This is a genomic window from Paenibacillus sp. N3.4 (genome assembly GCF_008017805.1).
Taxonomy (GTDB): domain Bacteria; phylum Bacillota; class Bacilli; order Paenibacillales; family NBRC-103111; genus Paenibacillus_E.
The window spans coordinates 1-57,671 of sequence record NZ_VRTT01000012.1 but is presented as its reverse complement, the minus strand read 5'-3'; the positions used below and the strand labels follow the sequence as shown (position 1 = coordinate 57,671).

Sequence of the window (57,671 nt, the reverse complement as noted above, 5' to 3'; positions counted from 1 at the left end):
TTCATAAGCAGATCATCACTCCCCGCCACTCCCTTTACTACAGGTAGCATGCCTACGGATTCCACGATTCTTTTGTGCACATCCGGTTGAGACAAATACTGCATAAAGTCTACGAGAATCGCTTTCTGCTGCTGCGTTGCCGCCTTGTTCATCGCCCAACCCGTCGCAACATTGGATAAATCGGAAGGATCGCTCGGATTCATAATATTGGGGACTTGTATATGTCCCAACTTGAATTTATCCTTTGTTTTCGTATAAAATGGCTCTGTTTCACCGCTGTACCCCCAATAAAACAACGCTTTTCCAGCCAAGAATGCTTCCGAGTTCCCCCATTTTGTACTAAAATTTTTCGGCCAGGCGATATCCGTCCATTCCTTCCATGTTCTAAACATGTCTTTCACTTTATCGCTCTTCAAATCGATGAGCTTCTTTTGAACGCCTCGCGCCATTTCTTCTTGAGAAACCCGTCCGTCCACCACAATCGTATCCAGCTTTAATAACTCGTCCTTCATAAACATGTAATTCAATGTCCAGTTGGACCAGTCGCCTCTCCAGTTCTCGTTATATTGCTCGGCAAAAGGGATGAACCCCGCATCCCTTGCTTTCTTCTGCACATCAATAAATTCAGACCAGGATTTGGGAACGGTTGCATGCAGTTGGTTCAGCAAATCTTCATTAACCCACAATCCAGTATTCACTGCTCCCATAATGCCGATCATCCAGACATCCTTTGTGCCTGCTTTCGTAATTTCGTATGCCAGCGGGTTATAATCGTCTCTCCATTTTTGCTTCGTATATGGATTGGTGACTTCCATATACGAAGTAATCGGTTCCAAATGGTTGGCTAAAATCTGAGCCCCTTCCGGCTCAACGCTAATTCCTACTGGAGCGCTGCCGCCGATCAATTGCGTTGTCATGGTTGCATAATAGTTTTCTCTGCCGAATGGAACAAGCTCGATTTCGGCTCCGGGTTGCGCTTGCTTATATTTCTTGATTTCTTCTTGGAGAGGTTTAATTAACGGCTGATACTGAATGGCAATATTGATTTTTCCTTTTAATTGATTTGTCTGACTTGTCGAAGCACTCTCTGTCGCGGACGTCTCTGAACCTCCCCTGTTAACCGCTACACTTTCGTTGTTATTGTTGCTGCAACCGCTTGCAAGCATCACCGCCGCCAGCAACGCTAAACACGACCATTTTTTTCTTCTCATGTTGTAGGCCTCCCCCTAATTTAAGTAAAACTGTAACATGTCCATTGCAATTTTCTCTGCGCGTTCATCAACAATTCATTCTGTGCAACGATGTCGTTACTCACCTCGCTTCTGACCAATTTATGACTACGTTATCACAATGTTCATGATATTTCAGCAATTAGAATCTGTCAATACCCTACTTTTTACTCATTCATTTGATAATTTGAGTATAATATATTATGATAACGGTGCATTCTATTTCATGTTTTTTTGATTTTAGACTAAATCGAGGTGTGATTAATATGGTTACCAGCCGCGATGTCGCCAAATTGGCAAACGTCTCTGTTTCTACCGTTTCCCGAGCATTTCGCGATGATGTTTATATCAGTGAAGAGAAGAAAAAACGTGTATTTGAAGCCTCCGAGCAATTAGGATATACGCTGAACTTTGCTGCAAGAAGCCTAAAGAGCAGTAAAAGCAAGACGATCGGACTCATGATTTCCGATATCGACAATGCTTTCTACACATATATTGCCCGGATCGTGGAGCGCGAGATTAAATCATCCGGCTACAGATTGCTGATTACTTACAGCAACGAAGATCCCGCGCAGGAGCTCGAAACGTTGCAATTGCTTGCATCCTCACGCGTAGACGGCATCATCTTCACGCCTACTTCCACTAAGAATCGCAAATTTATAAGCCAATTCCAGAAGCAAAATACCGCTTTCGTGCAGACGTACAGACATCACTACGATAATCTGGACTCCGTCACCGTCGACGACTATAAAGGTGCTTATATCGCAACGAAATATTTCGTTAGCCATGGACACACCAACATTATGATGACCGAACAATTCCCTCAATCTTTCAAGATTGATGGCTATAAGCAAGCGCTTCACGAAGCGGAGCTGCCTAACGGGCACATCCTGTGCTTGCCTTTCCAGCCCGACCTGAAATCCGTGATTCATCAGGCGATCGTTGACCATAAGCCGACCGCTATTTTATCCGCCAACAATATCGTGACTCTGAATATTTTAAAGGTCTGCAAGGGTCTGAAGCTTACGATCCCTGACGACTTGAGTATCATTACGTTCGACGACAACGATTGGGTTTCCCTGCTCGGCATAACGGCGATCGCGCAGCCTATGGAAGAAATCGGACAATCGATTGCCCGAATCTTATTAAGCCGGTTAAGAGAAGAAGAAGTAACTTCCCCTCCCATGAATAGCAGGCTTGAGCCCATTCTTATCGCACGAAATTCCATTCGCAATTTATTCGCCCAGCGAAACTATAACTAAAATCAAATTAGAGATTAGAGGCAAGAGATGTAATTAATAGGATCTTTTGCCTTCTACTTCCATCAAGGTCTATAACTCCTCGATAGAATCCATAGCCTCCGTCAGTAAAAGCAGTGTCAACCCGGATATTCCACAGTTCGAAGGAATTGGCATTCTTGAACTCCAAGAAATAATAGCTCGTGCTGGAAGAATACCGAAACATCATTCGAAAACGGTCGCCCTGCGCTGTAAATTCCAGATTATAATCTGTGGAAGCGTATGCAAATTTCGACGTCTTGACGACTGCCCGTTTGGGCACCATGCTTGTCGTCGTACCTTCACTTGTTTCTCCGCACCGCTGCCCTGTATTGACCATGCGGGGCTGCAAGTAGCAGAGGCCTGTCTATGGATGAGCAAAAGCAGGTCAAGTCCGGGTTTTGATTCCCGCCTCGAACTGGACCTGCTTATAGGTCGTTACTTTTTAAATACAAGCCGGCATAAGGGGGAGCCTTATCAGAAATCCCTGTTCGAACGGGAAGGCTCAATCATCAATCGCAGCAAAATGGCCGCTGTCCAACCATATTGCTGCGCTCCCAGTCCTTCCCCTGTATTAGAGTCAAACAATTCCATTATCCGTTTATCTTTCATAATCATCATGCGAATACGATCTGCCGCTTCAGCGTGAGCCTCGAAAAAACCGTATTTTTGTAGTATTTCAAGCATGAAATAGGCGATTGAGGGCCAAGTCGGCCCTCGCCACCAGGCGCCCGATTGGTAACTGTCTTCCTGATAGGCGACAGATGGAAACGGGATCTCACCAAACATGATGTCAGGATTCAGTAGAAACTGCTCAACCATCTTACGGCTGTTATCCATTCCAATGGGCATGTCCTCCAGCAAGGGCAAGAAACAAGCCGGTGTGATCAGCGACAACTTCTCCCCGTTGTGCAGCAGCACATCCCTGAACAAATTGTCCTGCTCGTCATACATCCAACGTACCATCGTATCGGCATACTGACGCGATGCGTCCGTCCAATACCGGGACAATTGTTGTTCCTCAAGCATTTCGGCGATTTCTGCACATGCTCGCATTTGAATCAGCAAATACGTGTTCATATCCAACGCCAGCACGGGGCCCTTGTCCAACCTTGGCGTATCATCCCAGCCTGTCTCGAACCCGGTTGCGCATGAAATCAGGCCGTATTCCGTTATACGTTGAGTCAGCCACCATTTCGTATTGGCAATCAGAGGGTGGAGCAGTTTCCCGGCTAATAACTTATCCGGCCTGCGCTTTAACAAACGCATCGCTGCCCAGCCAACCAGCGGGGGTTGTGAAGTATGCGGGCGATCCCAGGTAGAGCAAAGAAAATGCGGCATCTTACCATCTACTCTGAGATTTTCAGTCAGCAGCAGCAACGAATCCTCAGCCAATTTTTCTTCCATGTACTCTAACGCTAAATTATGAAAGCAAGAGTCCCACAGAAAGATGCAGGAGTAAGTGCCCCGACTCGGATATACACCGATTCTTCCTTTCAAGTAACCGGGTGCTTCGCATGCATTATACAACAGCGAAAATATGGCCTGCGACAGTATGGATAATTGTTCCTGGTCAACATGCGGAAACTTCAGTTTACCCACTGCGTGTTCCCACCATTGTTCAGATATCCGGGAAGCATCGCTTGCAGAGGTTGGCGAAGCCTGTAAAACATTGATCATCTCTTCGCTGGATATTTCGAGCATTTGCACAGAAAATGCTATAATCAGATTTCCGTTTGAATCAGGCGAAATGATCAGCGGCTCCTTAATGCCATCACCTGCAGCGCTTCCCCTCACAATCCTCAGACCAATCATTACAGGAAATCTGGCGTCCGGATCCCGTTTATCTTCGTTGGGCAAATATCCGCGAAATAAACGGGGAGCGTTGGCCTGTTGATCATGATCCGGCTCCAGCCAGGCTTCATCCATTCCGTCATATGAAAAATGAAATTGCAACTTGCCGGCGCCTTTGTAATCCGCTACCCAGGTATTCCGGGCATAAAAAGCAAAGTCTAGCTTCCCCCGAACGAAGCGTTGCGTGACTCTGAGTGCTGCATGCTCGGCCTCCAGCAGTTCCTCCTCGCAGCGCAAGAATGGGGCGCCCAATCGGCTTGTCACCCGATTATAGTGGATAAACAAACAGCCAATCCCCGGCGACTGCGGCTCAAAACCAAGCCCTATATTGGAATACAAAGGGCTGAAAGAAGTGTCCGGCGAAGAGAAATCCAACTGCTTGCCCAATGAAGCAAGATAATCATTGCATGAAAAAGCTTTTTCCGTTTTATTCATCGACATCACTCTCAACAATTTGACTTAACCGAATATTTTCAAAGCTGCCGCTGCCTCTGTCTACAAGCAAACCAAAGGATTCGGCAGCTTCCGTGTAGCTGACAAATTGCAGGATAAGCAAATCATTCATGTACACTTCAATATATTCGGCTTTTGCGATAATCTTAATGTGGTATTTTATCCCATGTATTAATTTGACCTGTCGTCCATCCAGGATGCGAAACATCGGAATATCACCGAATGTAACCATTTGCCGATCATAATCGAATAATACTGCACTGCCCGCGCCCTTTGCATTTTGTCTGAAAGTCAAGCCGATAGCCGCGCCCTGATTCAATCTTACAATCGCTTCCAATATAAAATAATCAACCTTAAAGTCAAAGGAATAACGACACCAGCTCGTTCGAACTTCCCCTTCCAGCCTCCCGTCGACTTCGCTCCAGCGTCCGCCAGTTTCATATCTCATCCGGCTTTCGGAGCGAACCGGAAGCTCACCGGCACCAAGCAGTGCAACAGCAGTACGTTTCCCAAGCATGTCAGAGTCGAATAGACCCAGCTTCCCTTCCACAACCTGAAGCTTCTTGGGTGTGGCAATCGATCCTACTGCCACCTGCCCTCCTTCTATTCTTGGCAGGCGTTCCGTTTGCGTGTAGAGCACATACCGCTCTCCCTTAAAGATTAAGCTTCTGCAGCTCAAGCCATTAAAGCCTCTTGAAGCCAGCAAAATATTGTCCTCCTGCTCGACATAGGGGCCTTCAATACGATCGGAAACCGCATATATAGTCCCCATCGTCAATTCCGGCTGACCGGGAAACTGGTTACGGTTGCCGCACATGTTATTTAGCAGGCAAGTCATGTACCATTTGCCGTCCATCCAAAAAACATCGGGAACCTCGACAATCGCGTATTTTCCAGGGGCAAACGCAGGCGGACGATGCTCCCACGTCAATAAATCTCTCGAATACACGCAGGCGATCACCGCTCCTTCCGGCGTTTCCTCCGATGGAATACGGGCTGCGTAAAACCCGTAAAACCCGTCATCGTAAGGACTCGATACGACAACCAGATCCCGGCAATCCACTATTCCCCATTGCGCCGGATTATCAATGCCGTTGTACCATCGCGGATCCGGCACGATGACAGGATTCCCTTCATATTTGCTCCAGCTATACAGATCATCGCTAAATGCGACACCGATCCGTTGCGTCAGACCGTTATCCGTTGAGGAACGCATCGTATAATACAAGTAATACTTGCCCTCGTTTTCAAACGTGCAGCCCGTATAAAGCGTCAAATCCTCCAACGATCCCGGTTCTCCTGGCTCAAGCACATTGGGCAATTCCTCCCAATCCACCAGATTTGTGGAGATAGCATGGCCGATACTATCCGCTTCCCGATCCGTGCGTGTTGAATCCGGCCGTTTCCTTTGCAAATAAAAAGCATGTACAACGTCTCCGGCAGGCCAGTACCAAGCATCCCAGGTGTGCATGCCTTGCGGATGATAATTCATTTGTCCCCTCGTTTCTGCTGACTTGCAACCATGATCGTTTTGATTTGAAAAGGGCCCATAAACAGTTCCAATTCCCCCTGCCACTCACGCTTCTCTCCCGTCGGCTGACCCATGGCATCCGTCTCGCTGCTCTGGCTGCCTTGCGGAAAAGCACAGCGGAGCCGCCCATGTGAATGCTGCGATGTGGAGTTGTACACTCGGATTACCCATCCTTCATCGCTTCGATAGAATGCGGCCAGCTCTATTCCTTGACCCTCGAGCACCGGTCCCGTCCATGCTGACGCTGACGCTGACGCTGACGCGCCGTTGTCTCCGGCTGCTGTCGCAGACAACAACGGCAGATTCAATTGTTCCCCCCTTCGATCCGGCCGCAGCTCATCCAAATTTCTATTGAAAAATGGAATAACATCATAAGAAAAGCAAAATTCGCTTCCCCGCTCATAACCCAGCTCCGAATCGACCTTATAGCGCATAGCGGTGGAGCGCATCAACGCCAAATACAAGGTATCCCCCGCTTTTCCGTTCCCCGGTATCCCCTTGTTTGCAAGCAGCAGTCCTCTCTTGCCGGTCGTCAGGGCCGCCCAGGTTTGAGCGGGAAACTCTCCTTCCTCCCTGACAGCAGCTCCATATGGAATTTGCTGCAAATGCTTGCCTTCCTGCAACGTCGTTGGAAATAAAGCTGCAACGCGATATTGTTCCCCAGAGCAATGCAAGCGTGTTTCAAACCGAATACACAGCTCCGTAAAATCAATAATGACTTTCTTGGTAAAGGAAACGGAAATTTTCCAGAACCTCAGCTCGCCGCTGCTTTCTAGCACAAGTTGATTCGGTTGTTTCTGCACAATATTTAATCTGCTGGTGGCCCCTGAAGAACGGCTCAGAGTTTTTCGGGAATAGGGGTAGGAGTCCTCCATCTTCAGCAAGCCATTTTCCGGTGTCTGCCCGAAAAAGGCGCCGTTTAGAATCGGCTCATCATACAGCCAAAAATCTCCCGTGTCCGAAAGGAGAACAAGCTCATTCCACTCCCCGCCTTGGGCGACCCATTCCTTGCAGCCGTCATCAACATACCGCAAGCTGCAAATTCCCCCCGATGGCGTCACCTCCAGAGCAAGCTTGCTGTGAACAACACGAATGCCCGTACTCGTCTCCACTACCGTATACGCCGGATCAGGCTGCCGTGCTTGTCTCCAGCTGTCATTAACGAATGTGTATTGCCTTAGCGTCAATCCCGGAAAGCTATCGGTAAGCGTCACCTGCAACTGCTCGGCTTCCGGACTGCTAATCTCGGCATTCAGAATATTCCCTTGATTATCCTGAACCAGAACGGTTCCTTCCTGCCAGGGCAAATCTGATAAATTCAAAGCAAACGACACCTCCCCCTTTCGAAGAAAAGCGGAGGGATTAAACACATGCAGCACCGGACATTGCACAGTAGAACCGGACCGACCCGTCACCGGAAAGCAGGATTGCAGCACTGACAGGGCATTCTCAAGCAGTCTGTCCGCAGTTTCATAACGAATCAGAGTTTCGCGATAGCCTTCATCCAGTATGGTGCCGCATATAATATCGTGAAACTGGTTGAACAGAACATGCTTCCATGCTGATTCCAGCCATCGTCCGTAAGAGTCTTGTATATCGGCTGGCACAACAGAACGCAGGAAAAGAACGGCATACAAACGCTCAGCCAGTTGCAGCTTCCACTCCAGATTGCGATTCCAAAGCTTGATTTGCATCCGCGAGCTGTAACAGCCTTGAAATACGGGATTCAGCTCTAGTTGTATTTCCGGCAACGGCAGGTTTTCCTGTACGATTTCTTTCGCAAATTGACGCACCGTGGAAAAGCTGCAAAAATGACTGCGGCTCTGATTATTGAATTGTTGGACGGCAGCAACCGCTTCCCACTGCGGTCTGGCCATATCCCCGCCATTAGGCAGCAGTAAATGGCGGCTGTCCGAAACAGCGGCAAGCCGCTCAAGCTCCGCTTGAATGGCAGCAGCATCCTGTTCGCCATTCGATGATTGCTCAAGCTTGTTCTGGACATCATCACTAAACATGACCAGTCCGTAACCGCCTTCCAGGCGATGCGACAGAAGCCGCGTACCGTCGATACCTATCCAAATGAATGGCGTATGACCTGGACTACGTGCTCCCCTGCCAAAAAAGTAGCCTTCATACCCGCAATGTTTCATTAATTGCGGGATTTGCAAGTGATGTCCGAAGGAATCCGGCATCCAGGCCATCTTGACCTCAATCCCCAGATGCTTTTTAATCCAGCGTTTTCCGATAACAGCTTGTCTGATCATGGCTTCCCCGGAAGGAATATTAAGATCGGGCATGCAATACATCCCACAGGCAACCTCCAAGCGGCCTTCCTGAGCCAATTGCTGCAGCAACGATCGTTTATCAGGGAAGCGTATCCAATATTCCTCCAGCAGAATCATCTGCTCGATCATAAAGGTATAATTTTCATGAGCGGTCAGAATTGCAACCGCTTCATGCATCAGATCCAGCGCCTGTTGCAGATAGCTGTCATAGGTCTGCAAATAAACCGTATCATAATGGAAATGTGGAACCATATGCAGTTGTCGGTTGTCAGCCATCATTTACTTAAATCCTGCATACGTATCTACCTTTGAAATAAATGCAATATCTTTTCGGTTTGTGTAATAATCAATAATGAATTTATCGACCTTCTCCCCGCCGCGCTTCAGCCAATTTGTTTTGGCTTCGTTCACTGCCTGCTCAACTGAATATTTGGTTCCGCCTACAATAGATTTTTGATACAGGGCAAGATATTCTTCCGTAGATCCGGCCTGAATGAGCTGAAGGTCCGATGGAAACGGCGGCATAAATCCTACATCCTCCCCTTTGGGTCTTTTGGGTGAGATATAGGCTTCCTTCGCTTGCAGAATCAAATTAATAAATTCTTTCTGTATTTGTATATTGGGATCGTAAGCTTTTTCGGGTAACGCGCATTCCCCCAAAAATATCGTCGATGCGGGCGGAGTCCAATAATCAAAATTCCAATTGAGTTCCTTTTTATTCTTTTCAATATCAATGGGTGCTGGGCATCCATTGTCCCCCTTCTTCCAATGCTCGCCTTCAAAACCGTACTTTAATGTTCTTATCGTAGACTCCTTGTTTAAGAAATCGATGTATTGTATAACAGCCTCCGGATTTTTCGCCTTCGCATTCACAAAGCCGTATGGTCCTACCGGCACGTCGAATGCAGGACTGAATTGTCCATATGGACTCTCTGGAAGCGGAATGACGATGACCTCTGCAGCCGGGTTATTCTTTTTCAATGTTTCGAATTCCGGAAGGGATATCACACTTACATTGCCAAAACGGATACCCAGCTTACCGTTTACCCAGTCTTGCTTAGCCTTCTCGCCATTAACATCCGTAAGATAATCTTTGTCGACAAGCCCTGCATCATAAAACCTTTTTTTGTATTCCGTTACGACTTTTGCACGCTCCCAGTCGCGAACCAGCTGTTGTTTGGAATCAAACAGGTAGGGCACTGCGTAATTATACATATGATCGATAACACTGTCTCCAAGGGCGCTTAATTGAATGCCATAAGTATCCTTCTTGTTGTTTCCATCCGGATCCAGCTCTGCGAATGCTTTGGCAACGTTAAACAGCTCTTCCGTCGTTTTCGGAATGTCCAGTTTCAGCTTTTTCAGCCAGTCCGCCCGAATCTGCAAAGTATGATTGGCCCCCATCAAACCCGTTACGCGGGTTAATGTGTGAATTTTCCCATCAAGCTGCATCCCCAATTTACGGACAGCCGGATATTGATGAAGCAAGTTTTTATATTCCACGCTATGCTTTTCGATCAAGTCATCCAGCGGCAACGTCTGCTTCTGCGCGAATAAGTCATTCCTGAGAACGCCGCTGTAAGTGAATACCAAATCTGGTGCGTTGCCGGATGCGAAGAGTGCCGTAAGTTTGGGAACTTCGTCGTTCCTAGGGATTGGTATAAATTCTACTTCCACGGGCGCATTCTCATTAATCCAGTTCGTCCACCGGTTGTTCGTGAAGTCGCCTTCGCCTGAAGGGATCTGGCCGCGGTCGTAGACGGATACCGTAATCTTCGGTTTTTTTGCTACTCCTTTATTTCTTGGAGCACTTGTTTCATTCCCTGTATTTTTCGTATCCGCCGTATAGTTTTTCTCTTTTGCACAACCGGCTGACAATACGATAGTTAAACTGCCGATTAACAGTAACATCGCCTTGCGTCTCATTGAATGAACACCCTTTCTCCATCTCATTAGTCAGTGCTTTTCGAGGCTTGCCCAATAATTTCCTTCCCCTACAGACTTGAAGCATCACCTCCCCTCATCGGAATGCAAAGTTACTTCTACCCCTTTACGGATCCGATGAGCATCCCTTTTACGAAATATTTTTGCAAAAACGGATACACGACCATCATGGGAATGACCATAACCATAATGGCCGAAGATTTTATGGACTCCGGGGTAATTTCGGTAATGCTGTCGATAGAACCGGAGCTCATCTCTTGGAGAAGACGTTGACTGGCTATCATATTTTGCACAAAAACAGAAAGATTGTACCGGTCCGAGGAATTGATGTAAATCAGCACATGAAAGAAGGCGTTCCAATGACCGACCCCATAGAATAGGGATAATGCTGCAAGGACAGGCATTGAAAGCGGAAGAACGATCCGAAGAATTAATCTCCATTCGCCGCATCCATCGATACGCGCAGCATCTTCCAGCTCAGACGGTATCGTTAAGAAATAAGTCCTAAGTACAAGCATATTCCATGCGCTAACAAGTCCCGGCAGCCATAAAGCCCAGTAGGTGTCGATGAGTCCTAGCGATTTGACAATGAAGTAATTAGGAATTAAGCCGGCGCTGAACAGCATGGTGAACACAATGGTCAATGTAAAGGTTTTTCTGAAATAAAAGTACGGACGTGATAAAGGGTAAGCAGCCAATATCGTGAAAAGCATGTTGAGTACCGTTCCAACAACAGTAATCACAATACTGTTTTTAATCGTAATCATGACTTTGCTGTTCGCAAACAATTTCTGATAGGCATCCATGGTCCATTCAATGGGCCACAAGACAACTTTCCCGGAAGAAACCGCATGCAATCCGCTTAGCGAAACAGCGGCTACATGAACAACCGGCAGTAAACAGCTCATGGCAATGAAAAAAAGAACCGTGTAATTTACAGCGTAAAACACTTTCTCTCCCGTTGAAACTTTCATGAGTCCCCCTTCCTACCAAAGCCCCTCGCCATGCTTCCTTGAAATCCAATTGACCGACAAGACGAAAACAAATCCAACGACCGATTCAAAGAACCCCATAGTGGTAGCCAGGCTGAATTGGGTGCCGTGCAAGCCCACCTTATAATTCCATGTCGAAATCACTTCCGATACGTTGGACACGACCGCATTCTGAAGCACATACACATGGTCGAAACCTACCTCCATCATTTGCCCCATGCTGAGAATAAATAAGATGATGATGGTAGGCCGTATGCCTGGTAATGTGATGTGCCAAATCTGCTTCCCCTTGTTCGCTCCATCCAGATTGGCGGCTTCGTATAGACTCGGATCAATGGAGGACAAGGCTGCCAAATAAATAATAGCCGACCATCCAGCGTTCTTCCAAATACCTGAAGCAACAAAAATGGCAATCCATGACGCCTCGTTATACAAAAAAGGAAAGGTAGTGTGGAACCATTGATCCATCCAATGATTAATTAAGGACGACTCTAGAGAAAAAATAGTAATCACGATACCGCCAACAATAATCCAATTTAAAAAGTGGGGGAGAAATACAAACGTCTGAACAAATTTTTTGTACCACATTTTCCTTACCTCGTTCAGCATAATCGCTAAAAAGAGAGGTACCGGAAAACCGACGAATATATTTAATAAACTCAACGTAAACGTATTTCGAATAACGCGCACCGTTTGTTCATTATGAAACAGGTACTCAAAATTCCTCCACCCCACCCATGGACTTCCCCAAATCCCGTCAGCAAGGTTATAACTTTTGAAAGCAATGACCAATCCGCCCAGTGGTATCAACTTGAAAATCAGATAGTACGCCATGATCGGCATAAACATGATCAATAGGGGAATGTTCTTTCTGAGTATTTGTTTTCTTTGCAGCGTATTCATGCAAACCCTCCCTTCTATCGTGTCGTTAAAAGTGCGCTTCTTAACTGTAAAGTCTCTCTCTATTTCCGTACAATAAACCGTTTTTAACAGTACACTAAATTAAGAAAAACCGTCAGGTAAGTTCTCCTGACGGTCCTTTTTTGGTCTATCGGACATCCGTACGCCCTGCCCTCCGGCAAAATAAATTGTCGGCCCCCAAGGCGTTATCCCCCGAGTTTGGATATGAGCTCCCTATTCCGGTGCTCAGTGGGACTTTAACCCACCTGATGATCGTGCTGCCACGCACGCGCTACGATCCCCTTCGACTCCCTTCCCGCGGCTCGCCACTTCACCTTTTGGGCTTATAGGTCCGCTTCTTACGACGCCTTGCCGTCGTGCGGGGGAGGGTCTCCCTAGTTCCAAGCACAACTGTCTTCACATGCCGATCCCTATACACCGGAGAGTTCTTCTGCGCTGCAGTTCCAAGTTCTTCACGCATTCAATGGCCTTCGCACTACCGCTCGGGGCTCGGCTCTCTCCAGCCCATTTCTGGTCGAGTTTTACGGTGCGGCAGGATTCACGGTCGGTATGTTACGGCCTATGATCTTGCTTCACTGCGCTTTCGCGCAGCTTTTCGCAGGGCTTCAGCCGCCGGATTTCTCCGACGTCTGCCTGCTAGCTACGAGGCGGTTTGGCCTCTACCTCGAACGGACTTTCACCGGCTAGTTGTGCCTAGCTTGGCTAGGCGCGCAGCGGTACTCACTCGATTTCAAGATATCATCAGGAAGATGCTTTTTTTCGATAACTGCCTGGAGTTGAACCTTCCATTTTCTTGAAAATCCGATTGAATGTAATGACGTTGATGTAGCCAACCTTCCGAGCGATATCCTGAATCGAGCTTTGAGTCTCCATGAGGAGCCTCTTCGCTGTATCGATTCTTATTCTTGCCAGGAAATCCACGAACTTTTCCCCGAATTCCTCCTTAAAGAGCTTACTTAAATAGTAAGGACTCAGCGAAAAAGCTTCACTAAGGTGCATGAGCGATAAATCAGGATTATGATATTCCGTTTCAATATAGCTCTTCATGTTCTGAATCAGCCTATGAGCGCTTCTGTTTTCTCTTAAGTAGGCGATATGCTGAGATGCTTCCCTCAATATATGGACGATATCGTATTTGGCCTCGTCTAAAACATCAAATGATTGGATCGTTGCGTTCAACCTCGACCAAATATTCGCTTGCCAATGCTGATGAATTTCTTGCGGCAGCTCACGTATATCCCGATCGAATTGAAACAGCATATAATGCAAGTGGTTTGCTATTTCATCTTTGGTGAAATATCTGCTCTCAATCTCGGAAAATAGCTCCTCTAGCATCTCCTCCCAAGCTTCTCCCGTGCAGAACGACCTGATGATTACCGATAAAATTTCTGGAAAATTAAACAGAATTCTTTCGCGGACAGCAGGCAAAGAAATGCCTTCAATCACTTTATTTCTCCCTATTGTCGCTTTGTAAAGCAATGCTTCAACAGCTTCATCGTAGCATTGAGATAATCCGGCTGCTTCATAAACCGTTTCTCCAATGCCGATGGTGATCGTAAATTGCAGGTTTTCTTGAACCCATTGACGAGCCTGGTTGAGAATATCCGACGTCTGCTCGATGGATTGCTGGGCATGCTGTTGAATCAGCACGCCCAGCTGATGAGAAGTGATCCATTCCGACCACACTTTCACGCCATTGGAATTGGAAATCTCCATAATCACATAACTAATTACATATTTTAGTACTTTTTGATCATTGATCGTATACCGCCCTGCGAAGGAATGAAATTTATCAATTTCAACGATGGCCACCTTCATCGCTTCTTTATCTTTCAAGCCAAGTTCGGCAATGTCTTTCTGCCAGCCCTCGAAACTGATGCTTCCCCCTCCATTCATCAACTCTTGGAAGAAGTATTGTCTTCGGATCAACTTATTCTCTTCTACCTTTTCTTGGTAATGATTCGTATCCTCGATCAACCGTTCAAATGATTTCTCAATGTAATTGAACTCATCTTTTTCGCCTAAAGAATCCAGTGCGCTGTTTTTCTTAAGCGAATAGGTTTGAAGACGGTTCAGAATGGTCATGACAGGCTTATAATTTTGCCTGGTGATAAAAATGATGTATCCAAACCCTGCGAGTAAAACCAAACCCAGGGCAAAGATCCATACGTAAGAAATGAAGGATACAAAATTATACAGGGCTCCGTCTCGGATCCCGCTGCGAAATTCCCAATTTGTGTAGGGTGATTTCATTCTGGACAATTCCTTGCCTATCGTTTCACGAAAATTTTCTACATCCTGAAATTGCATGGCCGTATCATAAAAAAGCCGACCGTTCCCGTCATACAATTGAATAAAGTTCAAATCTCGATTGATCAGTTTTTCTATATACTGCTGAACCGTGCGAGCATCTACGTTTATAACAACCAGCCCCTGATCACCTGCCGGGAGAGGCGCTTTTCTGAGCAAGGACACCACATTAACAGGATTACTATCATTTGGAAACTCTTTGAAACTTCGAATGTTGGTCCAACCGTCGTTTTCCGCATCCGCCATGTTTAAACTAATAAAATCCTCATCGCCAAATTGCTCTAAGGGGACCATTGTATTTTCGCTCAATACCATCTGATCATGTTTGCGGAAAAGATAGATGGAATTTATAAGCGGATTTGTCGATTTTATACTGCGTAATGCGGTAATCACTTGATAATATTCAAATGGATCTCGTTCCCGATGCTGATCGAAGACTTGTTTCATTTGCAAATTCGTATATAAATTTTGAATAATGAGATCGTCGATAGATTTCAAAGCGTTGTCGATGGATTGTATGGTCTGCCTACTCATCATTTCATTCGTGAATATGGCCTGCTTCTTATTTTGTTCATTGATGAACAGAAAAAATATCAAAATAAGACTTAATATCAGGAGGAAAAAAGCCGGTAAATAGGATAAAAGCAATCGATTAAACCAATACCTTCTCATACTCTTCCCCCTTAATAATGTCAGCAAAAGCAAATTAATTGTATGAAGTTGACTTTACTCCTCTTTCTCCTTTTTTCTTTTTCAATTATGACAGAGGTAAAATCCATTGTCCAAAGACTTCTTTACTGTAATGTCCCTCTCTAATTTCGATCAATATACCGTTTTTAACAGTACACAAAATTAATAATCGCCCTGGAGAAGATGCGTTCCGCCAAATTCCGCATACAGGAAAGCCGACTTTCGGCAGCCTTTCTCGATGAACAAACGCTCGGCGAGTATGCCTCCCATGACATTATCGTAAGTTACTATCGGGATATTTTCTGCCGATCTCCTATCGAAAGATACGATCAGCAGATTCACATACGGTAGGAATAATGAGTCCGACCATATTCGATTTTTTCTAAACAAAGAACGAGCCATTTCGTTTTTGAAGAAAAAGATAAAGGATCAATACTGGAATGATCGTCATAACCAAGCCTGCCATCAAGGGGCCATAATCAACGGAATAGGATGAGAAAAACGTGAATGTGGATAGAGGCAGCATCCTCTGCTCCGGCGACAACAAAATCAAACTGGGCAGCAGATAATCGTTCCAGATCTGGAGCACATCCAGTGCAGAAAGACCCGGTCGATGCCCGGCGGATTGATGACGACCGAATAGGAGGTATGCTCGTCTCCGCTTACGATCATGCCTTCGGTCAAGCGACGATCCTGCTGGCGAAGCAATTCCAGAATGACCGTTCCAAACATGTCGTCGCCGATTTTGCCCATCAGGCTCGCCCGGATGCCAGGCCGGTGCAGAGCAAGGCCCGTGTTCGATACGGCGCCGCCGGTCGCGGTTACCGCTGGGCCGACATCGACCAGCTTGCCGGGAACGAGCATGTCGTGCAGGCCGCCATTGCGTCTCCCGAAGGCAGGGATCACATCGAGGCAGATGTGACCGCCAACCACCACATCAAACGATTTCGCGTCCATGATTATTTCTCCCAATCGATCGGAACCGTCTGTCCGGTCCGCTCCGATTTGAGCGCCGCCGTGAACAGCTTGTGGCTGCCTACCGTTTCTTCTGGCGTGGCGCAGCGGAACGGCTGCTTCATCGCGCCGCGGTGAGCGACTTCATCGCAGAATGCGGCCCACATTTGCAGAATCGAGTCGGTGAAGCCGAATTCGAAAATACCGCCCGTAATCGTTCCATAAGCGGATTGTTAAGGAACGTCAACGACATGCCATGCCATGACTGCTCTCCCCCCGGAGTATACGGCAAGGAAGCGATTTGTTTCGGATTTTTAGTCGAAAAATCTGCTGAGCATTGCGTGCCCTGAATGCGAATAAACCATGTATTGGCATGCCCCGGCGCAATCCGTTTCGTGGACAGGTTCATCGGGAACTGTTGATCTGCCGTCTTGACATCACAGGCCAGGATGGCATTATCCCATGTTTCGCAAGGGACCATCATTCCGTCCCGCCCCAGCCTTTCTTGTACGACCTTGGAGAGCAGCGCTCTCACGCTGCGCGGCTTCCAGCCGAAGCGCATCGGCAAATGAAGCACATGCATGCCGAGATCGCCCATACAGCCGTATTCCCCGTTGGTGGCCACGATCCTCTTCCAGTTGATCAGTTTGCCCGGATCCAAATCGCTGAAGTGTCAGAATGCGGCGGTTCGCTTCCTAGTCAATGCCGAACGGTTTCTCGCCGAGCAGATGCTTTCCTGCCTTGATGATATCGATATAGATCTGCTCGTGCAAATGATGCGGAACGGCACAATAAATAGCGTCGATTTCATCGTCGGCCATTCGCTCACTATTACAAGTTCAATTATAGAAAGAATACACCCAAGCTTTACAGCCCCTGCTGTGAGTATCTTGGCAGGATCAAAAGTAATATTATCTGAAAACAATATCAACGCTTTACAAACCGGGATAAATATTGGCTCTGAAGCGAATTTCTTCATAATCACCAATAACATGATTGATGTAGAATCCGGAGGAACGGGAATTGTCAACAACGCTTCAGAAAATCCTTATAGACTTATTGCAAACAATGTAGTTGGTTAATAAATAAAAGTGGAGTCAATGTTTAAGTTATTAGACTCCACTTTTATTCAACGGCAAGGAGTACGGCAAAGAACCAATCGAAATACGATTGGTCCTCTGACAGTTTTTATCCCAGCCGCCCTGCTGCCGTCCGCTCCCTCCAGCCTATATTGCTTGACGTCGATCCGGCATTCCAGCCCTTCCCCACTCGTAGATCACTCGAATTCCACGCAAACAGCCGCAACCGAATGGGCAGGTACCTCGAACGAAACAGAATTGCCGTTTGCTTGTATCGGCAGGCCGTTCGATAATTTGCATTCATTCGTGTCTACGAAATAAGCCGCCGATACGGGTTGGAACAGCAGCAGCGCAGCTGTCGTCCGCTGCCCCTTCGTTTCGTAAACACGGATGATCCACCTCTTGCTTTCATGGTCTTCCGGCATTTTCACCGCGGATACGGCCACCGAGCCTTCCGTCAGCCTCAGGAAGCTTGCATCAAGCGGTCTTGTGCCTGCATGCGGCGTACCGGACAGGACGTTTAACGGATGATTGAAACGGTATGCCGTTTCAATCAAATCGCGATTATCTGCCGAATCCGCAACACACACCGCCAATTGGATCCGGTGATGATTGCCGAGCTCCGGATACGGATCCGGATCGAAGGAGCTGCGGATTAACGAAACCGACAATGCATTATCCGTTCCGCGAAACCCGTATTTGTTGTTCGTCACGAGCATAACGGACGGCTTGCCGGCAGCTTGACGTACGCCAAGCACCCAGCTGTTGCCCGGGACGTCCATCTCGAGCGGCTTGCGTACGATGGCGCCAAACGGCACGTCGTATTTGTATGCCGCGTTTTCGTAGGCAAGCGGCCAATGGAAGTTCAGCTGTGGAATACTCTTGTCCGCCTTGCCGATTTCGTGCCAATCGCACTCCACGTTGAAATCGAGACGCGGACTGTTCCGGTCGAGCGAGACATCGACTTTCAATTTGGAATCGCCGAAACCGAGCTCGTATTGCAGCGACTGCCGCACCTTGCTTTTCGCGGTCATTTTTATTTTCACGTTATCATGCACGTTCTCGATGCTCATGTAGCGGCCAACCCACCAAGCGCTCATCCCTTTGCCGGGATCTTCCTGAATGAGGCGGAACAGGCCGGCAGGGCGCGCAGCATCGATTAACTCTTCGCCGCTCGCTTTATGGATCATCGAGACGACGGTCGCATCGACGGGATGGAACGTCACCTTGAGCAGCTCATTTTCTAGCACTAACTCTTCCTCACGGTCCACCCGCGGATCGGTCGGCAGAAACGGTTTCACCGATTCATCGCCTTCCGAAACGGTGTATGTACGGTATCCGCATGCCGGTGCTTTGGCATAGATGAGCAAACGCATGTAGTGATGTCCCCAATAATGGTTAAAGCCTTCTTCCATCACTTGATGCGCAGCTTCGTTGCCTTCGCTGTCCCTGACGACCAGCGTCTGGAGCCGGCTGTGCCAATCCCAGAGCACGAACTCCACCGTCTCTTCGCGGTCGTACACAGATGGATTGAAGATATGCACGATCCGCGTACTGCCGCGTCCGCGTTCGACTTGCGTGATTTTGAAATTGCGGGAGCCGTACCCAACGCCGGCGCCTTCCGAAACCGTCAGCTTGTCTTCCGGCCCGCCCAGCAGCGATGAATCGATCGTGGCAGCGATGCTTTCAAGCGCAAGCTTGCGGTTCGTGCTTGCGATCGCCATCGTATTTTGAAACAGTCCGAGCGCATGCTCCCGCGTTTCGATAACGCCGGAGCCGGGAAGGATGTCGTGAAACTGGTTGAACAGCACGTTTCTCCACGCTTCCTCATAGGCCGCTCCCGGATAGGCGGCGTCAGTCGCAACAGTCGCCAACGAGCTGAACGTCTCCGCTTCGTTCAACGTCGCTTCTCCGATCCGGTTCGCCGTTTTGATACGGGTCTGCGACGTATAGCAGCCGGTAAAAACGAAGTTTTGCTCGCCGGTCACAACCGGCAGCTTGGCTGCAATCGGCTCGACAAGCTTGTAAAACTCGCTAAACGTGCCAAAGCGGATATTCGGATAGATCGGCCAGTCTTTCATGTCGATAAGACGCTCTAAATCCCGCCTCGTCGGACCGCCGCCATGATCGCCTACGCCGTAAACGTTCAAATACGTCTTCAAGCCGGTTTGACAGCAAATTTCCGGAACATACGATCCGAGAATCGGTTGTACGCTATCGTTGTACCATGTCGGTTCGCGATAGACGATGATCGACTTGCCGGATGGCGCTTCCCAACGATATAAAATGCGTCCGTCATTGCCCCGGCAGTGGTAGTAAAACTTGACGCCGCCGTTCGCCAATATTTCCGGCACGTTGACGCTGTGTCCGAACGTATCCGGCTCGAAGTCGAGATTCAAGCTGTCCGGATCGATGTTGAACAGCTGCGACAAATACCGTTTCGTATAGAGCATATGCCGGGACAAGCTCTCGCCGTTCGGCATGTTTTTGTCCGCTTCCACCCAATGCGAAGCCGTTACTTCCCAGCGTCCTTCCTTCACCCTCCGCTTGATCTCCTGCAGCATTTCCGGAGCGTACTGCTCGACGATCCGGTAAATGGACGCCTGTGATTGCGAAAACGTAAATTCGGGATACTCGTTCATCAAATTCAGCATCGTCCGGAACGTATCTATCGTAACCGCTACCGTCTCGTCCCAGGGCCACATCCAGTTCATGTCGATATGGGCATGCGCCGCACAAATAATATCGTAGCTTTTCGCTTCGGAAGCAAGAACGTTCAGCATTTGTTCGGCGTGCAGCGCCGTTTGCTTGCCGATAACGCCTTCTTCGGCGATTTTGCCTTCTACGAAAGCCAGTGCCGCTTCAATCGGCTCATCGTACTGATGGCCTTCTACTTTCGAAACTTCATATGCAAAAACCAATTGCGATAGTATTCGTTCTCCCCAGTACCCTGGCTTTGACATTATCTTTTCTTCCCAATAGTTCTTCGGCGCATTGCCGAGAAGCTGCCTGAGCCGAACGTCGATCGATTTCATGCGATTCCCTCCAAAATGTTTCATTCGGAAATATCTATATTACAAATATACATATCATACAATTCAAATATAATTTCAACAAAAGTGGTTGTAAAGCATTATTTTCTTGCTGTAAAGATCACATTCATCTGTCCCCCACAATATCATCAAAATAAATTTGTATATTGGTATTTTTTTTGCTAGGATGTTGATGTACAATTCGAACGAGGAGACGGAACCGAATGACACAGGAAGCGAAGCGCGCTCCACTGTACTTGCAAATCCGAGACTATATTCTTGAACATATTCATCAGAACAAATGGCAGGCGAATGATCGGCTGCCTACGGAAGCGGTGCTGGCCGATCAGTTCGGCGTAAGCCGGTTTACGGTCAAAAACGCGCTGTCCGAATTGGTTAAGGAAGGGCTGATTTACCGCATCCAGGGCAAAGGCTCTTTCATCTCGCCAACTGTAACCGAACACGAGGACCACTCGCTGCCTCAGGAACGTACAGTCGGCGCATTCAGACCGATCGTCTTTCTGACCCCCAGCATTCAAAGCACGTTGTCATCGAATATTTTGGCCGGAGTGGAAGAGGTGCTGTCGGATCACGGATACCAAATCGTGTACCGTTCGACGCGCAACGATCAGGAAATCGAGCGTCAAGCCCTTCAAGAGTGCGTACGGATGGGAGCAAGGGGCGTCATGATTTTCCCGGTCGACGGCGAATCGTATAGCGAAGATATTTTGCGGCTGACCTTGAATAAATTCCCGGTAGTCGTTATCGACCGTTATTTGCGTGGGGTAGACACGAATTGCGTCTGTTCGGATAATGCGGGCGGCGCCTTTGACGCGACGTCCCACCTGATTGAACTCGGCCATTCCAACATCGCGTTCGTCGCCCTTCACAACCGGACGACTACAAGCCTGGAAGACCGTTTGACAGGTTTTGAGAAAGCGCTGACCAAGCATCACATTCCGGTCGATCATCGCCGCTGTCTTTTCGAGTTGCTTGCCGAACATCCGCCGAAGGCGGAAAAGTGCGACGCTATCCGTGATGCGAAATCGCTCGCACTCTCTTTTTTGGATCGTAACCCCGATGTGACCGCCGTGTTTGCGGCGACGACCGGCAGCGGGCTTGCGGTGATGGAGGCGGCAGAGGAGCTTGGCATACGGGTCCCGGAGCAGTTATCGGTCATCTTTTTCGACGATTACAAGCATTCCGCGCTCTCCCGCATCCCACCCAGCTGCGTCGTCCAGCAGGAAAAAGAAATAGGAGCGGAAGCTGCGAAGCTACTCTTGTCGGTCATCGAAAACCCGCTGCAGGAGCGCCGGCAATTGACCTTGCCGACCCGGCTGGTGCTGCGGAATTCGACAGCTGAAGCAAGGAAATGATCATGATGAATACGGCTTTTTGATGGATGATGGGCCGTTTGCTTTGGCAGCATACGGAGGCAGGAATACGCTTCAATCACGCACCGTCCTTTTTCCCCTACAAGTCAAAAAGCACATGCTCTGATGTGGCTCAAAAAACTAAAAATGCTTATATTCACTGCACCACTATTGAAATTAGAATATCGTTCTCGATACAGCGAGCCGCAAATGTCGCCAGCTTTGTACCCTTGTTCGGGGAGAACGACTCAATCGCTTTGATCAGTCCGATTGTCCCGATCGAGATCAAATCCTCCAAGTCTTCTCCTGTGTTGTCGATTTTTTTGACGTTGTGGACACGTAGCAACGTAAAAGTTTGTTGCCATGATGGGCCACCTTGATGAATTTGTAAACTTACATGAAAATAATTTGAAACGTTTTTAATGCTTTAATATCCATCCATCCGTACCTCAGTTTAGATTCAAAATTTTTGAATAGAATAATCAATTAATTCAATTATACAAATTCAACGAGACCATTTACAATCATAACTATTAGGGTGTGTAGAAGGAGAGGATTTTAAATGGACCTATCAAATAAAGTAGTTCTTGTTACAGGAGGCGGAACGGGTATTGGACGTGCCACATGCTTGACACTTGCCAAACGGGGGGCATGCGTCGGGGTCAACTATTCACGTTCCAAAGCCGATGCGGATGAAACGGTGCAAATGATCACGAATGAGGGTGGGCGTGCGATAGCTGTACAAGCCGATGTTTCGCAAGACAAGGAAGTCAGGGAAATGGTTCGAATATTGGTTCAGCAATTTGGAACGATCGATGCGCTTGTGAACAATGCCAGCATAACCAGACATATTCCACTAGATGATCTGGAAGCGGCAACGGAGGAAGTTTGGGACGAGCTCTATGATGTCAATGTGAAAGGGATGTTTTACTGCGCGCGCGCAGTCGCACCCTTCATGAAAAAGAGCAAACAAGGCGCGATCGTCAATGTCGGGAGTATTGCAGGAATAACAGGATTAGGCTCCTCGCTTCCATATGCCGTTTCCAAAGCAGCCATACATGGTCTTACCAAATCTTTAGCACGCGCCCTTGCTCCGGACATTAGGGTTAACTGCATTGCACCGGGAGCTGTTGCCACTAGATGGTGGGCAGGAAGGGAAGAGCAAATGAAGAAGCTCGCCCCTCACATTTTGCTGCAGCGTGTTTCAACGCCTGAAGATATCGCTGCATTCATCTGTGCCGCTTTGGAACAAGAAGCGATGACAGGTCAAACCCTTACTGTGGACAGCGGGCAAACATTGTGACAACGTTCCGTTCGTTTAGTAAGGAAGGGAGAGGTGTACAGCTTATGCCCCTTCCTTCTTTTTTGGTACACCAGTACGAGCGACTTGTTATTTGCTAGGTATCTAACGGCTTTTCGAAGCACAGAAAGGGCACTTTGCGAAAAGGAAATCGAACTTCCCCCACTTCCTGATAGCCGGCTCTTTCATACATGTTAACTGCCCCGGGATTTCCGGTATATACATCCAGTCGAATGCTCGTGGAGCCCATCTTTCGAGCCAGATTTTCAGCAAATTGCAGCAATTGCTTCCCCATTCCCTGTCCCTGAAACTCAGGATGAACAGCCAACCTGTGGATACATGCCGCTTTTCCCTGATACTCGCTCCATTGTAAAGCAGCGTACTCTGGACTTTGATTGGCATCGACCACAACAGCCGCGATAACCCTTCCTCCCTTTTTTATGCCATACATATGCTGTTGCTTCAAATCCTTCGCGATGACAAATCCATTTGGGTACATCCAATCCCATTGATTGATGTTGTGACTTTGTAAATCTTTTTTTACAGCACGATAGAGCGATATCACTTCTTTTTTATCTTGACTGTCCAGTCTTTGTAAGTTCATGCTCTGATCCTTGGTTGAATCGATACTTTGTTTGATGTCGTTCAATTTCTTAGCCGCATATTTCCGATAAACAACCGTCCAAGCAATAGCTGCTCCCACAAAACCATACAAAACAACGTTGGACAGAGCAAGAAACTGCGCAGTGGATAATTGGAAAACCAAGATCGTGCGAACTGTCGCTTCCGACACCAGAATAATGCCCCAAACAAAGGTCATCAATCTCATTACATAGCGAAAATAAGTGTATTGCCAATTGCCCTCGAATTCTACGTTGCCAATGAAGCGTGAAGCCAGATAAAACATAAAAGGACGTCGGAACAAAAGAGAGCCTAAAAATATCAATCCTACAGCGCCTGTAATCAATGATTCACGAACTAATAAAATCTTCTCACTGCCTCCCATCGCAACAAGCGCCAGGGTTAAAACAAAAGTAAACAACATTAAGGACCCAAAGGCATCAAGCTTTCTATGCTTAACCAAATGAATCAAATTATCAAGTAAAGGCACCATCGTAGCGATCGATAACGCCGTTAGGCTAGTCATGTACTCAGAAAGCCAGACATAAAGTACCCACGGAATAACTCCATTAATAAGAAGAGTGAATATAACGTACATACGTTTAGACATATGAACCTATCCTTTCTATTGTTGAGATGTTCGTTTGTTTGCGTTTGTTCCGAATAGACGCTTCTGAAATAAGGAGATTAATAAGGGTAGCTATAAAGATACCACATGGAAAAGCTACAGAATTGGAAACGTGGAACAGCATAGCAATCAACGCCACCACGAACCGAAAAGTAATAAATACACAAGTGATGGAATAGCTGCGCAGCATCCACTCCCGATGCTTTACGACGTTACGACGAACAATATGAAATACGCCAAGCACTGTTGTCGTTAGCCAGACCAGATCCAGGACTAAGAATGCTACCCCTGATGAAATCCCTCCTGTAGCGTACATGGATAGAAAGGGAACAGCTAGTATATTGATAAAGATAGAGGAGGCATATATGTTGCCAATACGGCGATGAAGCTTTGTAGGTTTGCGGCTTCTTGCTGTTAATTGAAAAGCGCCTAGAATCAAAGCAAGCATTCCAAGAATAATATGAACATAGAAGAATATCTTCCATGTGTCAAAAGGAAATTTAACGTCCTTGAGCTTCAAGCTTACTAAACCAGCTTGCTCGGGACGGAAGACCACGTACTGTACCACGACATACAAGGTAAAAACAAACACTAGCACATACAAAAGCGAAAATAAGATCTTCTTTTTCATTGCTAGCAACCTCACTCTCTCTATTTAAAATTTTATTGTAATGCGCGGGACATGAGCTGAATAATCTCTTCAGCCGTCATGCTTCCGATATCCTGCCTAATCGTATGCTGCACACGCAGTCCATACATAAAGCTCAACATGGCTGTTGCTATTTTCCTATTGTCCGCCTGAGCAGGAATCACTCCCGCTTCCTGGCCTTCACAGATCCATCTTATGCAGGTTTCCAACGTATAATAGTAGACACCTTGGACGATAGCCGACACTTTGGTATTGTCCATCTGACTGAGCAGATAGATGAATATCTTGTTGGTCACATCCGCATGGTGCGAGGTTTGAACCATAGCCTCCGCTATAAGCTGGAGCGGATTCCTAAGACCACTTGCATGTTGATCGCTAACGACTGCTTTGAATCTTGCATTCACTTGTTCAATGCGAGACTTCATCAATAAACCGAACAGCTCATCTTTGCCAGAGACATAATGATAAATTGCACCTTTGGATAATCCGGTTTCGCTAATAATATCCTGAAGCGTTGTCTGTCTACAGCCCTTCTCCCTAATTAACTCTTCTGTTGCTTCGAGTATGATTTGAAAGCTTGTGTTTGCATTTGTCATTATTTTCTCCTATTCTTTAAATGCCACAGACCAACGGTCGGTTTGTTAATAATTGTATTTTATAGTACCGACCGTCGGTTTGTCAACAAAAAAGAAAAAAGACTGTGACTTCTTATTCGAAGGCGTCCAGTCCTCTTATCGTAATATCATTTAAAAAAACATATTGGTTACAAAAAAGACAAGAACTAAATAAAGACTAATCGTAAGAGCACTATACATAATTTAACATTTTACATTCTTTTTCCCTATCACGAAATTGCAAAAGCAAGGATAAGCAGCTTAAATGAAAAAAAGAGGGAGCTCCTAGGCTTCCCTCCAGTCATAACCTCATGCTTTGTTGGCATTCGTTATTTTCCTTCCACTTTACAGGAACCATCTGAACAAGCGGCTTCGCTTTCCGAATTGATAATCTGCAGCGGCTGCTGATCGTCCCATGCCTTCTTCAATGCGTTCAGGAACACACTGCTTGGCTGAGCACCAGATACCGCGTGTTTGCGGTTAATAACATAGAACGGAACGCTGCGTATACCAAGGTGGCGGCCGTCCTCTTCTTCCGCCCTTACCTCTTCGGTAAACTGATTACCTGCCAGCATGGACAGCGCTTCTTCCCTGTCAAGTCCAGCTTCAGCTGCAAGGTCTGCAAGTGTGTTAAGGTCGCTCAAATTCTTCGAATCGCTGAAATAAGCATGGAACAAAAGCTCAGATACTATAGCGCCCTTGCCGTGTTCTTCAGCAAAATGTCTGAGTCGGTGGGCATCGAATGTGTTCGTCAGCACCAGGCCGTCGAACTGAAAATCAAGTCCTTCTGCCGCTGCCTGCTGAGTTAAATTCTGATTCATATCAATGGCTTGCTGACGGCTCATGCCATATCGTGTGGAGAGCATATCATACACATCATGCGGGACATGTTTGGGTGAATTTGGGTCCAGCTCAAAGCTTCGATAAATAATTTTAACACGTTCGTGATACGGAAATTCCGCCAGCGCTTTTTCAAAGCGACGTTTGCCAATATAACAAAACGGACACGCAAAGTCCGACCAAACTTCTACTTGCATGGGAAATCCACCTCACTTCGTCAATTGATTATTTATTAAATAATTGAGTAATACTATCATAAATGGATGTAGGTTTCTTTCCGATTAGTTTCTCGAGGTCTTTTGAAGTGCGACCTTCCGTTCCGGCAGCCATTTTGCTAGCAATAGCTACTAAGAACTGTGCAAGCCCTTCAGGTAATCCAGCATGAATCATACCTGCTAGTGAATCTGAGTCTGAAACAGATCGATGAGTTACATGCTTACCAGAGATTGTAGATAAAATCCCTGCTAATTCTTCATAACTCCAAGATTGCGAAGAAGCCAACTCATATACTTGGTTTTCATGTCCTTCTTCAGCTAGGACTACTGCGGCAGCAAGAGCGAGGTCATCGCGTGTTGCTGTATTTATTTTGCCATCTCCTGCCGAATTTATAATAATGCCACTATCGATGTAAGATTGCAAACTAGGATTTATATACAATTCCTGATACCATGTATTTCGCAAAATCGTCGTTGGCATTCCAGAAGCCCGAAGTCCATATTCCGTTGCTAAATGCACATGTGCCAAAGGAGCAAATGCATCCACATCAGCATATGCAAAACTAGTGTAGACGATGTGTTTAACCCCTGCTTTTTTTGCTGCTTCAATGGCAGAAATATGTTTGCGAATGCGACTAATTGACTCATCTTCTGGCGTAGAAATCAACAATAGTTTGGATGCTCCTGCAAATGCTTTTTCCATAGACGCCGGATTATCAAAATCCCCATAACGAACCTCAATGCCTAAATCAGCTAAAGCAGATGCTTTTTCAACGTTTCGAACACTAACAGCGATATCACTAGCAGGAACTTTTTTAAGTAAGTGTTGAATCACCAAATTACCCAATTCTCCTGTTGCTGCAGTAATCACGATTTTCGACATATCTCATTTCCACTCCCGTTTAATAAATTTGCTGTTGGATATTTAAGCATATTCATATATTATTATAGTATCTTTAATTTTGTAAGTAGTCACTTTTTTATAACATAGTCATATAAACAGAACCATGAGGAAAGAGAGTGATTTAACATGGCCCGAACTTCATTTCAGGGAGAAATTCCCGAAGAACAAATAGAGGTTTGCCCTGTCACGAAAACTCAAAATGTCATTGCCGGCAAATGGAAAATCATTATTCTTTGGCATTTAAGCGCACAGACCAGAAGATTCGGCGAACTTCAAAGATTGGTACCAGGAATTTCAAAAGGTATCCTGACCAGTCAGCTGAGAGAATTAGAAAATGATCATATGGTTCATAGGAAGGTGTATCAAGAAGTGCCACCCAAAGTAGAATACTCACTCACAAATTCTGGGAAAAGCTTCATACCCATACTAGATAGCATGGGTGAGTGGGGCAAAAAATATGTAAAGAATGTAGAGAACACCTAATAAGGTGCCCAACTTGTTCCCCCTGTTTATAGTTGTTAAAGGAACCGCAGCGAATTGAGCTCGGTTCCTTTTTTGCGGATTCCTTTACCTATCATGGATGACCAATTATAAGTAATCGTGATATAATCCATTCTCAAGCATTCGTGTTTTAAAAGACTAAACTTTATTCATTCCCTTTACGTCAAAGTCTGTATGGATTCAAACATATAACGATGTTTACGCTTTATGACCTGTAGGGAGATATGGAGAATCAATGGAGACAAAACGAATAACTTCACAACATTATCGTAAAAAAGTGCGCTGGGGTTGGCTAAAAAAGACGTTTATGGTGTTAGCAGCTCTTGGATGCATCAGCTCCAGTCTTTTATTCCTGACACCCTGGGGCTCTAATCTTCGGATTAGCCTTGCTGAAATGGTCATTAATACCCAGCACCGCGACTGGGCTTGGATGTTGGTTGGCGCTGAGAAGCGCGATGATATGGTTAATAAGATGCAGCAGCAAATCGACGTTTGGGGAACCGATAAGCAGCATGATGGTCTAATCAAGCCTGACACCCGCAAACGTTCGGCTAGCGATTTAATTAAGGTTGTTGACATCCAAGATGAGAATCACAACACGCCAACATGGCGAGGAAAAAAAATGTACGTCTACGATCCACGGACCATACGACTTGTAACGACCAGTCATAAGCAAGAAGGCGAAAAAATTTCAGACATGGTCAAACGAACAGGGGCACTGGCTGGTGTGAATGGCGGTGCTTTCGATGATCCCCAAGGTTTAGGAAATGGTTTTGCTCCCATCGGGTTTCTGATGTCGGGCGGCGAAGTCATTCTTACCGAATATGACGGTAGTGTTAAACAACATGTTGTTGGTTTCACCAAAAAAGGCATTCTTAAAATTGGCTTATACTCGATTAATGAACTCATAAAAGATGGAGTCACGGAGGCTGCCTTCTGGAAACCACGCATTATTGAAGACGGTAAAGGACTGATCACCAGTGGTGACGGTGGGGCAGGCCGAGACCCACGAACGGCTCTTTGCCAGACTAAGAATGGCACGATCATATTTTTGGTCATTGATGGACGCCAGCCAGGGTACAGCATGGGAGCTACCCTGAAGGAGGTACAAGACCTCTTCTTGGCGGAAGGCTGCATGAATGCTGGCTTTCTGGATGGTGGAGCCTCCTCGGAATTAGTTGCTGACGGCAAACTGCAGACAAAGCCTGCGAGCCGTTACGGTGAACGCCGTTTGCCTGACGGTTTCCTCGTATTTGCTGATCCCAGCAGCTATAAAGCAGATAATATGTGGGATGGTTTAACGAAAATTGACGCTGGGGGGGCCTATGACAACCCAGGGTATCAACAGGAGCAAGCTAAGCTTCGCGCGAAAGCGACGCACAGTCCATCTTCACCGAAGCCAACGGCGGTTCACACACCAAAAGCGACAAGTGAAGTGGATAAGCCTCCAACGATATCACCGAAAAGCTCGCCGCCAATCACGGGAGACCCAGAGCCTGTCAAAAAGAGCCCCACGCCAAAATCCAGCACATCACCAAGCCCTTCGCCTGCAAAAGGGAGCGCTCCCCCAAAACATACTACGGGAAGCGACAGTGTTAATGAAGGCAATATAAGTTCTTCCAGTTCGAAGCCTTGATGGACCCATGCGGTCCTTCGGGCTTTTTTAATTGAGATCAGAATCGTTAAATGCAATAGCACGATATGGAGCAACTCCGAGATCATTCATTTCAAATTATTTTCATGCATCATTATTTTTATATATACAAACCAACGGTCGGTTTATATAATGAACTTATAGAATCTATCTGCTTGTAAACTATACATATAAGGTGGTATTCAAATTGAAAATTCATTGGAAAACATTTGCAAGTGGCCTAATCGTGGGCTCAGCTCTATTTTCAACCGTTTCTTTTGCTGCGCCTTCCATCGTAAAGATGATTGTGAACGGAAAAGTCATTACCTCTGAGGTACCTCCGCAGATTGTAGATGGAAGTACATTAATCCCGCGCGCGCCTTAGCCGAAGCACTGGGGGCGAAGGTGACTTGGGACCAAGCCACTAACACTGTAATGATTGAAAGTGAACTTTACAATCAATTCATGAACGAAAAGGTAGTGGTTCAGTTAATCAGAGCTGCCAATAACCATTACTGGCATATTGCGAATGGGGGCTCGGGAGTTGGACGAGTTGAAAATGTTAACGTAGAGGGGCAGAGGTATCGATGGATGGGCAGTGATTTGGAAACGAAAGAAAAGTATACGGCCTATCTAAAGGAAGTCACTACGCCAGAACAATCAGCCGCATATTGGCAAAAAGAAGTAGCAAATGGATCCATACGCGAAATCAACGGGAAGCTGGCACAGCCGGATGCCGATGGTGGAAGTCTTAGGGATTGGAATGCTTCCAAAGCTACACTAATCAAGGACGGGACTACTCAAAAAACATATACATTGATCGTTCCGTTAGGGGATTCAGGAGATCATGAGGTGCATGAGGTTACAGTTAAGCTCGTAGACGGAACAGGTTGGCGCATCGATGAAACATTAGATTTCATTAAATCTTAACATGGATTCATATTCCTTACATTCTCATAAATAAGAGAAGACTGTCACCTATTGCTGACAGTCTTCTCCTGATAGACCTCTATGGTTATATAGGGCAATCTCAAATTCCCTCACAAATACCGCATTGCCCGTAACCTCTACAATTTCTCCCTTGTTGGTTACTTGGACCCGGATTCTGCCATCCCTTCCTACTTCCTGCCCTTGTTCTATTAAAAGATTAAATAAAACATCTGATTTATGGTTTGCACAAGCGTCTCCCCTCATCCATCAATGAGATTTATCGGATCACCGACATGAATCTGTCCCGTTTTTTTAACAGAAGCGTACACTCCGAAATGCAGCTCCATCTCCTCGTTTATTTTTTTCAACAGAGAAGCATCACGTTCAAGCGTATCGGGGTCCAATGTAATCATGGAACAGCGCTCACAATAACTATCCACTTGTAATTCGGCATCACCAACGGATACTCGTTTTCCAATCCACTCATTTTCAGCCAATTGCTTCTCATTTAATGTAACAAGCAAGTTCGCTCTGAAACGACGGGGATCTAGTGCCTTTTCCCAAATCGCTTCAAGCTTGCGCAGTGTATAATCTGTAATAATAAGGATACTCGCCGCGTCGACAGCCATGAGATCAGAGCTTTGCGCTGTATAGCTCCTCATTGACATTTTCTTTTTGGATAGCCTCTGTATGTCTTCCAATAACGCTTCATTCCAAGTAAAAGCTCGTCCATCAGGAGAAGATATGCTTACTTCAGGAAGCTCATTCCCCAACCGCTCACCCACGATTTTCGCCTTATACGCAAGCATACTAGGGATACTTCTAGCGGTAAAATAACTATCCCATCCCTCCTTTGTTTCATCGATAAAGGCATGACACCGATCACCGTATAAACCGTAAGTTTCCATGCTGCAAGTTTCCAAAGTCTCTCCGGCAAAAGATTTTACCGGATATCGGTTTATCTTACTAATCTCACCTAGGGGGATATGTATGGTCAAAGTAAACAGCTCCTTCTAATGCGGGAAATTGAAAAATATACTGCCGATTTCAACAATGATTACTATAATAGCCACTATATTAAACCACAAAGGATTTTTAAAAAGTCGCTTATACAAGAGGATTACCTCCCATCTTACATCAAACATCTAGAATATAGAAAATTATACCATAACACAGTCGTCAGGAGCCTCCCTTCAATTCGAACCTACTGTGATGCATATTTCCATCCACCCTATTTGAATTTTTATTCATAAAGTTGTATTATTATTCATAACTAATCGAGGAGGGATATTATGTTACCTGTCATAAGAAATGTTGAACCTGATGATTTAAACGATTTAACCGAGTTAATGTATGCATATATAGTTGGTTTTTATCAAAAACCTAGGCCAGCTATTGAAAAGTTACACAGTCTGATTCAAACCCTTTTAGATCAGCAAAGAGGTATACAATTTGTAGCAGAAAAAGATGGAAAGTTAATTGGCTTTGCTACCTTATATTTTGCCTTTAGTACTATGAAAGCAGATCCAATTACCATAATGAACGATCTCTTCGTAATTGAGCCATGGAGAGAAACTGAGTTGGAGTCACAACTATTTTTGAAATGTCAAAGTTACTCACGGGATAACGGATATGCTTACATGTCCTGGATAACAGGAGTTGATAACAAACGAGCTCAACGCTTATTCGAAAAAATGGGTGGCGTTCAAGGAGAATGGGTGAACTATTCTATCGTTTAACAACAGCACGTTACGATCACCAACCCTAAAGTAATCTAAGCTATACGCATCTAGTAGGATTTGTATGCAGCCTTATTTAATTTTCCCTATATGGTTCTTCCCTTGAGAGAAGGTTGAAGATCCACATCCTTACTTATTAACACCTCAATCAAAAAAAGCAGGTCGCTAAGGCCTGCTTGGGGTGTCTTTACTTCGTGAAACATTCGTTTCATTTTGTCTGATTATTTAGTTAAAACCAGGGAGCAGAAAGATCGGATAAGCGGATAAAAAATACAATAAAAGACAATATACCAAGAATCACGATCATGAACGTATCTTTGAAAGAATCCTTCATACGAACGTGAACCAATATTCCCCCAATAGCGGTTATACCAAGTAAAATTGCTCCCACGGCTGCCCAACTATAAGCCCAGTAGCCAATAATCAACGCAGCGGCAGCGACAAATTCGATGATTCCCGTTACCACCCGGAACCATTGCGGCAAGCCCCATCGTTTAAAGCCCTCAATATGCATCTTGGAACCTGTGATTTTACCTACTCCTGCCATTAGAAACATAAGAGCTAGCAGACCTTGCAAGATGAATACAAGAATATCCATGGTCATCTCCCCCTTTTCCCCATCCCTAATTGAACTTAATAAAGGCACACTATATTCAAAAAATAATATGCAGTCGTAACTGCAACTCATTTAAGCACATTATAATATGTATACGATCATTTGACTAGTTACTTTTTGAATGTCCGATAACAAAATTTATCTTGGAATCTGTTACGAGCGAGAGTCAAGGATTCAAGGATTTAGTTTACTAAAATGCTAATAAATATATAAATTGCACATAAAATTCTAGTTTACTATAATATTTTCGACAGCATTCGTCGAAATAAGATAAGGATACAATATCCAGAGAAAGGGAAAACATGACCCCTTATAAAAAAAGAGATTCTTCGGAGGCTGTGCATAATGAAACTCACGCTGTACAAAAAATTATTTTTTAGCTTTTTTAGTTGTTCTGCTCCTTCTTTCCGCGATTAGTATGACTTCCCTATTTAAAATGAATGCCATGGAAGAAACAGCGAGGCAAACGACGAAAACAGGACTGCCTAATATGATCCTGCTTGCAAATCTGAATTTTGATCTAAAAAATCTCGATGATCTCATGCTGCGCATTCAGTTAAACATGCAAGATAAATCATCACAAGGCTACTTCAATGAATCAGGCAGCAGCTCGGGAGATATCACTATTTCCCCGTCTGATAAGGCAAAAAGCTTATTTAATGACATACAAGAACGGATTAAGCTCCTTGACGGCATCTTCCAAGGTGAGAAAGATGTCCAATTGCTCAACGCATTTAAAGATCAATGGGGACAATACGCCAATCATTTTCCAGCAACGTTGTCAGCTGTTGAAGCGCATGGAGCCGAAGGAATGAGCCTTATTCAGCTATCCAGTTCTAGTCTAAGCAGCTGCAGCATCCTCATTGAGATGTTTACCAAAAAAATTCAGAATCAGGCCGATGAATGGGTAACAAATCTAGACAATTCCTACAAAACTGGACTCAGCTGGATTATCGTTTTGAGTATTATAGCAATAATCGTCGGCTTAGTCATTTCATTCCTGATTGCCCGTCACGTCTCTCAGCCGATCATTTCCATGAGTACTGCAGCCAAACGCATTTCTGAAGGTGATCTTTCCGTACAGCATGTCTCACTAAGACGGCAGGATGAGATAGGAGCACTAAGCTCCTCTTTCAATCTAATGACCGAACACATGAGGAGCATGATCCAAACCGTAAACGGACATGCCGTAAACGTTCCTCTTCTGCAGAGCAGCTGAAATCCAGTTCCATTGACATGCAGCAAGTTTCTCAACAAATTACGTTGACCGTCAAGGAAGTAGCTAGTGGAGCAGACGAGCAAACTCTTACAATGGAAGAAACGTCTCTTTCCATGGAAGAAGTTGGGGCCGGTATTTATCGGATGGCCGAGAGCGCCTCATCGATTGCCGAGTCTGTCGAATGGACCAAGCAGCAAGCAGAAACTGGCGAATCTTATGTAAAGAACACCGTTCAACAGATGGAGTCCATTCATGAATCCGTACATCAAACGGATCAAGTAATGACTTTACTTGAAAACAAATCCAAAGAAATTGGCCTTATCCTACAAGCTATACAGGATATTTCAAATCAAACGAATCTTCTGGCCTTAAATGCAGCTATTGAAGCAGCTAGGGCCGGCGAGCAGGGGCGTGGGTTTGCAGTGGTGGCTAACGAAGTCCGCAAACTGGCCGAACAATCTCATACATTTTCGGAAGATATATCCACGCTTATTGGTGAAATTCAATCGACCGTCCACGAATCGGGTGATGCACTGGGCAACGTTAAAGCAGAAGTACAAACCGGTATCCTGCTCGTTCAGAAAACAGAGCAAAACTTCGGAGAAATTTTGCAGTCCACCTCCCAGGTTGCTTCGCAAATCCAAGAGATGGCGGCAACCTCCGAGCAAATTTCAGCGGGTGCCCAGGAGATTATGGCATCTGTTCATCAGGTCACTAATATCGCCAAAAAAACCGCAGCTTCTTCCCAAGATGTCTCTCACTCTGCTGTCAACCAGCTCGAAACGACAGAAGAAGTGAAAGCAGCAGCGCAATCTCTTTCCGTTATGGCGGAGGAACTTCAGCAGACCTTAGCTCGTTTCCGCACCGCGTAAATTACGGAGGGAGCCACGTCATTCCATCATACAAACTCTTAAAACGACTAATGCTTCGCCTTTTTTTAAAAGGCGAAGCCATTAGGATGCCAACTCATCCTTGATCCATCATATGGTTATACAACTACTTGGCGATTTGCGAAGCATTTTTCTCATATTCTTTTGCTTTTTTGACAATTTCGTCATACGTCTTGTCAACCGTACTTTTGCCGAAGGACAATAAATCTACGATGCTGGCATAATCCTTTTGGAAATTACCCCAGCCTACAGCACCCGGATTGAATGGCTGCGCAGTGGGGGCTGTTTTGTTAATAAGATCGACTTGTGCTTTGTCAGTCGGATTAAACTTAGGCTCCATCACTGCGAGCACTTTTTTGGAAACTGGAATTCCTCTCGTTGTACCCAGGATATCAGCCACTTCCTGATCATTAATGAACCAGTCAATGAACTTCTTGCTTTCAACCGCGTTTTTGGAATCGGCGCTTACGCTCCAGAACATAGAAGGCTTCAAATAGCCACTGCCTTTAGGACTTGTCACTAGGCCTGCCCCCTTCAGGTTAGTGGCCATACCCGGAAACTCAGATGCAAATGTCCGGCGAATAAGCGATTTGCCATTAATGACGATATCTTGCTTTGGATCGCCAATTTTATCCGTTGCCCATTGATCCGGTGGAAGGATTACACCTGCTTTGGTCAGTTCGATGTGCTTATTCGCCCATTCCATCCAAGTGTCTTTATCAATGTTGAATTTGCCGTCTTGTGTAACGGAATATCCTTTACCTTTGCTCAGTTGGTACATGTCGTAACTAAACAGATCGTTCAAAGAGTTGTACAAGGCATATTTATCAGCTCCGAGCTTAGCTTTCGCATCTTTACCGAATTGGAAATAATCATCCCAAGTCCATCCATCACTTGGCCCCTTAATTCCCAAACTGCCTACTAATTCTTTGTTGTAGCCCATGCCCATGGCATTATTGCCAAGCGGAATCGCAAATAGCTTGCCGCTATACTTTCCTGAATCAAGCAGTGTCTTATCTACATCTGTAAGGTTGATTCCTTGACTCAGCTCAGCCAACTGGCCACGACCGGCATATTCCGCCAAGTACGCTGCATCCATTTGGATAATATCTGCTGCGTTGTGGGCTGCTGCTTGCGTGGAAAGCTTTTGGAAATACCCGTCAAAGCCAGAGAACTCCGGCTCGAACGTGATGTTTGGATGCTTCTTCGTATACAGATCCAATGCTTTCTGTGTCGCTTCATGCCGTGTTTGGGAGCCCCACCATACAATTCTTAAAGTAACAGGCTTATCTACCGCTGCGGGAGCAGCAGTTGCCTCCTTCTTTGCTGCCGGTTTATCGCCCCCTGTCCCTCCACAAGCGGTAAGTGAAACGATCGAAGCAACGATTATTGCTCCAGTAAGCATCTTAAACTTGTTAGTCATTGAAAACCCCTCTTTTCTTCATCTAAAATAAGTTCCTTCCTCACAAAGTATAAAGCGGTTACATCAAACCTTATATATAATAAATGAATCATTCTAGTTAGAAATCGCACACATCATCCGAAGGTGTATCTCTATCTTTCATTAAATCGCTCGGATTTTTGCCTGTGTATTTCTTGAACACCGTGCTGAAATAAGAGGGGATAGAGTACCCAACCTGCTCAGCCACTTCGTAGATCATCCATTTCCCTTGCAATAAGAGCAGCTCTGCCTTCTCCATACGCACTCGAATCAAGTAGTTCATGAACGTTTCACCGGTCGCTTTTTTAAAGATCTTATTCAAATAGTTTCGCGAAATGAAAATCTTGTTAGACAGCGTCTCTAATGTGATATCTTCTGCGTAGTGTTCATGGATGTATTGAATCATAAACTCCACTGCTTCCTTATGGCGAGGGTTCTCATTCATAATTCGGTTTCCGTATAACTGATCAAGCCTGTCGAGCAGCCACGATTCTAATTGATCACCTCGATAGATGTTGTCCATATCTTTCTGAATATCGATCATCGCATACATATCCTGAATGGAGTTATCCAGATCGTTCAACGCATAACCCAGCACTGCCCATAGCTGCATGCCTAAATTGCGAACATACAAATAATCAACGGATCGATTTTCGAATTGAATAAAAAAATCCCTCGCGGTTTGACGCGCTTGATCCATCTGCATATAACGAAGTGAGTCCGCCAAAATTCGAAAAAACTTCACAGGCCCTATTTCTAACTGTTCAAGTTTAATATTCCCCTCTAGCTGCATTGTCTTGATATGGGAATAAAAGAGCACATTCGCAGAGAGACTCTGCTCAGTCGCAAGAACTTGAAACGCCTCCTCCGCTGACTCAGCAATCTCCTTCCACGATAGCCGTGAGCTACCAACACCTATTCTTACCTGAAGATTTAGGTAAGTGTTCATGCAGCGTACCATTTCGTTTCCGAGAGCAGCAACTTGTTCTGCCCATGGGGGTTCAGGAGCTTCCTGCCAGCCATGAAACACGATCATTATATGGCTGCTCTGAATTTCTATGAATTGAGAATTCGACCAATGTTGCACCAGTAATTCATTAATAATATTTCCTACAGCAAACCTGAATAAATGCCAGTCTTGAAGGCTGGCGTTTCTAATTCTTGGCGTGCGAAGCAGCTCAACGGCCATCACGAAGTGCCGCTGTTGATCCCACTCTGCAAAGGCGGCTGGAAGCTGCATATAAATAACAGGATCCGTGGATCCTGAAATGAGTGCGCTCAGCCATTGCTTCTGAACAAAAGGTTCGTACATGGAAATTTTATTCGAAAGCGATGCTATCTCCTGACGATTTTCAACCTCCTCGTTTAATTCGTCCAATGCCTTGCCGAGCACTTGCTTCAAGTCGACCATCGTGATTGGCTTACTCAAATAATCAAATACGTTCAGACGAAGCGCTTTACGCGCATATTCAAAATCTGAGTAACCACTAAGCACAATATACTTGGCCTCTATGCCGTCTGCACGCAATTTTTCAATCATTTCCAATCCATTTAACTGCGGCATATAAATATCCGTAAGGACGATATCTGGCTTCTCTCGGGCAATGAGCTCATAACCATCCAGCCCGTTCTCCGCCTCTCCAACCCACTCAACCCCAAAATTTTCCCAGGGTATTGCCTTTTTGAAGCCTTGCAGAATATGAAAATCATCGTCAACAACCACCAGTCTCCACATGGTTCAGCCCTCCTTTTATGGTCTGCTCTTTATGATGGGTAAGCGGATGACCACTCGGGTCCCTCCTGCAGGGAAATTGTCCATTTCAATTCCAAATGGCAGCCCATATAATACAGCGATACGCTCCTTGACGTTTTTAATCCCATAGCCACCAGGTGTAATTGCGGCTCCTTGATCCCAGTCCGCCTTTAGTCCTCGACCGTTATCAATGATCTGAATGAGGATACCATGATCATCCTTTTGCAAGCTAATGTGAATATGACCAGTTCTTCTTCCGTTAAACCCATGCATAATTGCATTTTCGATAAAAGGCTGTAGGGTCAGTTTTGGTACATAAAAGTCTGTACATTCTGCATCAATATCAAACACCACTCGCAGATTGTCGCCCCATCGGATTTGTTGAATGGTCAAATAACACTCTGTATAAAGAATTTCCTCCGAGACCTGAATCAAACCCTCACCTTTGGAAAGTCCGATCCGAAACATCCGCCCAAGCAGTGAAATCGCTCTACTAATATCGGACTGGTCGGCCTGAATGGCCATCCAATTTATTTGATCGAGCGTGTTATATAAAAAATGCGGATTGATCATCGCTTGAAGCGCTTTAACCTCCACCTCTTGTCGCAATCGGTATTGGTGCTCCAGAGACACATACAGTTCACCAATCCGGTCCATGAGGTTGGTATATCCTTGAAATAGAGAACCGAATTCGTTGTTATAGTCCGACGGCAGTCTTGCACTTGGCTTTTCCAATGAAAATTGATTCATCTTTTTTATTAATAAACGTAACGGCTTTGTAAAACCTCTTGATAATAATAGCGCAAAAACCAAAGCCAAAACCAAAGCAATACATCCAATATAAATTGACACCTGTTCGCTTTTTACGCTGCTTTCCGTAACGCGTTCCCAAGGCGTTAGTTCAATGATAGACCAACCTGAATATTCAAAATTAGACCACACCATAAGCTGATCATTGTCATTATGAAGCTGGATCCGTTTGTACCCACTTTGACGTACCAATTGATTAGCAAATTGCTTATAATGGTTGGCATAAAAGGACTCACTGCGACTTCCTATTGATGTGATGAGACTTCCTTCATTATCGATTAGCAGTCGGCTAACATCCTCGGATTCACTCTTCATCGTTTTCTGTATACCTGCAACGCTTGCATTCAACATGATGATGCCATATACCTGACCGGAATCTGATACGATTTTTTTCGTAAAACTGATCATTTGCGTTTTATTTTTAATGTAACTTTGTACAGGATGCTCAGGTATCCAGGCTTGCTGTTTGCTGGCAATCATCGGATACCACACTTCCTGCTTTAACCTTTCAAAATCCAGAATTTGAACAGGACTGTAGATATCTGTTGTCAACTTCGGGTCCTCGATATAAATTGAAATCGATTTAATAAAGGAAGAGGTGTAGACCATATTGGAGAAGGTATTTTTCATGTCCTGAAACCGAATAATGTCCGTCTGCTGTGAAAATAAAAACTGTTGCAAATCATTATTTAGCGAAGCCGTCGAAGCCGTCTGCTCGATAAATTTGATCTGATTGTTGATCTCGTCACCCATTCGATTTAGCAGCTTTTGCTGGTAAAAAGATACGCTTTCGACTGATTGGCGCGTGGTATAACTAGAATTAAACAAGGTCATGATCGATACCAAGATGAAAATCAACATAGCGAATCCACCAAAGAGAAGCCAATCGATACCGAACCTTTTAAATGGGTTACTGGTCAAGCGCACACCTCCTGAAAGAAGAAAAAAAGCTACAGAACTGCAGCTTTTAATTTTAACCTTTGAGTGCACCGGCGGCAATGCCTTCTACAAATTGCTTCTGCACGGCAAAAAACAAGATCGTGGAAGGAACGATAGAAACAAGCGACATCGCAAGCAACTGCCCCCATGATCCATCACCTGACTGCGTATCTACGAACAGCTTAATGGCTAATCCGACCGTGTACATACTTACCGAGTTTATATAAATCAGATGTCCGAAGAAATCGTCCCAATTCCATAAGAAACAGTAAAGTGCAGTTGTAACCAATGCAGGTCGAATTAAAGGCAGCATAATCCTAAAGTAGATGCTGAACCAACTGCAACCGTCCATCTTGGCTGATTCATCAAGCTCCCGAGGGATACCTCTCATAAACTGAACGAGTAAATAGACAAAGAACGAACCGCCTACACCTCCAGCCAGCAAATGAGGAATAATAAATGGCAAATACGTATTTATCATTTTCATTGAATGAAACATGGTGTACTGTGGAATAAGGGTCACTTGACCTGGCAGCATCATCGTTACTAAAAGGATGCCCAGCCACATTTTACGCAAAGGAAAATCAAGTCGTGCTAGAGCAAACGCAGTCAAGCTACAAGAGGCAAGCGACAAGATAATTAATATCAAAACTAATCCGAACGTATTCATGTAGAAATGGGTAAATGTAAATTTGGGGATCGCGCTCCATCCCTTAATAAAATTATCCAACACAGGATGTTGAGGAAATAACCCTGGAAGCATCAGTTCGCTGTCCTGCTTAAGTGACGCTCCAATCCACCACAGAACCGGATAAATCATAGTAAGACTGAGAAGAACGATACCAAGATGTCTGGCGGATTTTTCTTTACTCACTTCTATTTCCTCCCTGTTTCCGACTCATAGTACACCCAATATTGGGATGTGGCGAAAATAAGAGCTGTCGCCATTCCAATGACGATCAACAGTACCCAAGCTAGTGCTGATGCATAGCCCATTTGAAGTTGATCGAAGGCACGTTCATACAAATACAAAGCATACATATAAGTAGAATTGGCTGGTCCGCCTTTGGTAATAATGAAAGCTTGCGTAAACATTTGAAACGACTGAATGGTTGCCAACACCAGATTAAATAATAAAATCGGCGAAAGCATCGGCAGAGTGATCGAAAAGAACTGTCTGATCTTCGAAGCGCCGTCCACGGATGACGCCTCATAAAGATCATTAGGAATTTGCTTTAATCCCGCCAAAAAAATCACCATCGTTGATCCAAACTGCCAAGCCGCTAAAATGATCAGGGTCCCTAGCGCTGAGCTCGGGTCGCCAATCCATGATTTCCCAGCTATGTGGAAGTAGCTTAATAAGTGATTAATAAAGCCGTCCTGACCAAAGATTTGCTTCCACAGGATGGAAACCGCGATACTTGTTCCAATGAGAGAAGGAAAATAAATCATCGTGCGAAAGTAGGACATCCCCTTTATTTCTTTACGCAGCAACATCGCTACTAACAAGGCGAAAATCAGTTTCAAAGGTACAGAAAATACGACGAATTGCAGTGTAACACTAAGCGACTGTAGGAATTTGTCATCATCGATTAGAATTTGCTTGTAGTTGTCCATACCGATCCAAGATGGCTTTGCCAGTAAAGAAAAATTCGTAAAAGAGTAATATTGCGATAACGTCATCGGCCATAAAATGAAAACAAACAAACCAATTAGCCAAGGCGCCATAAATAAATAACCAATATAAGGAGTTTCCCATCTTTTGATTTTACTGACTGCCTTTACTTGTACATTAGGTATGTGTAGCTTAGTTGTCTTCATACCGTGCACCTCCCTGTTCCTTCAAGTATAAAGAGTGATCACGCTGGTTTGTATACTAGTAAAGAATAAAAAAGTTTAGAAATCGAGCACGAATCTCGAGGCACAATGAAAGAACCCGAAGGATGGACACTTGATTGAAAAAGTGTCCATCCTTCGGGTTCTAGTTCGTTATTCAGCTATTTTCCTACTTCGTCTTATTCAGCATAGTGGCGGAAATTAACGCTTATGCGGTTGGAGCCTACATCGAGAATGTGCAGCACTGCGCCATTCGCTCAGATCATTCAACCTACTGCAATGAGCCTCAGGATATGCGTCCACCTCTGTTCATGACTCTCATCGAGATAGACAGGACGAAAGCCCAATTTCCAATACACCTTAATCGCAGACAGCCGAAAATCATCGGTTTCGAGCAGCGCACTCTTTCGGCGTTCGCTTCTCATCCGGTGCAGCGCAGCTAAGGTTGCGGCACGGCCAAGTCCTTGACCTGCATACTCGGGCAGCGCCCCAACCATGTGCAAATAACCGGCTTCATCACCCGTTTCTTCCGTTTCCCAAGCTGTTGCGGTTGCTACAGGCTCGCTCCCACTGCATATGAATTGCACGCGCTCCTCTTGAAAGTAAGGGTATCCGCCGATTTTGGCCTCGAAGGCGATGCTTCTTTCAAAAGAACGATGGATAATATGCTCCCAGATGGCTTCATCACCTGGTATGAAATGGCGAAGGGAGTATCCGGGCAGAAGCGCTAGCGCCGGCAAATCGGCTAGGCTAGCCTTATGCATAACCAGCTTCGATAGGGGTGCATTCATTCGTCTTTCCCTCGATTCTTGGATCTGAAATCCGGGAAATCCATCTTCCTTCCACCGGCTGCTGCCGATTCTATGGATAGTGCAAACACCGAGCTCCACGTTGCCGCATCGTAGACATCGACCCCCGGAGCACGTTGTTCCCTAACCGCTGCAGCAAACTCTACGAAGACGAGCAAATCGCCGCCGCCATGTCTGAAGTTAGCGGCTTCATGACCCCATTCCTGCCAGAGCGGATGGTCGAACTGAGGCTGATAGTGGCTCAGCGGTTCCCACTGATCCGTCCGTCCGTCATCTTCTTTGGGCGATATTTCTTTCAGCCAAATCCAATCTTCTTCCCGCTCATGACGACCTGACGTATAAGCGCCAGCAGTTCCCTGCACGACATAATGCGTTGGATTAGGAGGTCTTGCAGATGTCCAATCCACCCGTAAGGTAATCAATACGCCACGCTCCGACTGAATCACCACCACCGAGGAATCCCCTTGCTCCCAATAGCCTTGCTGCGCTGCTGGATGCTGACCGCCATATTGCTCATGGAAATAATTCTGAAGGGATCTCGCGGGGGAAGTGAACGCCGTCAAACTCTTTAACCGATCTCCTTCTCGTTTGTTCGTACCGAGCCAGTGCGCAAGCGGACCTAGGGAGTGGGTCGGATAATTCATGCCATTGTAATCGCGATGGAGCTGTCCCCGCCACGTAAGCGAACCGTCTGCATGCGCAATGAGATGGCGGCAATCGTGCAGATAGCCTCCCTCCATATATGTCAACTCACCCAAAAGCCCCCGATCAATCATATGACCAACGGTCAGAACCGAGCGAGAATAACAATAGTTTTCCGCCATCATATAACAAAGACCCGTTCGCTGTACGGTCTCGACCAGTTCCCAGGCTTCATCCAACGTCTGAATCGCCGGAACCTCGCTTAGCACATGCTTCCCTGCCAGCAGCGCCAGGGTGGCCTGCCGGGCATGAAACGGCATCGGACTAGCGATGTAAATCGCCTCGATCCTTTCATCTTGAAGCATATGCCGATAATCCCGATAAGTCATAACTCCCGGATATTGAAGCTTCCAAGCCCCTAATACGTCCTCATTCACATCGCAAATTGCTGTCAGTTGAATGTGAGCAGCCAGCACCCTAAGGGCCTGCTCCAATCGGCCTCCCCGATTGCCTCCAACGATAGCAAGGCGCAGCGGCCCCCTGATCATCCCGGATCCCCTCCAATCGACGGTTCGACTCGGGCCGAAACACTTGACGAGAACTCATCTCCCTCAGAAGACGGGAAGGGCTCGAAATAAGGCATATGCCGACTGACGATCTGCACCGATTCCTTCACGTTCTCATCTTCGAACTTGATTAATTCAACACTTACCTGCCCATTCTCTACCGTAATAAGACGAAATGCAGGAATATCAAGCATCGCCGCCGTCTGCACGAAGTACCAGTTCTGCTCTCTGACGATCGAATTGACATGATTATGACCGTTGAAATAGAAGCCTAATCCAGCATGCTTGTTCAGAATTTGCCGCAGCTCGACAGCTTCGTGAAGCGACATCATCGCTTCTTCAGATCGCGCAGTAGTCCCGTAGATGGGATGATGGGCAAATACAAGCAATGGTTTATCGGGATGCTCGCCTATGACAGCCTCCAGCCATGTCAGCTGTTCCTCCTCCATAAACCCGCTCCAATCTGTCACGGTTTCACGCGCCGTATCCAGCATAACGAGTGTCGCTTGCTCTGTTTCGATCAGGTCATAGGGTTTTCTTCCCGTTGCCGCTAGGACATCTGCCTTATCATGTGTGTAGGTATCATGATTTCCTAGGATATGAATGAAGCGAACCCGGCTCCCATAGCTTTCAACTTTTTTGAAAATATAATCGAATTCAGCAAGCTCACCGGTATTGGTCAAATCACCAATAGAGATATGGTAATCCGCCTCCGTCTCCAAAAATGCAGATAAAACATGTTCAAAGAACGCGTCGCGCGCTTTCACCACCTCAGGGCGGTTAATCACCATAGACGGATAATGCAAATCTCCAATCATTGCGATTTTCATATCTATATACCTCCGATGCTCTAACCTTTAATCCCCGAATGCATGAAGCTGGAGATGAATTGTCGTTGAAAAATCAGAAAACCAATAAAGATTGGCGCCACCACGAGGAGTGTAGCTGCGCATACCTCCGTCCACTGACCTCCCGATTCTGTCGATTTGGCGAAGAGCGCCAAACCTACCGTGAGCGGGCGGTTTTCCACAGAATTGGTCACAATAAGCGGCCATAAGAAATTATTCCAGTGATAGCTGAAGGAGACAACGGCAAACGACAAGTAAACAGGTCGTGATAACGGCACATAGATTCGCCAAAGCAGTCCCAGTCGCGAGCAGCCTTCGACACGGGCCGCTTCCTCCAGCTCGTAAGGCAGTTGCTTGAAGGCTTGCCGCAGCAAAAAAATTCCGAACGAAGAAGCGAAATAAGGAAGCATGACACCAAGCTTCGTATCCAAAAGTCCCAGTTCTTTGAGCACGTGATAATTGGAGAAAATAAGCACATCTGGCGGCACCATAATCTGCACCAGAAAGAGCATAAACACGACATCTCGGCCAGCAAAACGAACCCTCGCAAACGCATAGGCGGCAAGTGTTAAACTAAACAACTGCACGGACAGTACGCCGCCTGTAAGGATTAGCGTATTGAGATAATAGTGGCCAAATGGAGCACCGTGCCATACCGTAATGAAATTATCCCATGTCCACTCCCATGTCCAGTGGAAGCCTAGAGCAGCGTCCTTGGGGCGAAAGGCTGTCCAAACGACCCACACCATCGGAATGAGCCATAGCAAACCAAGGATATACATGCAGGCATGCCAAAGTGTCTGTACCACGATGCGGCGGACGTTGATCGAAAATTGGGACCCGCGCAAGATTTGCTTGCGGCTATTCATGCGAGGTCGCCCAAGCTGCACCTCCATTTGATTCATACGATTCCTCCTAACAAAGCTTTATCGCTACTCATAATGAATTTTGCGATCCCATCCAAAAAATTGCAGCGAAGATACAATCAACAGCAGAACGACCAATACCACCGTCATTGCCGCACCCATGCCTTGGTCGTAGTAGCTGAACGCTGTTTCGTAGATGTAATACAAGAGCAGACTGCTGGCGTTATCAGGTCCCCCCTTGGTCATAATCCACAGATGATCGACCAGCTTGAAAGCATTCGTCACTGCCACGACCGCCACGAACAAAGTAGTCGGCATCGTGAGCGGGATCGTAATGCGCCAGAGTACCCTCCACATGCCAACGCCGTCCACAGAAGCGGATTCATATAAGTCCTTTGGTATTTGCTGTAAAGCGGCTAAATAGAAAATCATGAAATAGCCCGCTTCCTTCCATATAATCATGACGATCAGCGCCCCCATCACTGTTCCCGGTTGGCCCAGTAGACTAACTTCCTTTTCACTGAACCAGGAGGCCAAGTGCGCAAGCAAACCAAACTTCGGTGTGTATAAAAATAGCCAAATATTAGCTACGGCAATCATCGGAATCATATTCGGATAAAAATAGGCGACCCTCATGAGTCCCTTCCCACGAATAGCCTTATCGGCAAACAACGCCATTACGAAAGCAAGCGCCATGGAAGTCGGCACTGTACCAAGTGCAAACCATAGATTATTGATGAACACTTTCATGAACACAGGATCTTCCAACAGCCCTGCATAATTGCCCAGCCCATTAAAGACCGGCACCGGTGTCGCTAAGTCCAGCCTATACAGACTAAGCCATAGCGTCTTTACAATCGGATAATAAGTGAATAGACCGAGTATAAGCAGTGAGGGTAGCAGCAAGCCCCAACCCCAGCTGTTCCGCTTCAGCCTTTCGCGCCAAATGGTCGTCATCTTGCAGCTCTCCTTCAGTGAATACGACGCCCACCCGCACTGCGAGAAATATCGCAATGCCGATGGGCTGCAGCATCCACAAACAGTCGGTGTTTACTTGTTGAATGGGGCGAGCGCGCGTTCCGCTTCTTCTTGCGCTTTCTTCAACGCCCCTGCCGGATCAATCGTTCCTGACAGCACAGCCTGAATCTGATTCGTAAGCGCCGTCGATACTTTACCGTGATTATGCGTGGACAACTCCGCGTGCGCATATTGAAGCTGATCGCGTGCGACGAGCGCCTGCGGGAAGCTGGCTGCGTATTTCTTCATTGTATCGGTATCAAATGCAGACTTGCGGACACCTACATACCCCGTGCCAACGCTGAACTGCGCAGCTTGCTCCGGCTCTGTCATGAACTTGACGAATTCCCATGCTGCTGCTTGTTTTTTAGGTTCTGTGTCTTTGAAAATGTACATATTACCGCCACCCGTCGGCGATCCAAATTGCTTCTTCATCGGAGGGAAGGCGACACCGAAATCGAATTTCGCGTTATTTTTTACATTGGTGAGATTTCCGCTTGTATGCACCATCATGGCTGTTTTGCCTTGGATGAAGTCCGTTGGTACTGTCGCCCAATCAATAATGCCTTCCGCCATGACCTTATGCTTGCGGGAAAGATCCAACCAGAACTGAAGTGCTTCCACGTTCTCCGGCTGGTCGAACATGACTTCTTTCCGTCCGGCGACATGAGATTCACCTTAGGGTCTGTATGGTTTTGCAGAGCGAACAGCTGCAGCATCCAATAAGAATCGTCATTCCCCGGAATTTCCAAGCCTGCATGTCCGTCTCTCTTCAGCTTCTTGGCGTAATCAATCAGATCATCCCATGTTTTCGGCGGTTTTTCTGGATCGAGTCCTGCTTCCTTAAACATTTCCTTGTTGTAGTACAAGACGATTGTGCTGCGTTGGAATGGAATACTGTAGGTTTTACCGCCCGTTTGCGTATCTTCGACAAAAGCGGGGTAGAAATCTTTCATATTGATGCTGGGATCTTTGGCAATGAAATCATCGAGGGGGATAATGGCATTGGAATCCAGCATGGAATAAAGTTCCGTAGACATCATGACGGCCACATCCGGCGGCTGTTTCGCTTGAATCCCGGACTGGATTTTGATCGTATTGTCTCCATAGTTGCCTGTGTAGACCGGCTTCACTTTGATGTTCGGATGAGACTCCATGAATTTGTTCGTCATTCCGTCGATCACCTTCATGACCGGACCGCCTACGTTAACTGGGTAATAGAAGGTCAGTTCCACAGGCTCATTCGTAGCCTTAGTACTAGCAGCAGGTGCTGATGCAGATGGAGATGGTGAGGAGGGATTAAGACTTGCCGTCGCGTTTTTGTTTGCCGTTTGACCGCAGCCTGCCAGAAGTGTCATACCGACTGTTGGCAGCAGAAGCCATTTCAAATACTTTTGCATGGGTCGTTTCTCTCCTTTATCTTGTTTACATAGGCTTGATTACACCCTTCTCGTTTAGTATAGAATCGGATTAGACGTATGGACATGACCAGCTTTGACCGATTGTTTAACCATTTGCAGGGTGAAGACGGAATGAGGGAGAATTGTATCGATTAATTAAAGAGAGCGTAAATCACGCCAAATACGACCCAACAATTTATCATTTTTTGCCAAATATTTATCAGATGCTTTCAGCTAGTCCTGATAACGGGACGGGGAAACCCCTCTTACTTTTTTGAACATGCGGGTAAAAGAACTTAAGTTCTGATAGCCGAGCTTCTCGGAAATTTGGGTAAGCGGCAGCCCGCTCTTCATCATCGCCATGGCAGCTTCCGTCTTCTCGTAAAGGACATATTCGGTAAAGCTTGAATCCGTTACTTCTTTGAACATGCGGCTCAAATACGAGTTATTCATATGAAACGTATCCGCAATTTCCTGAAGGGAAAACTCCCGATGCATATTGGACTTGATATACTGCTTGATCAATAAAATGAGTCTCGACTTGTCGTCCTGCTCGTAACAATCTGCTACTGCTCTCTCGGCGCTGCGCACTTCTTCCAATAACAGATCAGACAGCTCTTCGAGCCTGTTCGCCGCATAGATGCGGTCTACGAGTTGATGATTCGTAGATATATCAGCCATGCTCATTTCTTCACAAGCTGACCAGAGGCGGAAGAGCATCTCCGTCATCATATTTTTCACAATATGGGGATGCAGAAAAGGCGACTCTAGGAGCGCCTCGCAAAGTGCTCCGAAGAGCGCATCCATGTCTGCCAATTGGAGAGACCCAATTCGGTCGTAGATGTCTTTTTTCATTTTTTGGATAGGCTCGGTGAGTGTATCGCGAATCAAATGCGTACGATCACTGAATATGCCCTCGCTTAGATGATAAAATTCAAGCTGAAGCAGCTCGGCAGCTTCAAGATCATACACACGCCATTCATACGGGTCATGGAAAACAGCACTAATCGCGATGGTTAGCGTCATATTCAGCTTATCCTGCATCGTTTCCTTCCACCGCTGGGCTTCATCTGCAGATGGAGCTCCTGCGAAGATCAGGTGCAGCCTTTGCTTAGCGGCATCCTCCACGATTCCCAAACAACGGCTGCCAAAATGCTGGACGGTCATTTGCTGGATATCCCCATCTAGATCGGGCCACCCGCCAAACGAAGCCGTGTGTTTGCCAAGTTGAATCACCCAGGCTTGGCAGCGGGTAGCTTGCAGAAGCGCAGCAAATTCTTGAAGCTGCACATCCGAACGCTCAGGCTCGAATTTAGGCAGCACACCGTCGAGCCAGCTTTGGAGAAATCTTTTTTTCCGCTGCGCCTGATCGGTATCACGCGCGCCCGTTTCGCTGCCTGCATGTCGTTTAAGGCGCAATTCAACCGACATATTTTGCAAAATATCGCATAGTTCCTTCATATCGAGCGTTGATTTCAGCAGGAAATCAGACACCTGCAGTTGGATGGCGCTTCGCGCATATTTGATATCCTGCTGACAGGTGAGAATGATAAATTTCGTGTCCTCACGGTGCTTCTTAGCAAATTGAATGAACCGCAGGCCGTCCATTTTGGGCAGCTCAATATCTACCAGCACGATATCCGGCAAGTGCCGTACAAACATTTCATAGGCTTCCGATCCGTCACTCGCTTCACAAACAAGCTCCATGCCGAGTGTCGACCAAGGCACTGCCTTTTTTAAACCTAACCGCACCAGCACTTCATCTTCAACGATCATGACCTTCATCATGGCCACCCGCTTTCTCTTCATTTATGATCAAGGGTAATATAATTTCGATTCGTGTCCCTTCGCCAAGCTTGCTATGAACTTCAATCCCATAGTCGCCGCCATATTCCAGACAAATTCTCTCCTGCAAATTAAGCAGGCTGATGCCGGAAGTACGCGTCCTGCTCCTCTCTTGATCTTTGGGAACCAGCAGTGTCCGGAGTGTTTCTGATTCAATGCCGTTCCCGTTATCTTCGATCTGGATACTCAACCCTTCTTCAACCGCTTGGATGCGGAGACTAAGCGTGGGCTTACGGTCGAATGGCGTGCAGAAGCCATGGGTAATCGCATTTTCAAGCAAAGGTTGAAGCGTGAATTTAGGGATCTGGGCATGCAGCATGTGCGGGTCGATCTCCAAGCTCAGATCGATCCGCTGCATCGAGCGTATTTCCTGAAAGCGGATATATTGGAGGGCATACTCCTTCTCCTCTTCCACGCTGCTGAACAACGTATGCGAATTTTTCAACGTGTAATCGAGCATCCGGGTTAGCGCAAGAATCGCGTCTGCCATCGTCGGATTGCCATGCAGAACAGCCATGAAACGCAAAGCGTTCAGCGAATTATGCCAAAAGTGCGGCCGCATCTGCTCCTGCAGCACATGAACCTCCAACCTTCTCTTCTCACTCTCCACTTCCTTGATCGTATGAATCTGCGTTTGAATTTGATCGAAAAACCGATAGATGCCTTCGTTTAATGTCTCAAGCTCCTTAAAGCCCTTGTAGTCGTACCACTCTGGCGATACGCCCCCTCCCGCTGTCCGCACAATACGTGACATTTTCTGTAGAGGGAAAAGCAGCTTCGTATAAAGAATATAACCAAATGTGACAATGAGCAGCACCGAAAAAGCCGTCGTAATGGCCGTCGTCTGCCACACGCTAATACTCTCGGCATGTAGAGAGTCCATCGGAATGATCGACAGTACTTCCCATGTGGTGGAAGGGATCTGCTTATAGATAAAATAACAGTCCTGACCGGCAATTTTCAGCTTGCCTGAACCTGTATCATCGCCGTTTTTTCGGAAGATTTCATCCATTTTTTTCCTGTCCAACCCTTGCAAATAGCCAGACACCTCTGAGGAAGGCTGCGTATTCGCAAACAGCACCTTTCCTTCCGGCGACAAAATAAACACGGCATTCATGGGGTTGAGTCTTACTGTATCGAGCAGCGTTTCGATAGCCGAGCCGTTCATTTTAATCGTAAGCGTTCCGAGTGAATGGTCATCCTGGAGCATGTTTTTGCTAATGTATAAAGCTTGCGGGAATGCGCTGAAATGAAAATCGGGGGCTACGTCGGAGTGAATAAAGCTGTTGTCGAGGAATAAACGTGTCCCGTACCAAGGGAATGCGGACATGGTTGATTTGAACCGCGCTTCCTCTTCTTGATCAATAGGCGGATAGGCGAATACACGATTTTGATCGGTAAGGATTTGAATATAGAGCGGAAGCCGCAGCCGAAAATAATTCAAGTATCCTTCAATCACATCTTTGGGAACATCATGGTTGTCCTGGATTCTCCGCGTCAAATCAGTCTTCACGGATAACGTGCGCGCAAAATCATCGATATAATTCAAATAATTAATGAGATTAACGGAAAGAGAATCCATTTTGTCGAATACGATTTGATTATATTGTTTCTGAATCGTAGCCGTGGATTGCTTGCTGATAATCATCCCCTGGAAAGCAATTAAAAACAGCACACTATACGACACAAGCACGAAAAGGAGCATTTTCCAGCCACTCAGATAACTTCTTATTTGTTCTTTCTGCAGCATATTTCCATTCTCCTTGAGGACTCCACTCTATCTATGCCACATTATAGTCTCTACTCATTATCAGAAGATTAGGCGTCATATGAATTTTGTGTAAATAAATTTGTGTACATAGAAAGAAAAGGTAGTATTCTACTATATTTGTTATTATTATCAATATAAAGCCTAGCATCTGCATCCGGAGGCAAAGAAAGAAAGTGAAAGTCGAAGGAGAAGATATTGTGAAACGTTATGTCATATTTGCTTTCGTTATTATGTTTTTTACATTCGTGTTAGATGATCTGTATAACATGCCGTCTCCCCCCAGACAGGAATCCGAGTTTTCAGAGGAAGACGTTCTGCAGAAGACAGTAAAAGAATTAGGATTGCCAAATCTGCCGAATAACACCAATACGACAAGAAATGTTAAATTTTGCGGTAAAGAACCTTATAGCGTTGCCTTTGAAATTAAGGTGCAGAAAGCAGATTCGGGCAACTATGTCGTGGTCGTATCAGATACTTGGACAAACGATGCTGATCGTCAGGAGAAGCTGAAACGAATTCGTATTTATTACGTATCTCAAGAAAGTTTTAAACAGCTCTATCTGGATGGTTCTCTCACGGCAGCTATCGGTGAATGCAGTGATGATGAATATGGGCTAAAATCCTTCCGACCAGTAACCTCGGGCGTATTTATTCCGAAAGAAGAAGTTGATCAAATGATGGAACATAGCGGGGGAACGGAGGCCACTCTCGCATTTGTGCGAGCTTGGGCTGCAAAAAGTCGGGAAGATTTCATGAAATGGAGTGAGCCGTCATCAGGCATGACTAGCATGGCGGATACGCTGTTGGATGATCGTTTTTCGTATGCATTTACGGGTATGCATGGTCCAATCCTCCAAGACGATCAAGGTAAGCTTTTCTGTTTAGGTGTTAAATACAAAGTCAGCGACTCCATTGAAAAAGAAGAACGGCATTTAGAAAGTGCCATCTGCTCAAGACCAACTAGCGAAGGGAAATGGAACGTGTACATGATCGATTAGCAGAAACCGTCTTTCAACACGCCATATAAGCGCAAAAAAGCCCCGCGGCTAGCGGGGCTTTTGGTTTATTTAATGGGAAGCCGAATATTCTTCCAATTCAGCAGCTGGGTCTAGTTTTTCTTTGCTCATGAGCAGGGATGCTAGCAGAGCAATGACAGCTGGAATAATTGCCCAAGCAAAGGTATGAACAATCGACGAGGAAAGTGCTTCTGTAATTTTATCGAGAATCTGAGAAGGAATTGTGTCCCGCGTACCCGGTGTCAAGATTTTACGCGGATCGCTTAGATCAAAGCCTTGCGGCATTTGACCGCCGCCGGCAAATGCGGAAGTCAATTTTTTCGTAAACGTATGACTTTGAATGATACCGAATACCGTAATACCCAGCGTCATTCCCAATGACCGCAAGAAGTTAAGCGTCGAGCTTGCAGAGCCGCGCTGCCTTGCAGAGAATCCGTGAATCGCCGCGTTGCTTAATACTGAGAACGATGAGCCAATGCCTAGCCCGATCAAAATCATGAAGATCGTAACCATGAAGCGAGAGGAACCGGTCGTTAGTGTAGTGAGCAGAGCGATGCCGATTACCAACAGCGCTAATGTAGGAATCATGATCGAGCGATACTTAAACTTACCCAGCAAGGAACCGCCTCCCGCGGCAGTAACAACAGATCCGAGCATCATCGGAAGCAGGACAAGCCCAGAATTCGTTGCTGAACCGCCAAGAACACCTTGGATAAAGATTGGAATGTAAATAGAGGCCGTAATAAAGGCCGCGCTGCTAAACATAGCCATGACATTGCTTGTTGTATAGAGGCGATTTTTGAACATGCCAAACGTGATGATTGGTTCTTGTGCCCGACGTTCAACGAAGATAAAACTGATGACCAGCACCACGAAAGCGGCGAATAAACCAATAATCACCCCAGAATCCCAAGCATATTGCTTGCCTCCCAGTTCAAGCGCGAACATTAGGCAAACGATTGAAGCTACCAGCGTAAATGCGCCAAGGTAGTCGATTTTTTGCTTGGAATGCTCGACAGACTCTTTGTAGAAGAAAGCGATCATGATGAAAGCAACAAGGCCCAGCGGTAAGTTGATGTAAAATATCCAGGACCAATTGATATAATCCGTAAGATAAGCCCCAAGGAGCGGTCCAAAAATACTGGAAAGACCGAAGACGGCACCGAACAAACCACCCAACTTGCCGCGTTTATCCGCTGGAACCACATCAAACATGATGGTGAATGCAATAGGCATTAGTGCGCCGCCGCCAATCCCTTGAATCGCACGGTAAATGCTCAATTGTACGATAGATTGTGCTGTACCGCATAAAGCAGAGCCGATCATGAAAACAATAATACCGAAGACAAAGAAACGTTTGCGGCCATACATATCCGATAATTTACCGAAAATAGGCATACCGGCCATCTCCGCTACTAAGTAAGCAGAGGTCACCCACATTAGTTTGTCAAAACCGCCTAACTCTCCGACGATCGTACCGATTGCTGTTGCTACAATGGTATTATCCATCGATGCCATAAGTATGGCCAGCAGCAGCCCCCCTAAAATAATCTTCATATTATTTTTCTTTGCCATCTACACTTGATCCCTCCACATTGTTCGTTTGCCATTTCATTTACTATCTCACATAGATCGATAAACCTTTATATTGTACCTGCACCTAAATCCCTTTACAAATTATGCATGGTTTCGATAGAATACATGTAATTAATATTTCGATAATCAAGTATCTCGATCATCAAGATATCAACATCATAAAAGGAGGGTTCTCTTTTGTCAAGTCATCAACAAGATCAAACTACAGACCCAAAGGAACACTTTGTCTCACTCATGCGAGGACTTGGAACCCGTACGGTATTATATCAAGAAAGTGTGGCTGCCTCTCTTGGGTTATACAATCATGATTTTATATCTGTGGACATCCTGAGAGAAAAAGGACCCATCACCGCGGGAGAGCTGTCCAAATTAACCGGGCTTGCTACGAGCAGCGTTACTGCATTAATTGATCGACTTGAGAAAATAGGTTATGTACGCAGGCAAAATGATCCCAAAGACCGACGCAAAGTGATTATTGTGCCAGAGTACGAACAAAAAGAAGAGGTCAGCAATACGTACCACCCGCTTCATACCGCAATGATTACTCTGGCCTCCTCTTATACAGATGAAGAGCTTGCGCTCATTACGCAGTTTTTGGGCAAAGCAAGTACGGTCCTGGAAGAGCAGATCCATGACCTCAGCTCAAACAAACCGTACTAAATCTTCCTCCTGAATCTTGTGTAAAAAAACTTAAAAGGACGATATCCTGAGAGTCGATTTGATTTCGGGTATCGTCCTTTTCCTTTATTAGATTTTGCATCATACCTGGTAAGCCAGTATCGACGAGAATCAGTGCATACCCCGATGACACCATTCTAATCGCGCTATATAAACTCAATATAAACGGAATGATGCATACAAAAAAAACGTAATTATGAACATCATAATTACGGGTTTCAAGATAGGATACCAGATCAGAATCAGTCTACTTTATTTATTCCAGTTGCGCCCTACGACTTTAACAGATGCCAAAACATGCTACTGGAGGATAATCGTTTCTTCTTCTTTATTAATGTAACGCCTGAATTCAAATTTTTGGGAAGCGGATTGGATGTCCTTGCTTGCCCAGTGCCTCACAGGTACGTCCGGCCAGGAGGTGTGCGTCAAAGCAGGCTTGCCTTATTGTTCACCGGCAGGATGCTGCGAACTGTTGATGAACGTAGCGACCTTTATTCTTTAGGCGTTATTTTCTACGAAATGCTGGCAGACCGTCTGCCTTTTATGACCAATAATCTGCTAGAATGGGTGTAGATGCATTTGACACTAAGCCCCCCGCCAATGACGAACCAACGATCACAATTGCCTGACGGTCTAGAATCTATCATCATGAAGCTATTAAAACTGCTTGACAGCGTAAGTAACATAAAAACGCATGCTATAAAGGAGAATATTCCTCCTGAACTGCATGCGTTTTAATCTATTCGTCAACGTTATTCTTTTGACTATCTTGATCTTTACTCTCTACTTCTTCTATCGTGTACTCCATCCCTCCATTTTGGGCATGATCCAAGACAACATTAACTTCCATTGATTGTTTAGTCTTGGGGTCAATTGAGGTGACGGTTTCCTTTTGTTCGTCCATTATCTTCACCTCCGTATTTAGTATTCGGTCTATGGAAAAAATCCTCTTTTGCTGTAATTTAAAATCTTAGTGGAGTTGCAGAATTCGTAGTTTGATGTAAGGTAAATCACATCTGCCTTATTATGAAAAAAATATATAGGTATTTATGCGTGAGAACTATGAAATAAATGTGCTCACTAATACTCTCCCCTGAAAGAAGGAACTACGAGGTATGAAAAAAGCTTCCTTGTAGAACAATAACATTCGCCATTCATGCTGTTAGATGGGAGGATTTTAGTTAAGTTAAGTGATTGTATTATCTTCTCTTCTATTATTTCTTCCTCTTGAGCCAGCTAGACCAAAGAGGCCGATTAAACCAAGCCAACCCCAATTAGCGCCGGAATTTGTAGTACTATACGCACGAACAGAAGAAGAATTGTTATTATAGCTTATGATACCATCATTACTTTTTCCTACTGCGCTGTAGGATACTCTACTTCCAGTGCCTGAAGCAACACTAGTACCATAAGCACCAGAAGTGCTTAAGCTATTATAAGGCCCTGTTGAAATAGTACCTGAAGTGGAATTCATTCCAACCCCTGCATTGCCTTGTGCGACAACTATTCCGGCCGAACTAAAACTAAATGCAGATATGAAAACAACAGCCATGGTAAGAGTTTGAAGCTTTTTCATGATTTATTCTCCTCTCACGAAACTTTGTCGTATTTCGAAGTTAGGATGCTCATTAGGATCTTATTTTAACGGGGGACTTATTGGCAATCTCGATGAATAAAATGGGAAAATTCGAAGCTTGAACCAATTTATTGCCGCAACGGCAAGGAAATACTTCAAAGCCCCAAAAAATAGAAGCCAACGGGGCAGCTCCTACTTCAATTTATTCAACTATCGTTTCCCGTTTGTTTAACAACCAATACATTTACTTAAGATTCAAGTTAATCGAATATACCACTTTAGGGAGAGCATTATTACATTCCTTCGACGGTTCTGATATTTCCCTCTACATTCACAGACATGTAAACGTCTATGAGATCCTCACTTTCAACTTTAAAACCAAACCGTTCATAAAGACGTTTAGCAGAGCTTCCTTGTAAGACATTTAATGTTACACGTTTTCCTTTTACATCATTTTGTTCAAGCAATTTTTTTAATACATGACTACCGACCCCTTTACCTTGGTAATTGGGATAAATATAAAAATGTTCCAATAAATAACCATCTAACGTTGGTTTAAGAGCTACGCAGCCAACAAAAGAAGAATCTGACTCAATAATCCAAGTGTGATCTGAGTCAAATGAATTACGGAAGCGCTGACGAACCTTCTCTTCATCAAACCTTCCTAACCTAGTTAAATCATTTCGTAGTACAATTGCCCGTAAATTAGCAATTGTCTCAACATCGGAATTTTGGGATTGGCGAAGAGTAATCTGTTTCATTTAACGTAACAGCTCCTTATTCTTTTTTAGACAGCATAGGGGTTGAGCCCCCTTAAAAATCATTGAAAATATTTATTTTAAGGTCATTATGTCCTTCGCATATTATAGCGGTTTAATAAGGGCGCATCTATATGTAGTCACTTGTAACGCTAAGATATTAACATTGGATAACTGCCCGATAGTCATAATGAACGAGGCGGCCCTCATTCGCCTAACGTAGGTTGCTTTTGGTTAGAATGAGTAGTGGATTCTACTTAAAACCAAATGCAGAGCTACAA

50 protein-coding genes and 3 pseudogenes (1 of these 53 running past the window's edge) are annotated in these 57,671 nt (G+C 45.6%); 14 read left to right on the top strand and 39 right to left on the bottom strand.

Annotation, left to right across the window (positions count from 1 at the left end; translation table 11 throughout):
* Nucleotides 1-1,211, bottom strand: the 5' portion of a protein-coding gene (locus FU659_RS08620) for an ABC transporter substrate-binding protein (RefSeq protein WP_147947192.1). The gene continues 211 nt to the left of window position 1, outside the view; the window shows 1,211 of its 1,422 coding nt (coding positions 1-1,211); the start codon lies at nucleotides 1,209-1,211; its stop codon lies beyond the left edge, outside the window.
* Between the two features lie 284 nt (nucleotides 1,212-1,495).
* On the opposite strand from FU659_RS08620, the gene FU659_RS08615 reads away from it, so the two are divergent.
* Nucleotides 1,496-2,491, top strand: a complete 996-nt coding sequence (locus tag FU659_RS08615; RefSeq protein WP_187274005.1) for a LacI family DNA-binding transcriptional regulator — start codon at nucleotides 1,496-1,498, stop codon at nucleotides 2,489-2,491.
* 7 nt (nucleotides 2,492-2,498) lie between these two features.
* Here FU659_RS08615 and FU659_RS08610 read toward each other — a convergent pair whose 3' ends face one another.
* From FU659_RS08610 to FU659_RS36920, 12 genes and pseudogenes are all read right to left on the bottom strand, one after another.
* Complete coding sequence (locus tag FU659_RS08610; RefSeq protein WP_147947190.1) at nucleotides 2,499-2,858, bottom strand: hypothetical protein; 360 nt, start codon at nucleotides 2,856-2,858, stop codon at nucleotides 2,499-2,501.
* 125 nt (nucleotides 2,859-2,983) lie between these two features.
* Complete coding sequence (locus tag FU659_RS08605; protein ID WP_187274003.1) at nucleotides 2,984-4,795, bottom strand: MGH1-like glycoside hydrolase domain-containing protein; 1,812 nt, start codon at nucleotides 4,793-4,795, stop codon at nucleotides 2,984-2,986.
* A complete protein-coding gene (locus FU659_RS08600; RefSeq protein WP_147947188.1) occupies nucleotides 4,788-6,305 on the bottom strand; it encodes a glycoside hydrolase family protein in 1,518 nt (505 codons plus the stop codon). Before FU659_RS08600 ends, FU659_RS08605 begins: the two co-directional genes overlap by 8 nt.
* Nucleotides 6,302-8,908 carry a glycoside hydrolase family 38 N-terminal domain-containing protein gene (locus FU659_RS08595; protein ID WP_147947187.1) on the bottom strand — a complete coding sequence of 869 codons (2,607 nt, stop codon included), beginning with the start codon at nucleotides 8,906-8,908 and terminating at the stop codon, nucleotides 6,302-6,304. Before FU659_RS08595 ends, FU659_RS08600 begins: the two co-directional genes overlap by 4 nt.
* Nucleotides 8,909-10,555: an extracellular solute-binding protein gene (locus FU659_RS08590; protein WP_222708508.1), complete on the bottom strand. Its 1,647-nt coding sequence runs from the start codon at nucleotides 10,553-10,555 to the stop codon at nucleotides 8,909-8,911.
* A gap of 116 nt (nucleotides 10,556-10,671) precedes the next feature.
* Nucleotides 10,672-11,547: a carbohydrate ABC transporter permease gene (locus tag FU659_RS08585; RefSeq protein WP_147947185.1), complete on the bottom strand. Its 876-nt coding sequence runs from the start codon at nucleotides 11,545-11,547 to the stop codon at nucleotides 10,672-10,674.
* Between the two features lie 12 nt (nucleotides 11,548-11,559).
* Nucleotides 11,560-12,468, bottom strand: coding sequence for an ABC transporter permease (locus FU659_RS08580; protein ID WP_147947184.1), 909 nt, complete (start codon nucleotides 12,466-12,468; stop codon nucleotides 11,560-11,562).
* A gap of 759 nt (nucleotides 12,469-13,227) precedes the next feature.
* Nucleotides 13,228-15,468, bottom strand: a complete 2,241-nt coding sequence (locus tag FU659_RS08575; RefSeq protein WP_147947183.1) for a helix-turn-helix domain-containing protein — start codon at nucleotides 15,466-15,468, stop codon at nucleotides 13,228-13,230.
* A 180-nt stretch (nucleotides 15,469-15,648) separates the two neighbouring features.
* Nucleotides 15,649-15,828: a hypothetical protein gene (locus tag FU659_RS36280; protein WP_222708507.1), complete on the bottom strand. Its 180-nt coding sequence runs from the start codon at nucleotides 15,826-15,828 to the stop codon at nucleotides 15,649-15,651.
* Between the two features lie 40 nt (nucleotides 15,829-15,868).
* A pseudogene (locus FU659_RS36925) lies at nucleotides 15,869-16,090 on the bottom strand (carbohydrate ABC transporter permease); the annotation flags it as partial.
* A complete protein-coding gene (locus FU659_RS08565; protein WP_261807702.1) occupies nucleotides 16,036-16,350 on the bottom strand; it encodes a carbohydrate kinase family protein in 315 nt (104 codons plus the stop codon). The gene FU659_RS08565 and the pseudogene FU659_RS36925, both read right to left, overlap by 55 nt.
* 211 nt (nucleotides 16,351-16,561) lie before the next feature.
* Nucleotides 16,562-17,065: a Gfo/Idh/MocA family oxidoreductase gene (locus FU659_RS36920; protein ID WP_261807697.1), complete on the bottom strand. Its 504-nt coding sequence runs from the start codon at nucleotides 17,063-17,065 to the stop codon at nucleotides 16,562-16,564.
* Between FU659_RS36920 and FU659_RS39310 the strand changes: the two genes are divergently transcribed.
* A complete protein-coding gene (locus FU659_RS39310; RefSeq protein WP_483874503.1) occupies nucleotides 17,055-17,522 on the top strand; it encodes a hypothetical protein in 468 nt (155 codons plus the stop codon). The two genes, FU659_RS36920 and FU659_RS39310, sit on opposite strands and share 11 nt — an antisense overlap.
* A 194-nt stretch (nucleotides 17,523-17,716) precedes the next feature.
* On the opposite strand, the gene FU659_RS08550 is transcribed toward FU659_RS39310, so the two are convergent.
* Nucleotides 17,717-20,554: a glycoside hydrolase family 38 N-terminal domain-containing protein gene (locus FU659_RS08550; protein ID WP_261807695.1), complete on the bottom strand. Its 2,838-nt coding sequence runs from the start codon at nucleotides 20,552-20,554 to the stop codon at nucleotides 17,717-17,719.
* 221 nt (nucleotides 20,555-20,775) lie between these two features.
* On the opposite strand from FU659_RS08550, the gene FU659_RS08545 reads away from it, so the two are divergent.
* Nucleotides 20,776-21,927 carry a GntR family transcriptional regulator gene (locus FU659_RS08545; RefSeq protein ID WP_147947180.1) on the top strand — a complete coding sequence of 384 codons (1,152 nt, stop codon included), beginning with the start codon at nucleotides 20,776-20,778 and terminating at the stop codon, nucleotides 21,925-21,927.
* A gap of 166 nt (nucleotides 21,928-22,093) precedes the next feature.
* Here the strand turns inward: FU659_RS08545 and FU659_RS08540 are convergent.
* Nucleotides 22,094-22,309 (bottom strand): annotated as a pseudogene (locus tag FU659_RS08540) (sigma factor); the annotation flags it as partial.
* 177 nt (nucleotides 22,310-22,486) lie between these two features.
* Here FU659_RS08540 and FU659_RS08535 point away from each other — a divergent pair.
* Entirely contained in the window at nucleotides 22,487-23,227 is a 741-nt protein-coding gene (locus tag FU659_RS08535) for an SDR family NAD(P)-dependent oxidoreductase (RefSeq protein WP_147947179.1), read from the top strand.
* Nucleotides 23,228-23,321: 94 nt separating this feature from the next.
* Here the strand turns inward: FU659_RS08535 and FU659_RS36910 are convergent, their stop codons facing one another.
* The 5 genes from FU659_RS36910 to FU659_RS08505 all read right to left on the bottom strand — a co-directional run bounded on the left by FU659_RS36910 (nucleotide 23,322) and on the right by FU659_RS08505 (nucleotide 27,674).
* The gene (locus FU659_RS36910) at nucleotides 23,322-24,455 is read right to left on the bottom strand and encodes a GNAT family N-acetyltransferase (protein ID WP_261807694.1); all 1,134 of its coding nucleotides are present in this window, start codon (nucleotides 24,453-24,455) and stop codon (nucleotides 23,322-23,324) included.
* Nucleotides 24,448-25,104: a DUF2306 domain-containing protein gene (locus tag FU659_RS08520; RefSeq protein ID WP_147947178.1), complete on the bottom strand. Its 657-nt coding sequence runs from the start codon at nucleotides 25,102-25,104 to the stop codon at nucleotides 24,448-24,450. The genes FU659_RS36910 and FU659_RS08520 overlap by 8 nt, the downstream gene beginning before the upstream one ends.
* A gap of 32 nt (nucleotides 25,105-25,136) precedes the next feature.
* Nucleotides 25,137-25,718 (bottom strand): TetR/AcrR family transcriptional regulator, encoded by a 582-nt coding sequence (locus FU659_RS08515; protein ID WP_147947177.1) that lies wholly within the window; start codon nucleotides 25,716-25,718, stop codon nucleotides 25,137-25,139.
* Between the two features lie 347 nt (nucleotides 25,719-26,065).
* Nucleotides 26,066-26,773, bottom strand: coding sequence for a DsbA family oxidoreductase (locus tag FU659_RS08510; RefSeq protein WP_147947176.1), 708 nt, complete (start codon nucleotides 26,771-26,773; stop codon nucleotides 26,066-26,068).
* A gap of 28 nt (nucleotides 26,774-26,801) precedes the next feature.
* A complete protein-coding gene (locus FU659_RS08505; RefSeq protein ID WP_147947175.1) occupies nucleotides 26,802-27,674 on the bottom strand; it encodes an SDR family oxidoreductase in 873 nt (290 codons plus the stop codon).
* Between the two features lie 147 nt (nucleotides 27,675-27,821).
* On the opposite strand from FU659_RS08505, the gene FU659_RS08500 reads away from it, so the two are divergent.
* The 4 genes from FU659_RS08500 (at nucleotide 27,822) to FU659_RS08490 (ending at nucleotide 30,759) form a co-directional block, all read left to right on the top strand.
* Entirely contained in the window at nucleotides 27,822-28,178 is a 357-nt protein-coding gene (locus FU659_RS08500; protein ID WP_147947174.1) for a winged helix-turn-helix transcriptional regulator, read from the top strand.
* Nucleotides 28,179-28,431: 253 nt separating this feature from the next.
* On the top strand, nucleotides 28,432-29,832 hold the full coding sequence (locus FU659_RS08495; protein ID WP_261807693.1) for a phosphodiester glycosidase family protein: 1,401 nt from the start codon (nucleotides 28,432-28,434) through the stop codon (nucleotides 29,830-29,832).
* 205 nt (nucleotides 29,833-30,037) lie between these two features.
* A complete protein-coding gene (locus tag FU659_RS35260; RefSeq protein ID WP_187274001.1) occupies nucleotides 30,038-30,214 on the top strand; it encodes a stalk domain-containing protein in 177 nt (58 codons plus the stop codon).
* A gap of 50 nt (nucleotides 30,215-30,264) precedes the next feature.
* The gene (locus FU659_RS08490; protein ID WP_187274000.1) at nucleotides 30,265-30,759 is read left to right on the top strand and encodes a DL-endopeptidase inhibitor IseA family protein; all 495 of its coding nucleotides are present in this window, start codon (nucleotides 30,265-30,267) and stop codon (nucleotides 30,757-30,759) included.
* 260 nt (nucleotides 30,760-31,019) lie between these two features.
* Here the strand turns inward: FU659_RS08490 and FU659_RS08480 are convergent, their stop codons facing one another.
* Nucleotides 31,020-31,757, bottom strand: coding sequence for an MOSC domain-containing protein (locus FU659_RS08480; RefSeq protein WP_261807692.1), 738 nt, complete (start codon nucleotides 31,755-31,757; stop codon nucleotides 31,020-31,022).
* A gap of 294 nt (nucleotides 31,758-32,051) precedes the next feature.
* Between FU659_RS08480 and FU659_RS08475 the strand changes: the two genes are divergently transcribed.
* A complete protein-coding gene (locus tag FU659_RS08475) occupies nucleotides 32,052-32,498 on the top strand; it encodes a GNAT family N-acetyltransferase (RefSeq protein ID WP_147947171.1) in 447 nt (148 codons plus the stop codon).
* Nucleotides 32,499-32,727: 229 nt separating this feature from the next.
* Here FU659_RS08475 and FU659_RS08470 read toward each other — a convergent pair whose 3' ends face one another.
* Nucleotides 32,728-33,096, bottom strand: coding sequence for a DoxX family protein (locus tag FU659_RS08470; RefSeq protein ID WP_147947170.1), 369 nt, complete (start codon nucleotides 33,094-33,096; stop codon nucleotides 32,728-32,730).
* A 463-nt stretch (nucleotides 33,097-33,559) separates the two neighbouring features.
* Between FU659_RS08470 and FU659_RS08465 the strand changes: the two genes are divergently transcribed.
* Both FU659_RS08465 and FU659_RS08460 read left to right on the top strand, forming a co-directional pair.
* Nucleotides 33,560-34,333: a HAMP domain-containing protein gene (locus tag FU659_RS08465; RefSeq protein WP_222708506.1), complete on the top strand. Its 774-nt coding sequence runs from the start codon at nucleotides 33,560-33,562 to the stop codon at nucleotides 34,331-34,333.
* A 17-nt stretch (nucleotides 34,334-34,350) separates the two neighbouring features.
* Complete coding sequence (locus FU659_RS08460; RefSeq protein WP_147947168.1) at nucleotides 34,351-35,205, top strand: methyl-accepting chemotaxis protein; 855 nt, start codon at nucleotides 34,351-34,353, stop codon at nucleotides 35,203-35,205.
* A gap of 124 nt (nucleotides 35,206-35,329) precedes the next feature.
* Here the strand turns inward: FU659_RS08460 and FU659_RS08455 are convergent, their stop codons facing one another.
* The 13 genes and pseudogenes from FU659_RS08455 to FU659_RS08395 form a co-directional block, all read right to left on the bottom strand.
* Entirely contained in the window at nucleotides 35,330-36,646 is a 1,317-nt protein-coding gene (locus tag FU659_RS08455) for an ABC transporter substrate-binding protein (protein WP_147947167.1), read from the bottom strand.
* Nucleotides 36,647-36,743: 97 nt separating this feature from the next.
* Nucleotides 36,744-38,399: a response regulator transcription factor gene (locus FU659_RS08450; protein ID WP_147947166.1), complete on the bottom strand. Its 1,656-nt coding sequence runs from the start codon at nucleotides 38,397-38,399 to the stop codon at nucleotides 36,744-36,746.
* Between the two features lie 15 nt (nucleotides 38,400-38,414).
* Nucleotides 38,415-40,148: a cache domain-containing sensor histidine kinase gene (locus FU659_RS08445; protein WP_147947165.1), complete on the bottom strand. Its 1,734-nt coding sequence runs from the start codon at nucleotides 40,146-40,148 to the stop codon at nucleotides 38,415-38,417.
* 52 nt (nucleotides 40,149-40,200) lie between these two features.
* Complete coding sequence (locus FU659_RS08440) at nucleotides 40,201-40,986, bottom strand: carbohydrate ABC transporter permease (RefSeq protein WP_147947239.1); 786 nt, start codon at nucleotides 40,984-40,986, stop codon at nucleotides 40,201-40,203.
* 56 nt (nucleotides 40,987-41,042) lie between these two features.
* Nucleotides 41,043-41,987 carry a carbohydrate ABC transporter permease gene (locus tag FU659_RS08435; protein WP_147947164.1) on the bottom strand — a complete coding sequence of 315 codons (945 nt, stop codon included), beginning with the start codon at nucleotides 41,985-41,987 and terminating at the stop codon, nucleotides 41,043-41,045.
* A gap of 281 nt (nucleotides 41,988-42,268) precedes the next feature.
* Nucleotides 42,269-42,793 carry a GNAT family N-acetyltransferase gene (locus FU659_RS08430; RefSeq protein WP_147947163.1) on the bottom strand — a complete coding sequence of 175 codons (525 nt, stop codon included), beginning with the start codon at nucleotides 42,791-42,793 and terminating at the stop codon, nucleotides 42,269-42,271.
* Nucleotides 42,790-44,001, bottom strand: coding sequence for a Gfo/Idh/MocA family protein (locus FU659_RS08425; RefSeq protein ID WP_147947162.1), 1,212 nt, complete (start codon nucleotides 43,999-44,001; stop codon nucleotides 42,790-42,792). Before FU659_RS08425 ends, FU659_RS08430 begins: the two co-directional genes overlap by 4 nt.
* The gene (locus FU659_RS08420; RefSeq protein ID WP_147947161.1) at nucleotides 43,998-44,849 is read right to left on the bottom strand and encodes a metallophosphoesterase family protein; all 852 of its coding nucleotides are present in this window, start codon (nucleotides 44,847-44,849) and stop codon (nucleotides 43,998-44,000) included. Before FU659_RS08420 ends, FU659_RS08425 begins: the two co-directional genes overlap by 4 nt.
* 20 nt (nucleotides 44,850-44,869) lie before the next feature.
* The gene (locus tag FU659_RS08415) at nucleotides 44,870-45,649 is read right to left on the bottom strand and encodes a carbohydrate ABC transporter permease (protein ID WP_261807701.1); all 780 of its coding nucleotides are present in this window, start codon (nucleotides 45,647-45,649) and stop codon (nucleotides 44,870-44,872) included.
* A gap of 150 nt (nucleotides 45,650-45,799) precedes the next feature.
* Nucleotides 45,800-46,690: a carbohydrate ABC transporter permease gene (locus tag FU659_RS08410; protein WP_147947160.1), complete on the bottom strand. Its 891-nt coding sequence runs from the start codon at nucleotides 46,688-46,690 to the stop codon at nucleotides 45,800-45,802.
* A gap of 93 nt (nucleotides 46,691-46,783) precedes the next feature.
* Nucleotides 46,784-48,150: pseudogene (locus FU659_RS08405) on the bottom strand (ABC transporter substrate-binding protein).
* A gap of 234 nt (nucleotides 48,151-48,384) precedes the next feature.
* Nucleotides 48,385-49,938 (bottom strand): response regulator transcription factor, encoded by a 1,554-nt coding sequence (locus FU659_RS08400; protein ID WP_222708505.1) that lies wholly within the window; start codon nucleotides 49,936-49,938, stop codon nucleotides 48,385-48,387.
* Nucleotides 49,916-51,745: a cache domain-containing sensor histidine kinase gene (locus FU659_RS08395; protein ID WP_147947158.1), complete on the bottom strand. Its 1,830-nt coding sequence runs from the start codon at nucleotides 51,743-51,745 to the stop codon at nucleotides 49,916-49,918. The genes FU659_RS08400 and FU659_RS08395 overlap by 23 nt, the downstream gene beginning before the upstream one ends.
* Before the next feature lie 194 nt (nucleotides 51,746-51,939).
* Here FU659_RS08395 and FU659_RS08390 point away from each other — a divergent pair, with 194 nt between their 5' ends.
* Nucleotides 51,940-52,764 (top strand): hypothetical protein, encoded by an 825-nt coding sequence (locus tag FU659_RS08390; RefSeq protein WP_187273998.1) that lies wholly within the window; start codon nucleotides 51,940-51,942, stop codon nucleotides 52,762-52,764.
* Between the two features lie 69 nt (nucleotides 52,765-52,833).
* Here FU659_RS08390 and FU659_RS08385 read toward each other — a convergent pair whose 3' ends face one another.
* Entirely contained in the window at nucleotides 52,834-54,357 is a 1,524-nt protein-coding gene (locus FU659_RS08385; RefSeq protein ID WP_147947156.1) for an MDR family MFS transporter, read from the bottom strand.
* 255 nt (nucleotides 54,358-54,612) lie between these two features.
* Here FU659_RS08385 and FU659_RS08380 point away from each other — a divergent pair, with 255 nt between their 5' ends.
* Both FU659_RS08380 and FU659_RS08375 read left to right on the top strand, forming a co-directional pair.
* Nucleotides 54,613-55,038, top strand: a complete 426-nt coding sequence (locus tag FU659_RS08380; RefSeq protein ID WP_187274014.1) for a MarR family winged helix-turn-helix transcriptional regulator — start codon at nucleotides 54,613-54,615, stop codon at nucleotides 55,036-55,038.
* 315 nt (nucleotides 55,039-55,353) lie between these two features.
* On the top strand, nucleotides 55,354-55,629 hold the full coding sequence (locus FU659_RS08375; protein ID WP_147947154.1) for a protein kinase family protein: 276 nt from the start codon (nucleotides 55,354-55,356) through the stop codon (nucleotides 55,627-55,629).
* A gap of 166 nt (nucleotides 55,630-55,795) precedes the next feature.
* Here FU659_RS08375 and FU659_RS35255 read toward each other — a convergent pair whose 3' ends face one another.
* The 3 genes from FU659_RS35255 to FU659_RS08365 all read right to left on the bottom strand — a co-directional run bounded on the left by FU659_RS35255 (nucleotide 55,796) and on the right by FU659_RS08365 (nucleotide 57,393).
* The gene (locus FU659_RS35255; RefSeq protein ID WP_187273997.1) at nucleotides 55,796-55,960 is read right to left on the bottom strand and encodes a hypothetical protein; all 165 of its coding nucleotides are present in this window, start codon (nucleotides 55,958-55,960) and stop codon (nucleotides 55,796-55,798) included.
* A 282-nt stretch (nucleotides 55,961-56,242) separates the two neighbouring features.
* The gene (locus tag FU659_RS08370; RefSeq protein ID WP_147947153.1) at nucleotides 56,243-56,632 is read right to left on the bottom strand and encodes a WGxxGxxG family protein; all 390 of its coding nucleotides are present in this window, start codon (nucleotides 56,630-56,632) and stop codon (nucleotides 56,243-56,245) included.
* Nucleotides 56,633-56,925: 293 nt separating this feature from the next.
* Nucleotides 56,926-57,393 carry a GNAT family N-acetyltransferase gene (locus FU659_RS08365; protein ID WP_147947152.1) on the bottom strand — a complete coding sequence of 156 codons (468 nt, stop codon included), beginning with the start codon at nucleotides 57,391-57,393 and terminating at the stop codon, nucleotides 56,926-56,928.
* Nucleotides 57,394-57,671: the final 278 nt, after the last annotated feature.

Excerpts from the sequence above, each read along its gene's own strand:
- FU659_RS08550 (WP_261807695.1), bottom strand. The coding sequence starts at position 20,554 with ATGAAATCGATCGACGTTCGGCTCAGGCAGCTTCTCGGCAATGCGCCG.
- FU659_RS08605 (WP_187274003.1), bottom strand. The coding sequence starts at position 4,795 with ATGAATAAAACGGAAAAAGCTTTTTCATGCAATGATTATCTTGCTTCA.
- FU659_RS08585 (WP_147947185.1), bottom strand. The coding sequence starts at position 11,547 with ATGAAAGTTTCAACGGGAGAGAAAGTGTTTTACGCTGTAAATTACACG.
- FU659_RS08375 (WP_147947154.1), top strand. The coding sequence starts at position 55,354 with ATGCTACTGGAGGATAATCGTTTCTTCTTCTTTATTAATGTAACGCCT.
- FU659_RS08600 (WP_147947188.1), bottom strand. The coding sequence starts at position 6,305 with ATGAATTATCATCCGCAAGGCATGCACACCTGGGATGCTTGGTACTGG.
- FU659_RS08500 (WP_147947174.1), top strand. The coding sequence starts at position 27,822 with ATGGCCCGAACTTCATTTCAGGGAGAAATTCCCGAAGAACAAATAGAG.
- FU659_RS08365 (WP_147947152.1), bottom strand. The coding sequence starts at position 57,393 with ATGAAACAGATTACTCTTCGCCAATCCCAAAATTCCGATGTTGAGACA.
- FU659_RS08535 (WP_147947179.1), top strand. The coding sequence starts at position 22,487 with ATGGACCTATCAAATAAAGTAGTTCTTGTTACAGGAGGCGGAACGGGT.
- FU659_RS08455 (WP_147947167.1), bottom strand. The coding sequence starts at position 36,646 with ATGACTAACAAGTTTAAGATGCTTACTGGAGCAATAATCGTTGCTTCG.
- FU659_RS08515 (WP_147947177.1), bottom strand. The coding sequence starts at position 25,718 with ATGACAAATGCAAACACAAGCTTTCAAATCATACTCGAAGCAACAGAA.
- FU659_RS08440 (WP_147947239.1), bottom strand. The coding sequence starts at position 40,986 with ATGATTTATCCGGTTCTGTGGTGGATTGGAGCGTCACTTAAGCAGGAC.
- FU659_RS08465 (WP_222708506.1), top strand. The coding sequence starts at position 33,560 with ATGGAAGAAACAGCGAGGCAAACGACGAAAACAGGACTGCCTAATATG.
- FU659_RS08505 (WP_147947175.1), bottom strand. The coding sequence starts at position 27,674 with ATGTCGAAAATCGTGATTACTGCAGCAACAGGAGAATTGGGTAATTTG.
- FU659_RS08400 (WP_222708505.1), bottom strand. The coding sequence starts at position 49,938 with ATGATGAAGGTCATGATCGTTGAAGATGAAGTGCTGGTGCGGTTAGGT.
- FU659_RS08410 (WP_147947160.1), bottom strand. The coding sequence starts at position 46,690 with ATGACGACCATTTGGCGCGAAAGGCTGAAGCGGAACAGCTGGGGTTGG.
- FU659_RS08435 (WP_147947164.1), bottom strand. The coding sequence starts at position 41,987 with ATGAAGACAACTAAGCTACACATACCTAATGTACAAGTAAAGGCAGTC.
- FU659_RS08545 (WP_147947180.1), top strand. The coding sequence starts at position 20,776 with ATGACACAGGAAGCGAAGCGCGCTCCACTGTACTTGCAAATCCGAGAC.
- FU659_RS08450 (WP_147947166.1), bottom strand. The coding sequence starts at position 38,399 with ATGTGGAGACTGGTGGTTGTTGACGATGATTTTCATATTCTGCAAGGC.
- FU659_RS08510 (WP_147947176.1), bottom strand. The coding sequence starts at position 26,773 with ATGCAAGTAGAAGTTTGGTCGGACTTTGCGTGTCCGTTTTGTTATATT.
- FU659_RS08415 (WP_261807701.1), bottom strand. The coding sequence starts at position 45,649 with ATGTATATCCTTGGTTTGCTATGGCTCATTCCGATGGTGTGGGTCGTT.
- FU659_RS08425 (WP_147947162.1), bottom strand. The coding sequence starts at position 44,001 with ATGATCAGGGGGCCGCTGCGCCTTGCTATCGTTGGAGGCAATCGGGGA.
- FU659_RS08420 (WP_147947161.1), bottom strand. The coding sequence starts at position 44,849 with ATGAAAATCGCAATGATTGGAGATTTGCATTATCCGTCTATGGTGATT.
- FU659_RS35255 (WP_187273997.1), bottom strand. The coding sequence starts at position 55,960 with ATGGACGAACAAAAGGAAACCGTCACCTCAATTGACCCCAAGACTAAA.
- FU659_RS08470 (WP_147947170.1), bottom strand. The coding sequence starts at position 33,096 with ATGGATATTCTTGTATTCATCTTGCAAGGTCTGCTAGCTCTTATGTTT.
- FU659_RS08490 (WP_187274000.1), top strand. The coding sequence starts at position 30,265 with ATGATTGAAAGTGAACTTTACAATCAATTCATGAACGAAAAGGTAGTG.
- FU659_RS08380 (WP_187274014.1), top strand. The coding sequence starts at position 54,613 with ATGCGAGGACTTGGAACCCGTACGGTATTATATCAAGAAAGTGTGGCT.
- FU659_RS08475 (WP_147947171.1), top strand. The coding sequence starts at position 32,052 with ATGTTACCTGTCATAAGAAATGTTGAACCTGATGATTTAAACGATTTA.
- FU659_RS08575 (WP_147947183.1), bottom strand. The coding sequence starts at position 15,468 with ATGAGAAGGTATTGGTTTAATCGATTGCTTTTATCCTATTTACCGGCT.
- FU659_RS08615 (WP_187274005.1), top strand. The coding sequence starts at position 1,496 with ATGGTTACCAGCCGCGATGTCGCCAAATTGGCAAACGTCTCTGTTTCT.
- FU659_RS08590 (WP_222708508.1), bottom strand. The coding sequence starts at position 10,555 with ATGAGACGCAAGGCGATGTTACTGTTAATCGGCAGTTTAACTATCGTA.
- FU659_RS08520 (WP_147947178.1), bottom strand. The coding sequence starts at position 25,104 with ATGAAAAAGAAGATCTTATTTTCGCTTTTGTATGTGCTAGTGTTTGTT.
- FU659_RS08565 (WP_261807702.1), bottom strand. The coding sequence starts at position 16,350 with ATGCTCGTTCCCGGCAAGCTGGTCGATGTCGGCCCAGCGGTAACCGCG.
- FU659_RS08430 (WP_147947163.1), bottom strand. The coding sequence starts at position 42,793 with ATGAATGCACCCCTATCGAAGCTGGTTATGCATAAGGCTAGCCTAGCC.
- FU659_RS08460 (WP_147947168.1), top strand. The coding sequence starts at position 34,351 with ATGCAGCAAGTTTCTCAACAAATTACGTTGACCGTCAAGGAAGTAGCT.
- FU659_RS08395 (WP_147947158.1), bottom strand. The coding sequence starts at position 51,745 with ATGCTGCAGAAAGAACAAATAAGAAGTTATCTGAGTGGCTGGAAAATG.
- FU659_RS08495 (WP_261807693.1), top strand. The coding sequence starts at position 28,432 with ATGGAGACAAAACGAATAACTTCACAACATTATCGTAAAAAAGTGCGC.
- FU659_RS08385 (WP_147947156.1), bottom strand. The coding sequence starts at position 54,357 with ATGGCAAAGAAAAATAATATGAAGATTATTTTAGGGGGGCTGCTGCTG.
- FU659_RS08580 (WP_147947184.1), bottom strand. The coding sequence starts at position 12,468 with ATGAATACGCTGCAAAGAAAACAAATACTCAGAAAGAACATTCCCCTA.
- FU659_RS08370 (WP_147947153.1), bottom strand. The coding sequence starts at position 56,632 with ATGAAAAAGCTTCAAACTCTTACCATGGCTGTTGTTTTCATATCTGCA.
- FU659_RS08595 (WP_147947187.1), bottom strand. The coding sequence starts at position 8,908 with ATGATGGCTGACAACCGACAACTGCATATGGTTCCACATTTCCATTAT.
- FU659_RS36910 (WP_261807694.1), bottom strand. The coding sequence starts at position 24,455 with ATGTCTAAACGTATGTACGTTATATTCACTCTTCTTATTAATGGAGTT.